Genomic DNA, 53,309 nt, shown 5'->3' on the forward strand with positions numbered 1-53,309 from the left:
TCACCGTGATAGTGCGAGTTAAGGTTTCGCCTTCTTTGAGTGACTGCACGTCGATGTGGCTGTTGTTTAGCGTGTAGCTCCAGTTACCGCTCTCATCAATCGAGAAGGTGCCGTAGTTGCCATCGGCGACATTGGTTTGTACCTGGAACAGGGCTTCGCCAGCATCAGGATCGTTGATCTGTAATGAGCCTGAAACGACTTCAACAGTTGAAGGATCTGTATCCGAAGCGCCGTCTTCTGTCACGATACCCGCATCATTTATTGGAGAGATTGTCGCAGGATCTTGTTCTGGTGTTACTGTGATAGTTAAAGTCGCTGTTGCGCCGGTATTGGTCGTATAAGTGATAACAGGTACTTGACCATTCCAATTTGTATTAGGCGTGAAAGAGTACGTGCCATCTGTACTTAGAAGCAACACACCTTGAGACAGAGTTACACTGGTGCCTGCTTGATAGGTGTTGTTGTCGCCATCAATGACAAAGCTTTGAACGGTTAAAATTGAATCAATATCGGAATCATTTGTTAACACATTGCCCGTAGCAACACTATCTTCTTGGATAGTTATCGTGTCGTTTACCGCAATAGTTGGATCACTTTGGGGTGTCACTGTAATAGTCAGTGTGGCGTTTGCCCCAGTGTTGGTGGTGTAAGTGATCGTAGGAAGTATGCCGTTCCAATCTGGCGCAGGAGTAAAGCTGTAACTACCATCAGTATTTATGACTAAAATGCCATTTTCAACAACTACAGACTCACCAGCACTGTAAACCGTTGCGTCACTGCCAACAGTAAAGCTGACCACACTTAAATCAGAATCTGGATCACTATCGTTTAATAAAACATTACCTGTAGCAACAACATCTTCTTCAACAATATTGGTGTCATCTAAGGTAACTGTCGGATCATCAACCGGCGTGATTTCAATCGTTAACGTTGCTGTAGCACCCGTGTTGGTGGTGTAGGTAATGACGGGTACGCTACCGTTCCAGTTTTCGTTTGGTGTGAAGGTGTAAGAGCCGTCTTCGTTGATGACAAGCACGCCGCCTTCTAGGGTGACTTCAGTGCCCGCATCATGGCTTTGGCCGTCAACTTCAAAGCTGACAACGCTTAAATCAGAATCAGGATCGCTGTCATTATCGAGTACGTTACCTGTCGCTGGCGTATCTTCCGCCACGCTAACAACGTCATTGACTGCGACGGTCGGATCATCAACAGGCGTGATCTCAATCGTTAACGTTGCTGTAGCACCCGTGTTGGTGGTGTAGGTAATGACGGGTACGCTGCCGTTCCAGTTTTCGTTTGGTGTGAAGGTGTAAGAGCCGTCTTCGTTGATGACAAGTACGCCGCCTTCTAGGGTGACTTCAGTGCCCGCAGCGTAGGTTTCACCATTCACTTCAAAGCTGACAACGCTTAAATCAGAATCCACATCGCTGTCATTATCTAATACGTTGCCTGTCGCTGGCGTATCTTCCGCCACGCTAACAACGTCATTGACTGCGACGGTCGGATCATCAACCGGCGTGATCTCAATCGTTAACGTTGCTGTAGCACCCGTGTTAGTGGTGTAGGTGATAACGGGTACGCTGCCGTTCCAGTTTTCGTTTGGTGTGAAGATGTAAGAGCCGTCTTCGTTGATGACAAGCACGCCGCCTTCTAAGGTCACTTCAGTGTCCGCAGCGTAGGTTTCACCGTTCACTTCAAAGCTGACAACGCTTAAATCAGAATCAGGATCGCTGTCATTATCGAGTACGTTACCTGTCGCTGGCGTATCTTCCGCCACGCTAACAACGTCATTGACTGCGACGGTCGGATCATCAACCGGCGTGATCTCAATCGTTAACGTTGCTGTAGCACCCGTGTTAGTGGTGTAGGTTATGACAGGTACGCTGCCGTTCCAGTTTTCGTTTGGTGTGAAGATGTAAGAGCCGTCTTCGTTGATGACAAGCACGCCGCCTTCTAAGGTCACTTCAGTGTCCGCAGCGTAGGTTTCACCGTTCACTTCAAAGCTGACAACGCTTAAATCAGAATCAGGATCGCTGTCATTATCGAGTACGTTACCTGTCGCTGGCGTATCTTCCGCCACGCTAACAACGTCATTGACTGCGACGGTCGGATCATCAACAGGCGTGATCTCAATCGTTAACGTTGCTGTAGCACCCGTGTTAGTGGTGTAGGTTATGACAGGTACGCTGCCGTTCCAGTTTTCGTTTGGTGTGAAGGTGTAAGAGCCGTCTTCATTGATAACAAGTACGCCGCCTTCTAAGGTCACTTCAGTGCCCGCAGCGTAGGTTTCACCGTTCACTTCAAAGCTGACAACGCTTAAATCAGAATCAGGATCGCTGTCATTATCGAGTACGTTACCAGTCGCTGGCGTATCTTCCGCCACGCTAACAACGTCATTGACTGCGACGGTCGGATCATCAACAGGTGTGATCTCAATCGTTAACGTTGCTGTAGCACCCGTGTTGGTGGTGTAGGTAATGACGGGTACGCTGCCGTTCCAGTTTTCGTTTGGTGTGAAGGTGTAAGAGCCGTCTTCGTTGATGACAAGCACGCCGCCTTCTAGGGTGACTTCAGTGCCCGCAGCGTAGGTTTCACCATTCACTTCAAAGCTGACAACGCTTAAATCAGAATCCACATCGCTGTCGTTATCTAATACGTTACCAGTGGCTACGGTATCTTCAGCAACGGTATTGCTGTCGTTAACTAATACTGACGCATCATCAACGGGTGTCACTTCAATGGTTAATGTGGCAGTAACACCTGTGTTAGTGGTGTAGGTAATGACGGGTACGCTGCCGTTCCAGTTTTCATTTGGTGTGAAGGTGTAAGAGCCGTCTTCGTTGATAACAAGCACGCCGCCTTCTAGGGTGACTTCAGTGCCCGCAGCGTAGGTTTCACCATTCACTTCAAAGCTGACAACGCTTAAATCAGAATCCACATCGTTGTCGTTATCTAATACGTTACCAGTGGCTACGGTATCTTCAGCAACGGTATTGCTGTCGTTAACTAATACTGACGCATCATCAACGGGTGTCACTTCAATGGTTAATGTGGCAGTAACACCTGTGTTAGTGGTGTAGGTGATGACAGGTACGCTGCCATTCCAGTTTTCATTTGGTGTGAAGGTATAAGAGCCGTCTTCGTTGATGACAAGTACGCCGCCTTCTAGGGTCACTTCAGTGCCCGCAGCGTAGGTTTCACCGTTAATTTCAAAGCTGACAACGCTTAATGCTGAATCGGCATCCGTATCATTACTTAACACATTACCAGCAGCGATTTGGTCTTCACCGACGATGATTGCATCGTTTATTAGTACTGATGGGGAATCGTTTTCGCTGATACTTTCTTCTTGAGAAACAGCTGTTGGGGTCGCTGCTTCTCCTGTTGTGTCATAGCCATTATCTGCAAGTGTTTCAGAACCATCACGAGAAACTGCCACATAACCAGAATCACCATCATTGGCTGTTGGGGTGCCAGCGGCGGTTTCAGGTAGTTCTTCTGTAGGGTCTTCTCCAGATGCAATTAATTCTTGAAGGGCTTCAATTTCATCTAGGGTAGCCTGATCGGCAACTTGATCAATTGCATCAGCATTATCAAGGGTTTCGTCACTATTAAAAATGGTGCCATCATCAAACGTGATAACGAAACTAACGTCATCATTACTGGTTACTTGCGCTCCAGCGGGCACTTCTTGACCCGGTTGTAGTTGAACCGTTTCATTATTGATGGTTACGGTGATTGTACTTTCTGAGGCAGAAAGTATCCCTTTTTGTGACGTTATGATAGATCCCATTTGAAGCTCCCAACAGCTTTGTTGTATCAAGAAAGTAATACGTTAGTATGTGCGATTTAGGCTAACTAATTATTAATATTTAGATTAAATAAAATTTAACCATAGTATAACAATTATACCATTCGATAGACAAACAGTCAATTTTTTGACGTTGCTATGGTTTTTAATAAGTAACTGAAAATATTTATTAAATGATAATGATGATGTAGTAGGTAGTGATGAAAACAAGTCAGGTTTTATCAACAATTATTAGGTATGTATATCGGCAATAATTTATCATACTGAATAAAAAAACCGCATTAAATGCGGTTTTTTATTAAGGGAAAAGTAAATTTAATACTAACGTATTATATTTTGATTGCAGCATTCCGATAACTTTGTGCGGCTGAAGTATTCTCACCTAATTGATCTTGAACCTGAGCCAAAGCTAACCATGATTGATGTGACGGTGCGATGCGACAAACGTTTTGCCAGTGCTCTTTTGCTTGTTTCGCATTACGTTGCTGCATGGCCAATTTGGCTAAACACGTTTGGTAATTGACATCATTTGCATGCGTGGTTTCCAAACGATCAATTAACTGACGAATGTCAATATCATCAGCGTTGATAAGATCTGGTAACGCGGAAAATAACACAGGTGTAGGAGCTGTTTTTAAGCGCTTGTAGAGTATTTTTAAGGCTTTATCGTGAAGTTTTAATATGTTTAAACCATGAGCATAAGCAATGACAAGTTCATCTTGTTTACGTTCATCCTTGCTTAACCATTGCCAACATTTTTCTAATTCGGCTTCAGATGTCTTAGCAGCGTCCATTAACAAGGTTGTGTTAGTTTTTGTTGATAATGATTCGAGTTCATCCTCTTCTAACACTTTGCGTTTAGCAATAATTGGCAAAATCAATTTCAAAGCTGACCAGTCTTGTTGCTGTTGATAAAGGTCCACAGCAAGCTTTAATACCGGTGTGCTGCTTTTACTTGTAGGGCTAAGCTTGTCAACAATTGCTCTCGCTTTTGCTAATTCACCTTGTTTAATAAAATAACGTGCACGAGATGTATCTACTGCGATTTTAGCAATAGGATTTTTTTCAGCTTGTGTTAAGTAGTGATCGCGTGCGGTGGTTTTACCTTGATAATGTGCCGCGCGAGCAGCGGCAAATAAATTTAACAAAGGAATTTCACCTTGCTTAGCACCCTTGGCCATTGCTATTTCTGCAGCAGGCCAGTCTTCTTCTGCTATAGCCAAGGCGCCAGCAAGTGTGTATTTTTTAGCTGCTTTTTTACGCCATTTTTCAGGTAGATAGCGACTGCTTAAAATGATATTAAGGAGTAACACTAGTAACCACTCAGCAAGTTGCAGCATAAAATAAAAGACAATTAAACCGACAATAGCAGCAACTAAACTTGTTTCAATTTGATACTCACCAATTGCAATATATACATAGCCACTTTGGCCGATAATAAGCGGGCTAATGCATAATCCAATTAAAATGAGCAACACATACACGAGTGTTTTTATCATTGTGTAAGTTCCTCCGCCGGCATTATTTCACCGTAGGTAACCAACTGTTGAAGCAAAGGCGAAACTTGGAACTTGTTAAGCGTTATTTTTTCAACTTTGACTTTTGCAAGCTTGTCTAATGCTTCAATAGTCTCTAGGGTGTTTTTGTCTGTTAAATCAAAATACTGCTGTAACCATTTATCGGCCAGTGCAATTGACTGCTGGTAGTTGGTTTGATCAAACCGGTATAAAGACAGTTGAGCTTGAAGTAGCTTATTACGAATGTTTTCGACTAAATACCATTGTTGCTCAGGCGATAATAGCGGTTCTAAATCTGTGGTACGTTTACGCACAGTGATAAATCCATCGGTTAACTCACGCCAGGTTTGGGCAAGGTTTTGTTGCCAGTCGTCTATTGAGCCTGTTATGGGTTCAGATTTTGACTGACCAGCAAAGTTTTCATTAATATGGTTCAGTGGCAGTGATGTTAAGCCATCAATCACACTATCTAATTCGAAAATGGTGTTGGTGATGTCTGTGGTCTTTAATGATTTTACGCTGTTTATGTCAGCTGCTAATGCTTTACGTACAGGAGTTAATGCAGGATCTTGCATTGCACTGATACGTTCATCTGCCGATTGTAATAGCCCCATGGCAGTTTGAGGATCATTTTCTAGCCACAGTTTTCTGCCCGCCATGCGCACTAGGTATTCTGCTTCTGATGCCATCCAATGATTAGGACTGCGTTGAGCAATAACATTGACACGCTCTTGCAATACTTTATTTGCTTGTTGAAGCTCAGCAAGCTTTGCATAAGCCTTGGTGTCATTAAGCTGTTGCTGCTCTAACGTTGAAATGCGTTTATTACTGGTCAGCGCGACTTGTTGTACTTCATATTTTAACGATTGATTTTGCTTGGTTTGTTCTGTAATGCTTTGCCCAAGTTTAGCTTGGCCACTGTCTTGTTTACCTAATTGTAAGTAAAGCCAATAACAGCCCAATGCAGCAATAATGGCAATGGCTAAACTTAATAGTACCCCAAGCCTAATCCACCAAGAACTGGCTTTTGTTATGTGTTGTTCTTTTTGCGTATTTCTATTTTGAACTGGCTGTTTTTTGTTGTCACTTGACGATGCTTTGTTGGTATTGGCATTTTTTGCCGTTGTAGGCTTCTCAACAGTAGTTTGTGATGGAGAAATGGTTTTCTCCTCCTTGTTTTCTGGCGAGTTTGGATCTTTTTTATTGTTTTCCATGAACAGTCCTTGAAAGCAAAAATACAACCAATAAAAGCAATATTAATCAGTACGTGTCGATACCATATAACATTATCATAACAAATTTATGCCCAAGCTCGTAAGTGTAGCTTGAGTATTTGCTCCATTTGCATTGGTAATATGGCTTAATCCCATTGCTTTGGCTTGTATTTCGACGCGATTACTGGGGACTATGATATGACATGAACGTAGCCATGCAAATGATTCTTTTGAAACAAGGCCGACTAAATTGGATAATATTTCGCCGCTGGTGACAACAATGGTGTCAATACCAAAGGATTGCCATTGCTCGCATATGGTGCTTCTATTAAGCGTGGGAGTAACACGTTGATAAACTTGCCAGTAACTCACTGCAGCGCCGCGGGCGATTAATTGCTCGGCAAGAGTCTCTCTACCGCCAACTCCACGGACAATAATAAAGGTTTGTTTTTGAACATTTTGTAGCTGAGGTAATGATAATAAGCCTTCACTGTCTTGGTTTGTTTCAGGGGCGGTTATGGCGTTGATATTCAGTGCTGCTAGGCTATCGGCTGTGGCTTGTCCAACAGCAAAGTACCGACAATGATGTGGAAATCTGTTTTGGAGTTGCTGGGCTGCAAACTCAACGGCATTTGTGCTAATAAATAATAAATTGTCTGCGTTATTTAGGTGTGATTGATCAAGATATTCATTTGTTGCTACCACCTCCAGCAGCGGGGTAACAAGATAAGCAACACCACTGCGAGTGAGTTGCTCCTCCATTGCTTGATTGCGCCCTTGTGGGCGCGTTAGCAAGACTTTCATTCTCTAATGTCTTATTGATTTGAGTTAGTTGGCATAAACAGCATCTAAAATCGTTTTGGCACCTCGGCTTAATAAGTCATCGGCTAAAGCTTGGCCTAAGCTTACTGCATCTGTTTTAAGGCCTGATACAGTGCCATGAATTATCTGGCTGCCATCAGGGTTGCCCACTAAACCACGTAAAGTTAACGTATCGCCATCTATTTCTGCAAATGCCCCAATAGGAACCTGACAGCCGCCTTCTAATCGGGTGTTCATGGCTCGTTCAGCCAGAACTCTGTAACGTGTTTCTAAGTGTTCAAGTGGTGCTAGTAATGCTTTTACACGCTCATCATCTGTGCGGCATTCAATCCCAACCGCACCTTGCCCATTGGCAGGTAATGACTCTTCGGCAGAAATAAAGCTGGCAATACGCTCATTGAGTTTTAAGCGAATTAGCCCTGCAGCTGCAAGAATAATGGCATCATAGTCTCCACTGTCTAACTTTGCTAACCGAGTGCCAACATTGCCACGCAAGTCTTTAATGATTAAATCTGGGCGGGCAGCGCGTATTTGACATTGACGACGTAAGCTTGAGGTGCCGACCACTGCACCTTTAGGTAATTCGCTGATGTTTTTGTAGTTGTTTGACACAAATGCATCACGAGGATCTTCACGTTCGCAAATAACTTGTAATCCTAAACCTTCAGGAAAATCGACCGGAACATCTTTCATGGAATGTACTGCAATGTCAGCACGATTTTCTAGCATGGCGACTTCAAGTTCTTTTACAAATAAACCTTTACCGCCCACTTTAGCTAATGGCGTATCAAGAATAACATCGCCTTTGGTGCTCATTGGAAGTAGTTCAACCCGTAATCCAGGATGAATACGTTCAAGTTCAGCTTGAACAAATTCTGCTTGCCACATAGCCAGTGGACTTTTACGTGTTGCAATACGAATTACATTTTCAGACATAGTAGTAGATCCAAGTCAGATAGCCTTAGTTAAGCTAATGCTATCATTGCCTAAGCTTTGATGTAACAAATCGATGCTAATTGTTTGAAGTCAGTAGTGCTTATTGTTCTTGTTTATCTATTTTTAGTGTGAGTTAAATGGTCATACAATGTTACGATGATCACACTTTTGATATAATTGTGATGTTCAACCAGACTCTATTGATGATAAATTCAAATGTTGCAAATCAGAGTCGTTACCTCATTTACCTAAGCAAAAAGATATAAGGAAGTAAGCTTTGGCAATCGTCACAGCGTGTAATCAACAGGAATTAGCTCAGCAGCTTAATAGTATTCGAATAGCGCGGGTACTTAGTGTTTTGCCGCCAATGCAACAGCAATTGTTACACCTTATTCCGTTAATGTTGCAAGTTAACCATGCTGACCTACCCGGTGCCCTCAATGAGAAAACGCCCTGTGGTATAGATTTTTTTTCGTTAACCGATGAGGCTATTCAGGCATGCAATGCCATGTCATTGGGAGTTCCTGTTGAGGTTCAAGCATCTTCGACTGCCTTTGAAGGCGTTTACGCCATGGGGAGTTCTGCCAGTTTTGGCCAAAACCCACAAAGTGATATTGATGTGTGGCTTGTATATAAAAATGAGTTAACACGCAAAGATTTAGAGTTAATCAGTTATAAAAACAAATTACTGACAGAATGGTTTGCCGGTTTTGATTTTGAGGTAAATTTTTACCTTGTTCATCCAATGCAGTTTCGTGAGCCAAGTGTTTTGGCGCACATACAATCATTAGGTGTTGAGCACAGTGGCAGTAGTCAGCATTGGCTATTACTCGAAGAGTTTTATCGCTCACATATTCGTTTAGCCGGCAAAACAGTTGCATGGTGGCCAAGTGCTAACCAGGATATCACTAGGCAATACCCGCATCTATTGTATTTAGGTGATGTGACCTCATTACCCGCAGCTGAATACTTTGGTGCATCTTTGTGGCAGTTATACAAAGGGCTCAATAAGCCTCATAAAGCATTATTAAAAGTATTATTGCTTGAGACGTATGCGTTTGAATACCCTGATACCACACTCATTACGCAACAAATTTGGCAGATGTGTGAGCAGCAAAATTTTAGTTGTGATAATGATGCATACTTACTGCTTTATTACAGAATTGAACGTTATTTGTTAGCTCAAAATGATAACAGCCGCTTAGAAATTGTCAGGCGTTGTTTTTATTTAAAGTCTGGAGTGATGCTGTCGCAGTGGTCATTGCAAAATGAGCTTGATTGGCGTGGTAATAAAATGCAGCAGTTAGTCGACCAATGGAATTGGAGCCCAGAGTTAATTGCGACATTAGATAACAGCATTTATTGGCATTCTGGCCAGCTAAAATGGTTTAATCAGCAATTAAGCGAATTACTTCTAACCAGTTATAAAAATCTACTGCAATTTGCCTCTACGCAAGCATTAAGTGACCGTATGCGTGTCGAGGAACTTGGTTTGCTTGCTCGAAAGTTACATACTTATTTTAGTGACGATGACCATATTTTACAGCCGCTTAATCGATTGTGGAGCTTGTCTACTCAAGAAGCTCAATTAACTGTGCGCTATTGTAATGTGGCTAGTCGGTTTTATCTGTACCGCCAGAAACAACCTGAAGGTGCACAGGTTGAAACACAAACGAGTGAGTTAGCTGGCGTTAATACGACTCAGGTGATCCACGAGGCCGATAATGTATGCAGTCTTGTGGCTTGGGCGGTAATGAATGGGCTTGCAACGGCAGATACTAAGTGGTCACAGGTGGGTAGAGGCTCTCGCCGCGCAGATAAACTTGGGTACTTGAGCCGCAAATTAATCCCTGTTCTCCATAATGTGCCAGTGGTGTTAAAGCGGCATTTATCTGAGCCGTGGTTTTATCAAAAAATTGTTTTTGTGGTGAACGTTGATGATGACCCAACGGTAAATTGGCAGGGGCAAGAGTTAATGTTTGATTATATTGACTTAAATGTGCTGTCATTTGGGCGTGATAAAACAAACCTATTATCTTCAATTGCGGTGGTGTGTTTAAACAGTTGGGGAGAGTGGCAAAGCCATCGTTTTAGCGGCGATACCGCATTATTAGAGGCTATTTCGTTTATCATTCTTGGTTTAAAGCGCTCAGACGAAAAACTGGATTTATCAATCATCAGTTGTTCTGCAAAATTAAAGCAGCCGATATTCAACCAGCTTAAAGCTCTTTTATTGCGCTGTTATGGTTTGATGAAAAAAGTGAACCAAACAAATACGTTAATGCATCAAATTACTGTCGGGGAATATCGATATGGAATGTATTTCAATTCTTTAGGGATGATGTACCGTAAAATTGATACCACAGTGAAAAAAGATCTGGTTGAAAACTTGGTTTTGGCAAGACCGGAGCTAATTGATGACCCCTATGCCAGTGTTCCCTCTGTAATTCAGCAGTTTGTTGCAACAGGAGCCAAACAGTATTTTTTACGTGAGCGTAATGACATTCTGGATGTGTTTATCGTTGATGAAAATAATCAGCTAACTCAACAACAATACCAAGATGTCAGCATGAAAGATTTTGTTGGCAAAGAAAGCCATTTATATGTTTTTAACCAGCGACAACAGCGCTTACCTGTATTTAACATGCCACAGTTTTTTCAGCTCTCAAGAATAGAAGGCGAATTACAAGTCATACCGTTTGGGTTATCTGATGATGAGATGGGAACCGCATTTTAGCTAAAATTAATTAGGTGTTGGTAAAAACAAATGGGCTCAGTCATTTTACTGAGCCCATTAGTGATTTTATGGGGTGATGTCTAGCTCTATACCACTTTGCTTTTTGATCGAATCAATAACAAATGGCATAAATTCTAGGCTGTTACGGGTATCTAACCATTTGCCGTCAGTGTAATTAAAGTGAAAACCGCCAAACTTAGTTGCAATCCAAATTTCATGAAGGGGCTCTTGTTTGTTAATCACAATTTGAGAACCGTCTTCAAACGATAATTGCAACACGTTGCCGCTCGCATCAATGTCGACATCAGCATCTTGGTCATCAATTGCTCGTTCAACCGCATTGTCAATCTCGCTAAACATTTCATCTGCTAATTGGTGAAACTCTGTATCTGTCATAGCCATGCATTTCTATCCTTTGCTTTCTGCGTTATGAATGCGATTATAAGACCATTATTCACTAGATGCACAGATGTTGAGAAAAATGAGACTGCTTTTATTTATTATGCTTGTTAGCCTATTCGTAACCGCATGTGGGCAAAAAGGGGTGTTATATAAATCGCCAGAGCCTGTGGGCAATAAAGTTGCCTCTACAAAAGTAAGCAAAAATGCGTCTGATAACGCCGAAGCAACTACACAACAACCCTCAATATCACAACAAAAATAGTATTTATAAGGACCTGTATTTTGGATTACTTTTCTTATCGAGATGATGCATTGTTTGCAGAAGACTGCGATGTCGCGCAACTGGCAAAGAAGCATGGCACCCCATTGTATATATACTCACGTGCAACACTAGAGCGTCATTGGCATGCATTTAATAATGCGGTTGCAGATCATCCACATCTTATTTGTTACGCAGTAAAGGCCAATTCAAATTTGGCTGTACTCAACGTACTTGCTCGATTAGGCAGTGGTTTTGATATTGTTTCAGGTGGTGAGCTTTCTCGTGTGTTACAAGCTGGCGGCGATCCTAAAAAAGTGGTGTTTTCTGGTGTAGGAAAAACGGTTACCGAGATGGAGCAAGCCCTGCTGCTTGGCATTTACTGCTTTAACGTTGAGTCTAGCGCTGAGCTTGAACAGCTCAATACTGTAGCTGGTCGTTTAGGCAAAGTCGCTCCTGTGTCACTGCGGATAAATCCTGATGTTGATGCAGGTACCCACCCTTATATTTCAACAGGCCTAAAAGAAAATAAGTTTGGCATTGCGATGGATGAGGCCGACACCGTTTTTGCGCGTGCAGCAGCACTTCCACATTTGCATGTTAAAGGTGTAGATTGTCATATTGGTTCACAACTAACCGAAATTAAGCCGTTTTTAGATGCCATGGATCGTATGTTGGCGTTAATCGACCGCTTAGCTAATCAGGGCATAGTGATTGAACACTTTGACGTAGGTGGTGGTTTGGGTGTGACTTATAATGGCGAAACGCCTCCGCATCCAGATGCTTATGCTGCAGCCTTACTCGAGCGTTTAGATGGGCGTCCATTGAAACTTATTTTTGAGCCAGGACGTGCTATTGCTGCCAATGCGGGTATTTTTGTTACCCAAGTATTGTATTTAAAAGAAAACAGCGACAAACGTTTTGCGATTGTTGATGGCGCGATGAATGATCTTATTCGCCCATCACTTTATAGTGCCTGGCAAAATATTATTCCGGTACAACAAACAGACGCAGACCAATTTGCTTATGATATTGTAGGACCTGTGTGTGAAACGGGTGACTTTTTAGGTAAAGACAGGCAATTAGCGGTAAACGCGGGTGATTTATTGGCTGTGCGTTCAAGCGGCGCTTATGGATTTGCCATGTCGTCTAATTATAATTCACGCCCACGAGTGGCCGAAATTATGGTTGATGGTAACCAAGATGTGGTTGTACGTCAGCGTGAAACACTAGAGCAACTTTGGCAAGGTGAACACCTGCTGCCGTAAAAATTGTCGTTGGTATAACGTTTAATAAGGAAACTTTCGTGATCCATTTTACCAAAATGCATGGGCTGGGTAATGACTTTATGGTCGTTGATGGCGTAACACAAAATGTGTTTTTTTCGCCTGAACAAATTCGACGTCTTGCCGATCGAAATTTTGGGATTGGGTTTGATCAATTGTTATTGGTTGAACCCCCTTATGATCCGGATCTCGATTTTCATTACCGTATTTTTAATGCCGACGGCAGCGAAGTCGAGCAGTGTGGCAATGGCGCGCGCTGCTTTGCTCGATTTGTAAGAAATAAAGGCTTAACCCAAAAAAACAAAATTCGCGTGAGCACCAGTTCGGGCAAAATTACGTTACGTATTGAACGAGACGGCCATATTACGGTCAATATGGGCGTGCCAGTTACCGAACCCAGCCAGATCCCGTTTAAAGCGAAAAAAAGCGAAAAGACGTATTTATTGCAAACACCAACACAAACTTATTTATGCGGTGCAATTTCGATGGGCAATCCCCATTGTGTAATTGAAGTTGATGACGTTGAGTCGGTGGACGTTGACGACATTGGCAGCAGTTTGACCCGTCATGAGCGTTTTCCTAAAGGGGTTAACGTGGGCTTTATGCAAATTGTGAGTCCTAGCCATATTAAATTGCGTGTTTATGAGCGCGGTGCGGCAGAGACTTTAGCTTGCGGTACTGGTGCATGTGCCGCTGCCGCCGTAGGCCAATTACAAGATAAACTCGATAAGCAGGTTAGGGTTGATTTACCCGGTGGTAGCCTAGTGATTAATTGGGAGGGTGAAGGCAAGCCGCTGTGGATGACGGGCCCTGCTGAACACGTATATGATGGACATATTCAACTATGAGTGAAATTAACTCAGAAGCTGCCGCCGCGAAAGATAACATCAACATGGATGTGAACACGGTGAGCAGTGCCAATGCAAAAGACATTAATGCGATTGGTCATGATTTAGGGGTAGAAATGCGCACAAACATGCAAGAGCTTGGGTTTGACGAACTCCTAATTCGTGAGTATTTATTAGATAATCCTGATTTTTTTAACCGTTACCCTGAGTTATTAGTTGCTATGCGGTTACCGCATGCTGAACGCGGTGCTGTATCGTTAGTTGAACGGCGTCAAGAGTTGCTTCGTCAACGCGTCAGCGAGTTAGAAGAAGAAATCACTTCGTTGATGAAAATAGCGTCGTACAATGAAAGAATATTCAATTTTAACAACGATTTATCATTTAAATTGTTGGCATGTAAAGATTTAGGTGAGCTCAGACAGCTATTGTCTGAAGGGTTAAAAGGTGAATTTGGTTTTAGCCATGTGAGGCTGATTACGGTACACGATATTGACAGCGAATTAGCCAATATTTGGCGTCATCGCTTACAAGGTGGTTACTATTTTGGCCGCTTAACTCAGTCTGAATCATTGCGCTTATTTGGTAGTGAAGTTGGTTCTGTTGCCTTAACTAAGCTATCTGATGAGAATGGCCAAGTGATTTTTGCCATTGCTAGCAAAGAGCCCACTCACTTTCATCCAGACATGGACTCACTGTTATTTAGTCAATTACGTCATTTATTAGATCATATATTGCCGCAATTGTAACCTTGGAGCCGCCAAATGACGCAAGCTGACTGGCAAACCATTTTTAGCCAATATCTGACTTCAGAGCGCCAGTTGTCGGCATACACAGTGCGTAACTATTTGTTTGAATTACGGCGTGTTGAGGGGCTGTTAGGCGACAACATTAATTTAGTCGCTGCAACAAGAGAGCAGTTGCAGTCTGTGATTGCGGGCTTACACCGTAAAGGTTTAAGCCCTCGCTCTTTGTCCTTGTGTTTATCCGCGATTAAGCAGTTTTTTGATTTTTTACTTCACGAAGGTGTGGTTACGATAAATCCTGCTCATACCTTAAGTGCACCTAAGCAAAATAAACCCTTGCCTAAAAATATGGATGTTGACGCGGTGAGCCATTTATTGGCCATTGAGGGAGACGATCCTCTTTGCCTGCGAGATAAAGCCATGATGGAATTATTTTATTCCAGTGGTCTTCGTTTGGCAGAATTAGCCGGTTTAGATTGTGCTGATATCCGCTTTGATCAATCGGAAGTGAAAGTATTAGGTAAAGGCAGCAAGCAGCGTATTGTGCCCGTTGGCAAGCTTGCTTTAATGGCAATTAAAGCCTGGCTTAGGTGCCGCGATCAATTACCCTGCGCAGATGCCGGTGATGCGTTATTTGTGAGTACACAAGGCAAACGTTTGTCACATCGAAGTATTCAAGCGCGCATGGCTAAGTGGGGCCAAGAGCAGGCGATGTCAATAAAAGTTCATCCCCATAAGTTGCGTCATTCGTTTGCAACCCATATGCTTGAATCCAGCCAAGATTTACGTGCAGTGCAAGAGTTGCTGGGGCATGCTAACTTGTCGACCACGCAAATTTATACCAGTTTAGACTTTCAACATCTTGCAAAAGTATACGATGGAGCGCATCCAAGAGCGAAAAAAGATAAGGGAAAATAATGACATATCAAGAATCAGCTTCTATTACCCAATATCAACGCCTACAGCCATTTAAAGCCATTAGTTTCGATTTAGATGACACGCTTTACAATAATCGGCCTTATGTCGTACATGCCAGTGAGCAATTATTTGATTTAATTAATCGTCATTATCCAGCGACCACAGCATGGAGCAATGAGCAGTGGCAACAGCTTAAACGAGCTCTTTTTATTCAAAGGCCAGAGCTTGCCCATGACACGAGTGCAGCGCGTTATGCCATGTTACATCAGGGATTGCTGCACTTTGGTTATTCAGAATTACAAGCAAGCCAAGGTGCACAAATGGGCATGGATTGTTTCCATCATCATCGTAGTGACTTTACCGTTGCATCGGAGGTGATGGCTGTATTGCAACAATTGGGGCAGAAGTATCCGTTAATTGGGATCACCAATGGTAATGTTGATTCTACGCGCATAGGTTTAAGTGAGGTCATGCAATTTGTGCTGCATCCTGGCAATGGCGTTAAAATGAAACCTTATGGTGACATGTTTACTTTGGCCTGCAAACAGCTTGATATTATGCCATCGGAGTTACTGCATATTGGCGATCATCCGTCGTCTGACGTTGCCGGTGCTAAAATGGCGGGGTGTCAAAGTGTGTGGCTTAATCCTTGTATGCAGCAACGATATAAACAAGCACAAACCGTGTTACCGCATGTTGAAATAGGCCAGATAAATTTATTGCTTAGATTGCTTTAATTTTAGGTTGATACCCGCTTTGATACTCATTTGTTCTACTTGTTCTCGGCTAGCATGCATATCGGCATCCCCTACACGAAAATAAGTACCACTATAGGGATCGGTGCCAACGTAGATGGGACGGAGTTTTATATCAACACTTGGCACATGTATGCGGATAAGCTTTTTAGACATGATTTCGATAATTTGCACATCTGTTGGCGCTAATATGTTATGACTGATTTTTTTAGGATCATTTAAAATCGCCCAGATCTCACTTAGCATTGGCATGGGGTTAACAATGCCTTCGATAGTAAACTCTCCTTGCTGTTCTTTTACACCTAATATAATTTCGCCGCCTAAAGTGTTCGCAAAGGCGCTATAGCTTTCCCACATGCCTTCGGGCAGCTTGCCGTTGCCATCACGTCCTCCTGCCAATTTAAATTCGACTTGAGCCGACTCTTGTAAATTAGCGATATCGTCTAATGCAAATGTAGGGTAGTGATGTGGCGACATGAGGATTTCCTGTAGCGATGCATGTAGATAAGATCACTTTAAGAAATTTTACTAAAAAAAGGAAGTAAGCGCCTAGACTTACTTCATCAAATACACCGTGGGGGGATGAGTATAACGTGTACGTTTGAGTGCCTGGTGAGCCTATAATGCTAATGTTTTTGGAAACAGCAGGGTGTTTTCTACTTCAATGTGTTTTTGTAAATCGGCATCGAATTGGGCTAGGGTACGATAGCATGTTAGCCACGTATTACAGACTCCAGCAGGTGGAGTATAGTTATTGGTTAGGCTTCTGATGGTGTGCAACATTTCGTCTGCGTTGTCATGTTCGTGTAGCATCATATTAATGGGATTGCTGATATGACCAAAACAGCCCTGAGTAGGTTCGCCTAGGCTGAGTGATTTAATCGCTGGAAATAGAATGCGTTCTTCTTTCATTAGGTGTGGCATAAGCTCGGCAATGAGCTCGTTAACAGCATGAGCTAATGGTTTTATTTCTGCATGATCTTCACCATGGGCTCTAACCATTTTTTCGGTATATTCTGCCAATAAGGGTGCGGTATCGCGGATATACTGATGATGAGTTGCTTCAATATGGTCAATTAAATCAACTAATGATAACTGGTCTAATGAAGGTGCGGCTTGTTGAGTTAACATGAGTGTCCCAAAGATGCATATAATTTACATGTATTTTATATGCATCTTTTATAGCGCTCAAATTATTCCCTAAAAGATGTTAGCTGGGTCACATATTGATGTGATAAATGGCCTAAAGCGAGCAGGTTTCACCTGGTTTAAGCTTTGCCTCCAATACGAGATTACTCACCTGCTGTTGTTCTAACATGCCACCAATACGCAGTAGTGTATTTTGCCAACACAGTAGCCCACGATGATCCATACTTGGTTTTGCAAGTGTTTGTGGGGTTAGCCATTGCTTACTAACTAGGTCGAAGCGGTATTCATGCTTACTTGGCTGGCTTGGTTGGCCGTTATAGCCAATCCCTGAATAATTATAGGGATTGTCGCTGCCCCCTAAGAAAACAATTTGCCCGCCTGTTGGGGCCATAATTCCTGTTGCGGCCATACGATAATGCGCGGTTGCCGTGTTTGACTGACTTGCAGATTGCTCCTCGGGTAGATTGGCAATTGAATAATGCGGCAATAATTGCCAATCAATGCGTAAGTGATTGCTAGGGTTAATCTCTCCCAATAAACATACTGGTGAGGCTTTATAGCTTCTGCGTGCATTAATGTTTGGCTGCACTTTGACCCCATCACACAGCACTAGCTGATTACCCACTATGCCAACAGCCTGGCCAAAGACTGCGGGTGCAGGGATAGGGCTGGCTTGCGCCCAAGTGTCGGTTTGGGTGTCATACACTTGGACTAAATTAACATTGCCGTCATTATGCCAACCGCCAAATAAATAGATATAACGTTGCTGAAATGTGGCTGCTGTGGTGTCATCTACCGGTACTGGCATGTCGGCAATTCGCTGATAACTGCCGGTGTTAATTGAATATCGGTAATTGTCTATTGTGCTGATCTCATCATGATTTTCGGCTACCGTGTATCCTCCAAAAATGTAAGCGTGTTGTTTTATGCCTACGGCAGTGGACGCTAAACGCCCTGCTAATGGCGCAACATGCGGGACCGAATTGATGGATTGCCATTTGTTGTTTGGCTTGTCGAGCAACAACGCCCAGGCTTGATTGTGCACATCTTGATAGTGTTTGCCTTTTCCTAATCCCATAAAGCTCAGTAGATACGTTTGCTTGTTGGTATGCACCATGGCGACGGCATTGTTACTCAACTCCTGTGGCAGAGGGGCTAATTGAACGGCAAAGGCGGGTAGCGTGACCCCTAGGAAGGCGCCAACAAAGACATTCACCAAGCTGGAGCGCTTAACGATTGATTGAACGCGAGGTGCACTAGGCTTGGTTGAGCACTGCATGGTTAAGTCCTGTATTGATGGTGTTATCAGTGGGTGCTATTTACGGCTTAATGCCTTTACCCATTCGTATTTCGATATGTTGTTTGTAGGGTGGCTTGATATTGTCGGTATTATGTTGCTCGACAATAATATACCAATCAAAACCCTGTTGTTCTGTTAATACTGATGCCTGAGAAAGGGTGTTAGTGTGCAGTGTTGCTTTACTATTACTGATAATTTCCAGCATATAATAATTATCGGTAATTTTTCGCTCAATATACTGATACCCATCCGTTTGGCTGTACCGCGGTAGCTTGGAGGGGGTAGCACACCCATTGAGTAATGTTATGACGATTAACGTTAGGGTTATGGTTATGTTTTTTAACATTATTTTATCGCTTTGTCAGTTGTTTTAGGGCTTGCTGCTCTTGTGCCAGAGTGAGTGGGGCATCAGCGATAAGCTTATCAAGTTCTTGGTCCAGTGCCGAACCTCCACTTGCTGTTTGGTACTGAGCTTGATGATCTGGGCTGGTGTTATATTCTGCACTGGCGACTTGTTGCCATTGTCCCTGTTGTTCGCAGGCGATAATATTTCGCTGTTGAGTTTGGTTTTGCTGGGCGTATTGGCGACATAACTGGCCTTGTTGATTATAAAAGCTCAGCTGAATGCTCATCACGCTATCATCATCAAGCAAGGTGTTAATGCCACTTGGTAGTGTGGATAGTTGCTCACTAATGTCGTTTTGTACTCTTGCAGCGTGTTGAGCGGTATTCACGGTTTGGGTTGGTGAGTCGATGTGATAAACACCATAGCCAGCAATAAGTGCTACCACAGCCACTGCCGCAGCATACTGTTGGATTTGTTGTTGCGCTTTACGCCACCAGGGAAACTCGACTACATTATTTGCTAGGCCTTGGTCTTTAACTTGATTTACTGCACTTGGCTCAGCATCGGCTAATAATGCTTGTGTAGTAGCAGGAATAGGGTGGTGGTCAATAGCTTGATAATGCTCTTGTACCATTGCATCAACCATGGCCAGTTCGGCAAGTCGCTCAGCGATATCTTCGTTATCAACAAGCGCCATTCTAACCTGTTCCATTTCTTGCTCTGATAGTTCGGCATCTAAAAAGGCAGATAAGGTTTCATCGCTAAGGTTCATGCCATGCTCCCGTTGGGTTGTTTAAAAAAGCTCACCATATTGGCTCTTGCCCTAGCCAGGCGGCTCATGATGGTGCCAGTTGGAATAGATAAAACATCTGCGGCTTCTGTGTAACTCATGCCTTGCACTGCAATTAACGACAGTACTTCACGTTGATCATCCGAAAGGCTATTCATTGCTTGGTTTACCTCGCTTAAGGTGATGTCGTTAATCATGTCGGCCTCACCATCGCTGTAGTTTTCTGACTGCAGTTCGGGCTTTGTGGTAGCGAGTGTACGCACTTTTTGTGCTCTGTAATCATCAATCCATTGATTGCGGCATATTTTAAAGGCCCACTTTGCTAGTGGTACTCCCTCTGGTGGCGGCGAGTTTAAGATCCGCAATAGGGTATTTTGCACGAGGTCGTCTGCATCAGGCATTGAACCGGTCAATGAATAGGCAAAGCGTCTTAATGCTGGCAGTAATGTAGTTAATTCTGTCTTCATATTTTAAGTTATACTCTTTTTCGCTTTAAAGTTGGCCTTGTATAGATAACGGGTCAGCAGATGAGTTTATTCCAATAGAGAGGGAATTTTTATTGTTGTCAGACGTTTTTATTTTACACACTATACGCCAAGCAAGGTAAATCGATGAGAACAATGAAAAAATATAAACTGACTATATTGGGCTTGGTCTTTGTGCCTTGGGTGGCTACAGCTCAGCTATTACCTATTACTCAGTTACCTGACACCATTGTGGATCAGCTTGACCGCAGCGTAAATCGTAATGCTGAACGGCTACAAGAATTAAAACAACAGCGCTTGGTTGAGCAGCAATTGCAAAAAACACTCGCAATTAAAGCGCAGCTATTAGATCCATTAGTGCAGTTACCGAGTGTGTTACCGATATTAGATACTCGTAAGCAATTACTGTGGAATGAGGTTGAAATTGAACTTGGGCAGCGAGCAGTTGAGCGCGAGTGGCTGATATTGTTGTCTGCCGAGCAATGGCTGCAAGTGTTAAAGGTTGTACCGACGTTATCTCAATATGTGCACACTCGTAAAAACCTAGACAGTATTGATTTGCAACTGATTAAGCTAAGAGTGTCTGAGTCGTTAGATAATACTCTAAAGCTTCGCCAGCAATTGCCAGAATTATTAGCTCCTTATTTAAGCCGTAATTTTATTTATCAGCCGCAGGCCAACTTATCTGAACGAAGCACTGCTCAGCCGGTGGAACAAGATAAGGCTTCGGCTATGTGTGATGTGCCCATTGCATTGGGTATGGTCGATACCGCAATTACCTCTGATCATTCAGCATGGCCTAGCAAAAGTGCAAAACGTTTTGCCTTAATTCAACAAGATTTTTTACCTGCTGCAATACCGGTTTCATACAGTCATGGTACTGCGGTAGCGGGGGTGTTGGCGGGAGATAATGCATCGCTTAGTCCATTGCTTCCCTTGCTCACTTTATACAGTGCTGGGGCGTTTTATGCGCAAAACGAGTACCAACAAGGCGCAACACTTGACAGCATTCTTCAGGCGCTAAATTGGTTAGTTGCGCAAAATAATCGAGTGGTTAATATGAGTCTTACTGGGCCTGATAATCCGGTGTTGAATGAGGTGGTTTCTCGCTTAGTGGCCAAGGATATTATTCTTGTTGCAGCTGCGGGTAATGGTGGCCCCGCTGCGGCGCCATTGTATCCTGCTGCATATGATGGAGTTATTGCAGTTACCGCAGTCGACGATGCTAAGCGATTATATCGCTGGGCTAATCAAGGCGATTATATTGATTTTGCTGCATCAGGGGTTAAGGTACTCACTACTCGCGCAGATGGCAGTGTTGGGCGCGAGAGTGGTACGTCAATGGCGACACCGGTAGTGAGTGCTAAAGTGGCTTGTTTGCTAGCATCGTCACCAGAGCTAACACTGGCGCAGGTGGTTGAACAATTACAGCAACAAGCGCAAGATTTAGGTGAGCCGGGTAAAGATAATCAATATGGCTATGGCTTATTAACTCGGCCTTTAAAAGCTGGCTTGTAATAATAGTCCTGCGCGCGTTTCAGCATAATCGGCGCTGTCTATTGTTGATTTAAAATCACCATATTCTACCGAGGTTAATACCGCCCAATGTTGGCCTAAACTGATTTCCCATTTAGCATCATACTGTTGATGTACATCATCTCGTCGACTGCCATTTTCTTGAGTGTGGTAATCTCGTTGGCTTAGTTTGGCGCCAAGCTGGATTTTTTGAGCTATTTGCCATAATGAAAATTGATTAGACACACGGGCGTTTAATCCCGTCGAAGTGTACCTAAACTCTGGTGCATTGGTTTTTTCATCTTCATAGGTTACGCCCAGTGACATAAAACGCTGGCCTTGGTTAAAAAACCAAAATGAGTCAAGGGTAGCGCTGTAGCTTTTAGCATCACGTTGCTCAATTTGAGCAAATTGTTTGTCGGCATGCATCACGCTTGGGCGAAGAAACCAGCTGTCTGATAAGTTGTGCATGGTATATAAGCTGACTTGAGTTAACGTTAAAAAATCGTTGTCATCTAAATCGGCTTGAGCATGGTATACATTGGAGCCTATGGTGGTTGCGGTGAATGCATAGCTAACATCGGCAAAGGCTAGCTGTAGGCGAGAATCATAATCGCTGGCCGTTTGATAGCTTTTATCATTGATGCTGTAACCCGTGTCTACACGTAAGTTGTCACTCACTTGCCAGCCCAGATCGAGCTGAGCATCAAGCACCACCGCATTGTCAGACTCACCACTGGCTTGTTCAAGCTCACTAATATTAACGTTAGATTGATACTCCATACCCGCCTTAGCTTTGCCACTAAATGACCAGTCATCTGCAGTGGTATTTGCCCATGAGAGTGGGCTGGTAATGGCCAAGGCTATTGCTGTTGTGCGTGTGGTAAAGCGAGTAAATAAAGCCATGATGTGACATCCTTAGTAAACAGGTTTACGGATAAGCCGGCAGTGATGCCGGCATAAACGAGGTTGGATTAGCTTGAGTGGGTTATAAACCGCTGGTTAATCGAATGGTGTTTTGGATAGTGTTGTTAACCTCTGCATTTACTGTTTGGCTTACTGCCTGGGTCACTTGTTCGCGGGCATTTTGTTGAACAAGTTCACTCGCACTCGCTTGTAACTCTTGTTGCACAGTATTAAGTGCAGTGGCGTTTACCGCCGTTGTAGTTGCTTGCGAAAGCGCTGAATTAGTTGATGCAGATATCGCGTTGCTGGTGGCGCTAAGTGTATTGGCTGTTAAGCTGTTTTGCAGTTGTGAAGCACTGTTAGCTGTGGCTGTTGTTGTTAACTCAGTAGCGCCATTGACTGCGTTATTGAGTGCAATCTCAGTTGAGTTAGCAGCTGTTAGGGCACTATTTACTGAGGTGTTAGCTAATTGGGTAGATGTATCAGCCGAGGTGATAACAGCAATAGACGCTGATGCTAACGTTTGTGACGCTGCCATTTCAGCCGTTGTCGCAGTTTGACCACTAAGCTCAGTTGCAAGAGTTACAGTACCATTGGCAATATCGTTAAGTTGTGCACTGGCCATTTGAGACACAGAATCGACATTGGCGATGGTAGTGTCAACAGATGAATTGACTGATGAGCTAACTGCCGTTAGTGTTTCCGTCGGCATCAATAGTGTTAATTCGCCGTTAGCTGATGTTGATGATTCAGCCGTCATTGATGCCGAGTCATCTGTTTCGCTTGTTTCTGTTGTGTCAGTGTTATTAGCTGCTGTTTGATCTGCGCTGCTTTCGCTATTGTTATCTGACGTTGCAGTATTATTAGATGCTGCAGCCTGGTGACTATTTTGAAGGTTAGCGCTAGCACTTATTTGTGTTGATTGACCTTGACTAAATTGCACATCAGCTTGTGCAGATGTTGAGGTTGAAACAGACATTTCAGCACTCATTGCCATGGTTGAAAAACAGGCTAGTGCGATTAAAGTAGGTTTAAATAATGTGTTCATTGTAGTTCCCTCGTTGTTGTCGTGATTGACATAGTGATAACGAGGCAACGACAGATTCTATTCCAATTATTTTTATAAAAATTGAAAATAAATTAAATCCATAACGAAAATCAATCTTAAGTTGTTGTAAATTAGCTATTTTATATTATTTTATATTAATTTAAATTATGCAGATATTTAAAAACAAAACGGGCTTATCATTGCTGATAAGCCCGTTTTGTTACAATCGCTTAGACGTTAAGTCTTAGTTCATGCCGTATTTTTTTAACTTTTTACGTAAAGTACCACGGTTGATACCTAACATATTAGCAGCGCGCGTTTGGTTGCCACGAGTGTGTTGCATAATGATGTCTAGTAAAGGTGCTTCAACTTCGCACAATACCATTTCATATACTTCAGAAGCTTCCTGACCGTCTAACTGAGAGAAGAAGTTAGTTACGGCACGTTTAACTGCGTCACGTAATAACTGCGGCTTGATAGTGCCGTTTGCTGTTTCGATTTTGCCTACGGTAAGCTGGTGAACTTCTGTGTTAGTTGTCTGATCAAACATTCTATTCTGCTCTTTATTAAATTCTAAACTAATTCATCAAAATAACATTCTACAAGAGAATGTTGCTGGGCAGCGGTTTCAAGCCGATTGAAGTCAGCACGAAATTGGCGCTGTTCCTCATGGTTTAGGTACCACCCGACGTGCTTTCTAGCAAATCGGACACCTTTGTATTCGCCATATAAGTCATACAGTTTGTTAAGGTGTTCAAGCATCACTGTGCGTTGCTCGTCCGCCTTAATTGGCGCTAACTTTTTACCTGTTTCCAGATAATGTAGGATTTCTTTAAAAATCCATGGCCTTCCTTGTGCACCTCTTCCTATCATCAGGGCATCTGCACCAGTGTAGTCAAGCACAAACCTGGCTTTCTCTGGTGTGTCGATGTCCCCGTTGGCGACAACAGGAATCGAGACATTCTGTTTAATTGCTTTAATGGTGTCGTACTCGGCAAAGCCTTTGTACATGCATTGTCTCGTTCGGCCGTGAACGGCAAGCGACACAATGCCACAATCTTCAGCAATTTGGGCTATTTCAACACCATTACGATGCTCAGGTTCCCAACCTGTTCTTATCTTAAGTGTTACTGGCACATCAACTGCAGCAACCACGGCTTGCAAAATCTCTTTTACTAACTCGGGGCTTTGCATTAATGCTGAGCCGGCAAACTTTTTATTCACTTTTTTTGCGGGGCATCCCATATTGATATCAATGATATGCGCGCCTTGTTCAACATTGAACTTTGCGGCATTGGCCATTAATTCTGGATCTGCACCTGCAATTTGTACGGAGCGTATACCTTCCTCACCAGAATGCGTCATGCGCTGGCGGCTTTTGTCGCTATCCCAAACCTCGGGATTCGATGAAAGCATTTCTGATACCGCTAAGGCTGCGCCATAACGTAAACAGAGATTTCGGAAAGCCTGATCAGTGACACCTGCCATTGGTGCCACAATCAGCTGATTAGACAGTTGATACGGGCCAATTTGCATTGCGGACTTCACCTTGCTCTTCAAAGGGGCGCTATAGTAGCCCTTTTTGGCGGCCGTGAAAAGGTCAATAAATGACCTAAATGCAACTTTTTTGCTTGACTTTTATTGGCTGTCACATCTTTGACTAATAATTGGCGTTTTTTGAGGGTATTTGAGTGCTGGTGCGAGTTGCAGCTGAGCTTTTTTATTGACGTTGGGGTTTTTTTAGGCTTGTTAATAGGCTGTAAACAATAAAGTGTGGCAAGTTTTTGTCATTATACTTGCCACACATTAAGCGGTAGTTGGTGCTATTTACGGATGCCGCTTAAGCGACTCCAATCTTCTTTATGGCATGCAGGTTCCATATCGAACCATTGGCTATAAAAGTCTGACACGTCTTGCGCTTGTTCTTGTAATAAACCTGATAAAGCAAGCTTGCCACCTGTTTTGACTTTTTCTGCAATCAGCGGAGCGAGCTCTTTTAATGGCCCCGCTAAAATATTGGCGACTAGCACATCTGCTTGTAAGTTTGCTGGCTGGTTTTCTGGTAGGTATAGCGATAATTGCTCAACGACATTATTGCGCTCTGCGTTTGCTTTAGAGGCATCAATAGCCTGGTAATCGATATCAACGCCGGTGACTTTTTTTGCACCAAGCTTAATGGCTGCAATGGCCAAAATGCCTGAGCCACAACCAAAGTCGATCACTTCTTGGTCGGTTAAATCTAGGCTGTCTAACCACTCTAAACATAAAGCCGTTGTTGGGTGAGTACCAGTGCCAAATGCTAGGCCTGGATCAAGAATAACGTTGACAGCTGCTGGGTCTGGAATTTCACGCCAGCTTGGGCAAATCCATAACCGCTGACCAAATTGAATTGGATGAAAGCTGTCCATCCATTCGCGGACCCAATCTTTGTCTTCAACCTGTTCTATTTTATGAGTAAACCCTTTGCCTAGGAATGGCATGGTTTCTAAAAACTCAATCGTTGGGGCTAAGTCTGTGTCGGCATCAAATAAAGCGATTAAGATGGTGTCTTGCCATAAAGGGGTTTCACCCAGTTTAGGCTCGAAAATGGGCTCGTCCTGGCCGTCTTCATAGGTGATGGAAACTGAACCTTGATCCATTAATAAGTCACCAAGCATATCTGCATGGTCGCGATGGGTGTGAATGCGCAATTGGATCCAAGCCATGAAATGTTCCTAATCAATAAATATTAATACAAGCATTGTTGGCCGCCATTATACCCAAACCGCCTACATTTGTGCGTTTTCATCGACACTTTATTTGGTCTAAGCGATATTTATGCAGGCGTTTAGTTGCAAGCGTTATGTATGTGATCCGCTTCTAACAATACAGTATATGTGGGTGAGCAAGGTCACGGATTGTTTTTTGTCCAGTGCTGTTGTCACTCAACTCTTGCTATTGTCATTCTATCTTATTGTGTCTGCACAGGATGTATTGATTTATGGCTGCAACCCCTTTGCCTGCAAAAGCCGTTTTGTTAACCGATAAACCCAGAGGGTTTTCACACCCTGTATGGGCGGCGAGAGCTGACAGGTTACAAAGTGTTACTGGCGTTATATTAGGGCTGTTTCTCATTGTGCACTTGCATTTTGAGTCGAGTATTTTACTGGGTAAAGATGCGTTTTATCAGGTTGCTCAGTTTCTAGAGGGCGGTATTTTTAGCGAAACTGGCCATGGATTTCCTATTCTTACCCAAATATTCTCTGCATTTATGTTGATCGTTGTGCTTGTTCATGCAGTGTTTGCATTAAGGCGTTTTCCCACTCAAATTGGTCAGTGGCGAGCGCTTCGTCAACAAATGCAATTTTTACCCCATGAAGATACCAAGATTTGGTTTTGGCAAATGATAAGCGGTTTCTTGTTGTTTTTCTTAGTGCCTGTGCATCTTTTTGCCATGATGACCAACCCCGAAATTGGCCCTCATTTATCGGCAGAGCGAGTCGTACATCAAAATGCGTGGATGTTATATGTACTGTTACTACCCGCTGTGACTGTGCATGCCATTTTTGGTTTGTATCGTGTGTCGGTGAAATGGGGGCTGACAACACAACGTTTTGCCATGCTGAAGTTAGCAAAAGTGATTTTGGCGTATTTAATGGTGTTAGGGGTAGCCAGTCTTGTGGCCTACATCATTATTGGTCGTGCACTTAGCTTGCCTGTTGTGCCTTTTGTTCCTGGCTTGTAATAAGGATATGTTGTGAAAATTATTTATACCGATTCCTTAGTTGTTGGCGCTGGTTTAGCGGGTCTTAGAGTGGCTATTGCCTCTAAAGAACGCGGGCTTGATACCATAGTACTGTCACTTATTCCGGCTAAACGCTCTCATTCTGTTGCCGCGCAAGGCGGTATGCAGGCCAGTTTAGCTAATACTGTAAAAGGCATGGGCGACAATGAAGATGTGCATTTTCAAGATACAGTAAAAGGGTCTGACTGGGGTTGCGATCAGCAAGTTGCTCGAATGTTTACCCATTGTGCGCCTAAAGCCGTCCGCGAACTCGCCCATTGGGGCGTGCCGTGGAGCAGAGTGAGCCAAGGTGATCGCGAAGTCATTGTTAATGCACAAAAAGTCACTCTAACCGAGACGAAAGAGGCGCATGGTTTAATTAATGCGCGTGACTTTGGTGGTACTCAAAAGTGGCGCACTTGTTACACCGCCGATGGTACTGGGCATTCATTATTATATGCTGTCGATAACCGAGCCATTTCAATGGGCATTCCTGTCCATGAGCGTATGGAGGCACTAAAAATCATCCATGATGGCAAACGCTGCCATGGCGTGATTGCTCGCTGTTTAATCACTGGCGAGATCCGGGCATATGTTGCTAAGTCGACCACTATTGCCACTGGCGGTTATGGCCGCATTTATGAAGTGTCGACCAATGCGATTATTTGCGAAGGCATTGGCCAGGCTTTGGCGCTAGAAACCGGTGTCGCAACCTTAGGTAATATGGAGGCGGTACAGTTTCACCCAACCGCCATTGTGCCGGTGGGGATTTTAACCACAGAAGGTTGCCGGGGTGATGGCGGTGTATTACGTGACAAAGATGGTCACCGCTTTATGCCTGATTACGAGCCCGATAAAAAAGAGCTTGCCTCGCGTGATGTTGTATCGCGACGAATGACCGAACATATGCGCAAAGGCAAGGGCGCAAATAGTCCATATGGACCACATTTATGGTTAGACATCACTTTGCTGGGCAAGAAGCACATCGATACCAATTTGCGTGAAGTTAAAGAGATTTGTCAGCATTTTTTAGGCATTGATCCCGTGACTGAATGGATCCCCGTGAGGCCAACACAGCATTATTCAATGGGCGGTATTCGCACTAAACCCAATGGAGAAAGCCCACAGTTATCAGGACTCTTTAGTGTAGGCGAGGCCGCGTGTTGGGATATGCATGGTTTTAATCGTTTAGGCGGTAACTCGTTAGCTGAAGCCGTAGTGGGCGGAATGATCATTGGCCAATATGTGGCAGATTTTTGCCAACAAGCAACCTTAACCATTGATACCAAATTAATTGAGGAGTTTGGCCGACAAATAGACTGTGAGATTACAGAGCTTATTGAAGGTAATGGAACTGAAAAAGCGATTGTTATTAAGCAAGCAATGCAAAAAGTTATGATGGATTATGTTGGGATTTTTCGTAATGGCACTCAACTCGAGCAAGCAGTTAATGAGTTAAGTGAACTACTTAAGCGCTCACGTAATATTGGCTTAACGTGTAAAAAACGTCACGCTAACCCTGAGTTAGTTGATGCGTTAAGAGTGAAACGTATGTTAAAGGTTGCGTTAACTGTGGCTAGTGGTGCTCATGCTCGTACAGAAAGTCGTGGTGCGCATTCGCGTGAAGATTACCCTGAGCGAAATGACCGTGATTGGCTTAATCGTACGCTCAGCTCATGGCCAGACGAAAACGCATTAGTGCCAACGTTAAGCTATGAACCCATCGATGTGCTGTCTATGGAGTTACCACCAGGGTATAGAGGTTATGGTACTAACAATGCCGTTGCTCATCCAGATACCGTGATACGCCAGCAGCAAATTGAGCAAATATTGGCAGACTTAGATAATCCAAGCGATCGCGTGGCAAGACAAGCGGCCATTATGCCCTACGAGTTACCCGATGAATTTATGCCAGCCAACCAAAGATTGTTTGATAACGTCGATGTTAAAGGAGTTCCTGCCAAATGAGCCAAGCCCGTCAATTGACGTTTTCAATATTTCGTTACGATCCTCAAGATCCTAACGATAAGCCTAAAATGATGCGTTACCTTATTACTGAAACGCCGGGTATGACGGTGTTTATTGCATTAAACAAATTACGTGAGACGCAAGACCCATCGTTGCAGTTTGATTTTGTTTGTCGTGCGGGTATTTGTGGTAGTTGCGCCATGGTGATTAATGGTAAGCCGACACTCGCTTGCCGTACCTTAACAGCTAATTTTCCAAGCGCTGAAATAAGTTTAATGCCTTTACCAGGGTTTGAGTTGATTGGTGATTTATCAGTCAATACTGGTAAATTCATGCGCGAGCTCGCTGAGCGTTTGCAGTTGTGGTTAAAGCCCAACGACACCGACATGGACATTCATCGAATAGAAGCGCCGATGGCGCCAGAAGAAGCCGCCAAACTTTATGAGCTTGAACGTTGTGTTGAGTGCGGCGTGTGTGTTTCAGCTTGTGCTACTAAGCAAATGCGTGACACCTTTGTTGGTGCGGTTGGGTTAATGAAAATTGCCCGCTTTGAACTCGACAGTCGTGATAGTCGCACCAGTGATGATTTTTATCATGTTATCGGTAATCAAGATGGGGTATTTGGTTGTATGACGTTACTCGGTTGCCAGGACGCATGCCCTAAAGATTTACCGCATATGCAACAAATTGCTTATCTTCGTCGAAAAATGAGTATTAGTGTCTCCAATATATAAATAGGGTTAATGAATATTAATTTAGGCTAATATTCATTTATGCATTATAAAACAGCCGTTTACCAAGTGTTAGAGCTGGGTAGGCAGCTGTTTTGGCTTTAGTTTGTTGTACAGTATTGTAAACTTGTGCATTGCAGATTATCGTGGGTAATGATCCGCGATTACAGCGATTAAAAAGGAGTTCAACAATGCAAGCTCAGTTTACCGTTCAAATAGGTTCATTTCATAAAATCAGCAAAATACCTAACGCTTGGTCAAATGATGACTATTTACACCTTATGGCATTGATGGGGCTTGATGATGGCCTAGAGGGTATGGATTCAGCTGAGTTACGTGAAATGTGTATGATGTCGCTTAATGACCTAGGCGACGTCGAAGCCGCTAAGGTTGTGTTGGGCCACTTGTTTAGTGATGAGGTTACCGAAGGTAAAATTGACCAACTTGCAAATGACATGGCGGGTGACAGAATGTGGGAAGAATATTCTGACTGCTTGTTTCATGAGCGTTTTTTCAGCGCTTATGCCTTACTGCGTGAAGCATTTAATGGTGTGTTTGCCCAGCCGACAGGGGTTGAGTTTAGCATTAACATTACGGCTGAAAACGAAGACGATTTAACCATTTTTGATGATTCGTTACATGCTGCTATGGTGCGATTATTGGCTGGTGGGTTAAGTCCAGATGCATTGATGCACCGTTTGTACGAAGACCAGATTAAAGGCACGCATTTTCCTGAGTCAGAAGGGATTTTATGGAAGCTTGAGCGTGTTGCAAGTGAAGGGTTATCGCGCCAATATAACATGGTCAGTTCAGCATTTTGGTTTGAATCATTTGCCAATATTGAGCAATTTACAGCAAGTAGTCATGCTGATGTAGCAGATGAAGATGAGTAATACTCTTTATCAATGAACCGTGAATTAATGCGGATCCGACAAATAAAAATGCCGCTAAGTTAGCGGCATTTTAGTCTCTAGCAATGAAAGCAGCGCAATTAAGACTTAGCGCGCTTCATTGCAGTAAAGAATTCTTCGTTTGTTTTGGTCATGGCCAATTTATCAATTAAGAATTCCATTGCAGATACTTCATCCATTGGATGCAAGATTTTGCGTAAAATCCACATCTTTTGCAATTCATCTGGCGTGGTCAGTTTTTCTTCACGACGGGTGCCAGAACGGTTGAAGTCAATTGCTGGGAATACACGCTTTTCTGCGGCTTTACGAGAAAGGTGTAACTCTTGGTTACCTGTACCCTTAAACTCTTCGTAAATTACTTCGTCCATTTTAGAGCCGGTATCAACCAACGCAGTTGCGATAATGGTTAAACTGCCACCGTGTTCAATGTTACGCGCAGCGCCAAAGAAACGCTTAGGACGGTGCAGTGCGTTAGCATCAACACCACCGGTTAATACTTTACCTGATGAAGGGATAACGGTGTTGTAAGCACGAGCTAAACGGGTGATAGAGTCTAATAAAATCACAACGTCTTTTTTATGCTCAACCAAACGCTTGGCTTTTTCGATAACCATTTCGGCTACCTGTACGTGACGGCTTGCTGGTTCATCAAAGGTAGATGCAATCACTTCACCTTTAACCATACGCTGCATTTCGGTTACTTCTTCTGGGCGCTCATCGATAAGCAATACCATTAACACCACATCTGGGTTGTTATAGGTAATACTTTGGGCAATATTTTGCAGTAATAGCGTTTTACCGGCTTTAGGCGGCGCAACAATCAAACCACGTTGTCCTTTACCAATAGGCGAACACAAATCAAGAATACGCGAGGTAATGTCTTCGGTTGAGCCGTTACCACGTTCCATACGAAGACGTTCTTCGGCATGTAATGGTGTTAAGTTTTCAAACAAAATTTTGTTACGAGAACTTTCTGGCTTATCAAAGTTAACTTCGTTTACTTTTAACAGTGCAAAATATCTTTCGCCTTCTTTAGGCGGGCGGATTTTACCAAAAATGGTGTCACCGGTACGCATGTTAAAGCGACGAATTTGGCTAGGTGAAACGTAGATATCATCAGGACCCGCAAGGTATGAGCCGTCTGAACTTCTTAAAAACCCGAATCCGTCTTGGAGGATTTCTAATACACCGCCACCGAAGATGTCTTCTCCGCTTTTTGCGTGAGCTTTTAAAATAGAGAAGATGATATCTTGCTTACGAGTACGAGCCATGTTTTCTAATTTCATGCTTTCAGCAAGAGAAACTAGATCCGAAATGGGCGTGTCTTTTAATTCTGTTAAATTCATGTATGGGAGTCTTGTATTACGCGACGAAGCTTACCGCAATCAATCAGTAAGGTTGAAAAGAAATTATATGATTGATAAACGAGAAGAGGTTAATTTGAAAAAATCTGATGAATAAATTAGCACTTTATGTGTTAGCCGTCCAGAAATTTAGGGGCAAATTGACATAAAAACGGCACAAATTGTTTAAAACTTGTGCCGCCTAACACTTTTAGCCTATTTGATGCTTAAATTTTAGCGTCAATAAACTCTTTTAGTTGTGTTTTAGACAATGCGCCAACCTTAGTTGCCACTAACTCGCCGCCTTTGAACATAAGCAATGTAGGAATACCGCGTACGCCATATTTAGCAGGAGACACGTTGTTTTGGTCAACGTTTAATTTAGCAACGACCAACTTGCCAGCATACTCTTCAGCAACGTCGTTTAAGATTGGGGCGATCATTTTACAAGGACCACACCACTCAGCCCAGAAATCTACTAAAATCGGTAATTCAGACTTTAATACGTCGTTTTCAAAGCTGTCATCGCTTAGGTATACTATTTTATCGCTCATGTTGTTCTCCAGATTTGGTTCCATTGCTAGTTTATTAATGGCTTACCATGTATATTGGGTCAGTTAAATAGCTTTTCAAGAGACCGTTTTAATAATGTAGCTATTTCAAACGATCGAATCTTTTTTTGCAACCCCTACAGGTATGCTTGTGCTATGAGTCAAACACATTTATCGACCCAAAAATTCGCCGACTTCCCTTTAAAGCCAGAAGTAATTGCGGCATTAAATGAAAACGGGTTTGAGTTTTGCACGCCAATTCAGGCGTTATCTTTACCTATTTTATTGAAAGCAAAAGACATCGCCGGACAAGCCCAAACCGGTACTGGTAAAACCATGGCTTTTTTAGTGGCCACGTTTAACCACTTGTTAACTGTTGCAGCGCCAGAGGGCCGCAAAGCAACTGAACCACGCGCTATAATTATGGCTCCCACTCGCGAGTTAGCGATACAAATTGCCAAAGATGCCAACTTGTTAACTAAACATACTGGCCTAAAAGTGGGTATTGTTTATGGTGGCGAAAGTTATGAAACTCAGCGTGAGGTGTTAGACAAAGGCGTTGATATTTTAATTGGTACTACCGGACGGATCATTGATTACGTTCGTCAGGGCGTGATTAGTTTAAATCACATTCAAGCGGTAGTACTTGATGAAGCTGACCGTATGTTTGACCTGGGTTTTATTAAAGACATTCGCTTTTTATTTCGCAGAATGCCTGATGCTCAGTCACGATTAAACATGCTTTTTTCTGCCACGCTTTCAATGAAAGTGCAGGAATTAGCCTACGATCACATGAACGATCCTGAAAAAGTTGAAATCGAACCGCTAGAAAAAACCTCTAAAAACATTAAAGAGGAAATATTCTATCCGTCGATGGAAGACAAAATGCGCTTATTGCTCACGCTAATCGAAGAAGATTGGCCAGATAAAGCCATTGTGTTTTCGAACACAAAACACAGTTGTGAAAAACTGTGGTCTTATTTAGAGGGTGATGGTCATCGAGTTGGTTTGTTAACTGGCGATGTGCCGCAAAAGAAACGTATTCGTATTCTTGAGCAATTTACTACCGGTGATTTAGATATTTTAGTTGCAACTGATGTGGCTGCGCGTGGGTTGCATATCTCTGATGTGTCGCACGTATATAACTACGATTTACCCGATGATTGTGAAGACTATGTGCATCGTATTGGCCGTACTGGTCGTGCGGGTAAAACAGGGGTGTCAGTGAGTTTTGCGTGTGAAGAATATGCACTTAATTTGCCCGCAATAGAAACCTATATTACCCATTCTATCCCGGTTTCCAATTATGACCGAGATGCGTTATTAGATGATATTCCGCCTCCAGTGCGCATACATCGTAAGCACCCAACCTCGCGTACCCGTGATGGCGGGGCAAATAAAGGCGCGCATCGTAGTGGTGGCAATAGCCGTCCACCGCGCCACAGGACTCGTAGACCACAGTAAATGCCAGAGTCGAATGTATCTAAACCGTATGCGGCGATTACGTTAGGGTCTAATAGTTTTAATATGTTGGTTGCCCAAACCGTAGGTGGCAAGCCTGCGGTTATCGCCAAATACAAGCGTAAAGTCCGACTTGCTGAAGGCATTGGCGATGATGGTATGTTGTCTGAGGACGTTATTCTGCGTGGTTTAGACTGTTTAGCCATGTTTGCGTCAATGCTTAAGCAACATCATATAGCGGCTGAAAATGTCGCTGTGTTTGCTACTGCCACACTACGTGTGATTACCAATGCGGACGAATTTCATCGTCGTGCTTTGCCTATTTTACATCATGAAATTGAAGTGATTTCAGGCCTGCGTGAAGCCGAACTGATTTATCAAGGTATGGTGGCGACAACGCAAGGTGATGGTCGTCGTTTGGTGATTGATATTGGTGGTGCAAGTACTGAGTTTATTATTGGTGATGGCAGTAAGGTGCTATTTAAAACCAGCGTGCCTATGGGATGCGTGTTGTTTAATCAACGGTTTTTTAACCAATATCCATTGCAAAGTATCGATTTTGAGCAGGCTATAGATTATGTCTATGTGATGCTTGCTGAGCATCGAGATCAACTTTTGTCGCTAGGCTGGCAATCTGTGCTTGGCGCGTCTGGTGCGGTGCAGTCGGTTGTGTCTGTGTTACAGCATCGAGACAGACCTGCAATCATTAGCTTAGACATATTATTGGCTTTTCAAGCTGAAATATTGGCTCAAAGTGACATGGGGTTAAGCGGCATAAATGGTTTAGATGCAGAGCAAGCTCCTACATTTGCGTCAGGCGTAGCGATACTTATAGCTTTGTTTAAATGCTTGAATATTCAAAGTTTACATCTGGCTGGTGGTGCGCTGCGCGAAGGCGTGTTGCAATTATTGGCAGATAGAATAGCCGGTTATTAGCGATTTTTAGTATCGTGTAGTTTTGATAATCTTGGTGTTGATAAAAATAGGTCGCCATGGCGACCTATTTTTTTAGTGCATTAAGCGGAAACGTTATTTTAATATTTCAACTAAGTCTGCTTCTAAGTTGACCTTTGGGCGCTCCACAATACGGCCTAATTCATTGCCTTGCTGCTTAACAATAAAAGTTGGAATACGGCTAAATGCATATTTAGCAGCTAGCCCTTCTGGATCTTGTTTGCTGCGGTCTACCCCAATGTATTCCACTTGAATATTGGGATTGGCTGCCGCTTCGATGATCCGCATAAAATGTGGTGTTTCACGGTGACAATCTGGGCACCAGGTACCAATAATGACCACTATTTGTGTTGGTACATCAATCGCTTTAAGTACGTCAACCGCTTGTGCATCGACCTGGTAACTGGCAAAGCCATCTGCGTAACCTGGTAAAGTGGTCGTGAGCGTTTGTGGTTCTATAACACCGGTTAAAATCACTTCTTGTTTCTCCTCGCTGCATGTTGCAATAAAGCCTTGTTGTTCTTTTTCAAACGCACAACCAGAATTAGCTGACGCTGGCATAGATAATATCTGAGTACCGAAAAAGAGTGCGGTAGTGGCCAATAATGTTTTGATGTTATTGTGCATGATAATGTCTCGCTTAAGAAGAAAATCCTTTGGGGATCGATTGAGTGTATTCAATCATGCTAATGATAATGTGTTAAGGCTAGGGTGTTATTGATGCAAGCAAGATCACTAAAATAGAAAGCCAATCTTTGATGATTGGCTTTTGATTGTGAGCGGTTTAGTGCTTTATTTAGTTTTGCTCTTTAAGCCACTGCGCTGCGCGTTTGGCAAAGTAGGTTAAAATACCGTCTGCTCCAGCGCGTTTAAAGCAAAGTAGTGATTCCATCACAATGGCTTTTTCAGCTAGCCAGCCGTTTTGAATGGCAGCCATGTGCATGGCGTATTCGCCACTGACTTGGTAAGCAAACGTTGGCACAGCCAGCTCTGTTTTTACGCGGTGTACTATGTCTAAATAAGGCATACCGGGTTTTACCATCACCATGTCTGCACCTTCTTGAATATCGAGTGCAACTTCGTGCAAAGCTTCGTCGCTGTTGGCTGGGTCCATTTGGTAACTATGCTTATTGCCCCCTTTTAAATTGCCAGCAGAGCCGACAGCATCACGGAAAGGGCCATAGTAGCTTGATGAGTATTTGGCTGAGTACGCCATTATTTGGGTATTCACAAATCCATTTTCTTCTAATGCTTGGCGTATAGCGCCTATGCGGCCGTCCATCATGTCTGATGGGGCAACGATATCGGCACCTGCCTCAGCATGAGACAGAGCTTGTTTGACTAATATCTCGGTGGTGACGTCATTGAGTATGTAGCCTGTGTCGTCAATAATGCCGTCCTGACCATGGGTGGTAAACGGGTCTAGTGCAACATCTGTCATTACACCTAACTGAGGAAAGGCTTGCTTTAACTCACGTACAGCACGTTGCACTAGGCCATCAGGGTTGTATGACTCTTCTGCTAGTAGGCTTTTTTTATCAATTGGCGTTACAGGGAATAATGCTATTAGTGGGATCCCTAGTTCAACCAACTCTGCGGCTTCTTTTAACAGTAAATCAATAGAGTAACGCTCAATACCCGGCATCGATGCGACTTTTTCAGAGCGTTGAAAGCCTTCTAATACAAACATTGGATAAATTAAATCATTCACCGTTAGGGTGTTTTCTGACATTAAACGACGACTAAAGTCATGTTTACGCATGCGGCGCATTCTGCGCTGAGGGAAGGCACTAGTAATAATATTCAATTTCGACTCCTGGATTAAATCTGGTCTGCTTTGAGTGCGTAATAGCACACTTTATTTCTGCCACTGCGTTTTGCTTGATACAGTGCTTTATCTGCTTGTTCGAGTAACAACATTGGATGCTCATCGCTGTCGATAATATCTGCACTTACGCCAATGCTTACCGTTAATGGAATGTGTTGACCATTATGAGTAATCTCTTGCTCACTGATTGTTTGGCGAATTTGCTCTGCAACCTGTTGAGCGCCTTCGGCATCGGTGCTAGGTAAAATAATAGCAAATTCTTCACCACCAAAACGTGATACGAGATCGGTTGGGCGCTTTAAAATGTCTGATAATACTTGGGCAATGGTTTGGATTGAGTGATCGCCCGCAAGGTGGCCATATTGATCGTTTATACTTTTAAATTTATCAATATCTACCATCAATAATGCCATAGGTGTCTGTTGACGACGGCTGATACGGCCCTCTGCAATGAGACGACGATCAAAGGCGCTTCGATTTTTTACTCCGGTGAGGCTGTCAATGGTATTTTGTTCAGTGAGTTTTTGATTTACTTCGTTCAGTTCACGTAATGTTATCTCGAGTTCTAGGGTGCGTTCTTGCACCATTTGCTCAAGTTTTTCGCTGTTTTCGGCTTCAGCATGCAGGGCTTCTTCACGCACTTCGCGGATCCGTTGTGCTTGCTCTAATGCCTGCTGTTGAATTTTAAACTTAGCTTTTCGTTCATCGTTATAACGCAAAGCGAGTACTGCAGCCATTGTCACTACTTCAAAAGTCAGGCCTATCATGGTTGGTATTTGAGGGGCGACATCTAGGTTGATGATGCCAACATACAATAGCCCTGTGATGATACATCCCAATAATAATGCGATTCGACCAACAGCATATAAAGTGGCATTACGTTGGCCTATAAATGCTTGGATGAGCGAGAAGGCCACTAAAATTGTACTCATGGTAAGAACAACAAAAACCAGGATATAAAGTGCGGAGCTGTAATGTAGAAATGGCATTATTATGGCCAATAAAAATGCGATAACCGCCATGACTCTGCAGATACGTAACATTTTTAGGTTATGGTATTTGAGTTGCAGCGCCTTCTCGGTAAACATTAATGAGAAGCCCAAGGTAAGCGGGATAATAATAGAGAATATGTATTGCTGCATAATGGGCCATTGAGGCCATAAATACCGAAATGACACGCCATGAATACTGGCTGTCAGTATGGTGAGCCCAAGTACATAAGCACTGTAATAGCTATAGCTAAATGAGCGCGAAGCTAATGCAATGAAAAAGCTAAAAAGACTAATCGCTGTTAATAAGCCGATTTGAAGTCCTATATACAAGTTTTTAGTTTCTATAACCTGCGTTAAGTCATTCGATGACCATAACACTAAAGGTAAGTTGATACTGCCGAGGCTGTCTATTTTGATGTAAAACTTATGCGTATCTCCTGGCTGAAATTCAACAGGATATAAAAAAATATTACTCAAAAGTGGCCGCTGTTTAAAGGGTAATGAGTCGCCCATTTGTTGTGCGCTGACGAGCTCCCCATTAATAAAATGATAAATCACTATGCTGTCTAGTAATGGATTATCGATAGCAATAATACGAGATAAGTAATCCTCTGGATTGTAAATGCTAAATGTTACCCAATAGTTTTTTACACCGATATGTTGCGGTTGTGCAGTATCGAACTTTTTCCAGGCGCTGGGGGCTTGCTCTAATACTTTAGTTAATTGGCTGATATTTGGACTGTGATTGATATAAATCCAATCTTGTAAATCAATTTTAGTAATGGAGCTGGAGGTTAACCTCAGTGGAACATTTTGTGTGGTATTTGCCCAGCCAAATTGACAGATAATCAGTAATATAAATCCTAACAACAGCGGTGCGCTGACTCTTAATGTTGATGATAACTGTGCCATGTTAGCCATTTGCATCACTTATCGACCATTACTTGATTAATCGTTAACCCAAAAAAATCACAACTATTTTGAAAGCAATACTGAGCCAGTTCAGTTTCAGATTGCTGACGAAGTTGTGCCATTGTGTTCACTATGTAGGGTAAATACTGAGGTAAATTCTTACTCGATTTAGGTTTAGGCCGCATGCTGCGTGGCAACAAGTAAGGGCTGTCGGTTTCTGCCATGATACGGTTGTTAGGGATTAATGGTACGAGTTGTGCGAGCTCTTGCCCCCTACGTTCATCGCAAATCCAGCCGGTAATTCCAATATATAAATCGGCCGCTAGGCAGGATTCAAGTTCATTTTTAGTGCCAGTAAAGCAATGCAATAATGCTTTAGGTAATTCACTTCGGTATTCATTAACTATGGCGATAAAGTCTTGATGGGCATCGCGACAATGCATTAACACCGGCATATTTAGCTCGCAGGCAAGCTCTAGTTGTGCTGCAAAAGCTTGGCGTTGCGCGGGGCGTGGTGAGAAATCGCGGTTGTAGTCTAGACCACACTCACCAATAGCGACGACATTGTGTTGCGATGCGAGTTGTTTTACCGTATTGCTGCTTTGTTCATTCCAACTAGAGGCCTGATGAGGATGCACTCCAGCAGTACAATAAAGTTGCTGTGGAAATTGCTCACAGAGAAGGCTTGCTTGTTTACTTTCATCAATATCGCTACCGATAACAATTAACGGCGAAACATGGTGTTTCGCCGCATCATTGATAATAGCGTCAATGTCGTGTTTTAACCGCTCACTGAGCAGGTTAACCGCGATGTCGATATATTGAGTCATAAGGGTTTGTGTGGTGACTACTTTAGTCGTTTAACTCTGGTGGTGGCATTACGCTCATCACTGCCCATTAAAAAGGAGTTAAGTGCGCCAGTTTCAATGTAGATTTTTTGACCCTTTTTCACTTTGTAGCGTTCAGCGTTTGTTTGTGTCCACACTTGACCATTTTCAAGAGTCACCACAATAGCTCCACTGGCTGATTTTGTTACTTTTGCTACCGTGAAATAAAGACGATCCACCTCATCCTCGATAACTTTTTTTTGTAACCCAAAATCGTCGATGCTTAGTTCTGGTGAAACGGTTGTGGGAGTCGCTATTTCAGGTGCTACTGATTGAGACGGTGTTCTAGTTACCACAGTTGCGACTGGTGGGGTGGCCAATGTAACCGCTGCAGGGGCTTTGGCTACCTCTTCGATAGGCGTTTGGCTACTTGGTTTTGTATTGGCGGCTAGTTGGTCATAACAATTTAAGCGTTCAGTATCATTGGATTGAGATGCACAAATTGACAATTGATCGATGAGTTGATTATTGGCTTGTGCATTGACTGACATCAATAAAACACCAGCGGCAATTAAACATAAACGCATTTTTCTTCCTTATTATTTGTCTTGGGCGTGTTGATCTTTGCTGGTTGAATTTTGTCCGAGATAGAAACAGATTAAGCGCGGCGAGTGAATTGTCGTAAAGCAATCTAAGTAAAACTCGCTCAATAAAGCAGAATCCGTTTTTAGCTGAACGCTTCGGCAGCGTTTGTTGTTCATTTTTACTAGGTTATCGGCTTTTATGTAGAATAACTACACTCCAAAGCTTCTGTTTTGTCTAAATGAACCACAATTTGCTGCAAAAAACCTTAAATGATCAACACGCCCTAACTAAAAATGACCAACTAATGCCATTTTTAGTTAGCTATCAGCGTGCTCGTTCTCTGGCACGTCATCCTGTTCTTTTTTACTGTAAAAGCGTGCTGCTATCAAGCCACCCTCAAACAATAACAGCATTGGTACTGCTAGCATAGTCTGAGAAATAATATCGGGTGGAGTTAATAGCATCCCGATAACAAAAGCACCGACCACAATATAGGGGCGTTTTTGGCGAAGCTCGTCAGGTGTAGTCACACCAGCCCAGCATAATAAAACCACCGCTACCGGGATTTCGAACGCTAAACCAAAAGCAAAAAATAGCTTCAAAATAAAGCTTAAATAGCTACTGATATCGGTTGCAACTTGCACGCCTTCTGGTGCGACACTTGTGAAAAAACCGAACACTACCGGAAACACAATATAATAAGCAAACGCGATACCTAAATAAAATAACAAGGTGCTGCTGGTGAGTAATGGTACCACTAAGCGTTTTTCATGCTTATATAACCCAGGGGCTACAAATGACCATATTTGATAGAGTACATAAGGAATAGCAATAAAAAAGGCTAATACTAATGTCAGTTTAAAAGGGGCAAAAAACGGCGCAGCTACGTCGGTTGCAATCATGCTGCCGCTTTCAGGCAGTGAGCGCATTAACGGTAGTGCAATATAGTGGTAGATATCATTTGCCCAATACACAATAGCAATGAATACAAATAACACACTGCCAATGGCTTTTAGCAGTTTGGTACGTAATTCAAGCAAATGGCTGATTAGCGGTTGCTGTTGTGACATGAATTATCCGTTAGATTTAGGAGGTGAACTGTTTTCTGATGTAGTGTCGACGGGTTGAGCTTCTTTATTGCTCGACGTCGATGGTGTCTCAGATGTTGACGCAACAGGAGAAACATCTTCCACTTTATAAGGCCTATTAACTGACTCAGCAGCCTGTTTTAGCTGTTCAATCGATTCTTTCAGTTCTGGCGATAAATTGGCTAAGCCTTTGCTCTCTGCTTTTTTTAAATCAGAGTGTAATTGTTCAATTTTCAGTTCTTGTTCAAGTTCATCTTTAACAGAATTAGCCATGCGTTTTATGGCACGGATCCAACCTGTTACCGAACGCACCGCAACCGGTAATCTTTCGGGGCCGAGAACCACAAGCCCCAAAATACCGATCAGCAGCAGCTCCATAAAGCCGATACCGTCAAACATAATAAATTACGCCTGTTTATCTTTAGATTCAGGTTGCTTTTCAGCTGCCTGTTGCGAAGTCGCAGCTGTCTGGTCTTTATCTTTGTCTTCTATTGATTTGTTTTCTTCTTCGGGAGACATGGCGTTTTTAAAGCCTTTTACTGCCCCACCTAAATCACCGCCTAAAGAGCGTAATTTTTTAGTACCAAATAATAAAATGACAATTAGTGCAATGATAAGAAGCTGCCAAATACTGATGCCGCCCATGAAGATTATCCTCTTTAAATAAAAAATGGTTTTTGTAAAACGTTATAGTAACAAGCCACAATACAATCCAATTCTTTAAGTATTATGAACCTCTCATAAATTAGTGCTAGCTAAAATTTACGATTCTTTGGCCTAGATCGCCATCCAATTACCCAAATGACTACACCAGCGCCAATGCAGGTATATGCTGGCCATAGTGTAGCGGTTTGAGAAATTAAAATTGTGCCGCAGATCAATAATACCGCAGAGGTAATCAGTAGATAATTACTTTTGTGTGATTTTTGTTGATAACGCAAATACTTATCTAACATCTGTTGTTGCGTACCGAGCATCTTGCGACCGAGTTTTAGATTGTCGTATATCAGTTCTGGAAACTCAGGTAATTTGTCTGCCCAAAATGGCGCATTAGATTTTACTTTTTGGAACATGGCTTTAGGGCCAACTTGTTCAGACATCCAGTTTTCCAAAAAAGGTTTAGCTGTTTGCCATAAGTCGAGTTGTGGGTATAGCTGTCTGCCTAGCCCTTCAATGTAGAGCAGGGTTTTTTCAAGCAATACCAGTTGCGGTTGAACCACAATGTCAAAATGGCGTGCTGTGCGAAAGAGCTCTAACAAGACATGACCAAATGAAATCTCGTCTAATGGCTTATTAAACATGGGCTCACACACTACTTTTACCGCCTGTTCAAAGGCAATGATGTCTGTGTGCTCTGACACCCAGCCTGACTCAATGTAAAGTTGTGCTATGCGGTGATAGTCGCGATTAAAAAAGGCGAGAAAATTTTCGGCAAGGTAGCGTTTATCGACCTCGGTTAATGTGCCCATAATGCCGCAGTCTAGGCCGATATAAAATGGGTCGTCTGGATGTTCTCGGCTAATAAAAATATTGCCTGGGTGCATGTCTGCATGGAAAAAGTTATCGCGGAAAACCTGGGTGAAAAACAGCTCTACACCACGCTCTGCAAGCAATTTAAAATTGGTGCCTTGGGCACGTAGGGCTTCAGTGTCGGATACCGGAATACCATAAATGCGTTCCATCACCATTAAACGCTTATAGCTGTGCTCTTCATAAACAAAAGGGATATAAAGCGCATTGGAGTCAATAAAATTATTGCGTAATTTTATGGCGTTTAGTGCTTCAAGCTTAAGGTTTAGCTCACCTAAAATGGTGGTTTGGTAATCTTCAATCACTTCTGCTGGGCGAAGGCGATTACCTTCACCGAGAATGGATTCCAGCAAATTGGCCGTTTGTGTCATTAATTGCAGGTCGGCCAGTATTTGTTGTTCAACATTTGGTCTAAGCACTTTAAGAACGACGTCTTTACCGTTAGATTTTAACGTAGCGGTATGAACTTGAGAAATGGATGCAGATGCCAGTGGTGTGTCGTCAAAGTTATCAAAATAAGTGTCGATGGTTGTGCCAAGCTCGGCCTCAATAGCCTCTCGAGCAAGGGCTGAATCAAAAGGCGGTACTCTGTCTTGCAGCATGGCTAGCTGATAGGCCCATTCATCGTCAAGTAAGTCTCGGCGGGTTGACAACATTTGACCGAGTTTAATGTAAACCGGCCCTAGCTCTTGCATGGCTAATTTTAAACGTTCGGCCGGGGACTTAGCTTTATGTTTGTTGCGGATCCAAAATAGGCAGTTACGTAAAATAATAAAATACCAAGGCTTTTTGTGCCCAGGAATAAGGTCATCTAGGCCAAAATGCAAAATGGTTTTAATGACATGGTAACCACGCCTGATACTTGCAAATGTCATTGAATTATTTGCTCACTGAGTTTGGCTATTCTGACTTCGATTCGATCAATTTGGCTAACAAGATCGTCGAGATTATCGCGAAAGTGAAGCACCTCAATTTTATTGGGCGCAAGGCGGTACTCTTCTGTAGTCAATTGGCTGATATGCGAGCGAGTTTTTAACATGACTTGCTTAATGTCTTGGCCTATGGTTTTCATGCCTGTGACTAACTTGTGCGTTGGAGCATCGCCAATATAACGTGATAAAGGCTCTGCAAAATCGAAATGAATATTTTGTAGGTAATGGCTAAACGTTTGCAGCAGCTGGATATCACCGTCGAGACTGAGTTTATCTTGCTTAATTAACTCGGTTAAATTAGCCCCTTCAGTTAGCTGGTAAAGGGTTGAAGCGTCGGCATTAACTGTGACGGTAACGTCCCCTTCATAATAGCTCATCACTTGAACTTGTTTTGAAAAGAGTAAATATATAGGCCAACTTAATTGACTAAGCTGAATGCATATCACTTTGCCATGCAATGATTTTTGACGAGCATAATCGTCTTTAGCTTGCGGCGGTAATCGGTTAAAGCCGGTTTCGATAGCCGCGCAAACCAGCAAGGCAAAATGATTGGGTACCATTAGAACTTATAGCCTTTGTGTAATGCGACTACGCCATCTGTCATGTTGGTATAGTCAACTTGCTCAAATCCAGCATCAACCATCATTTGCTTTAAGGTCTCTTGATCTGGGTGCATGCGAATAGACTCTGCTAGGTACTCATAGCTGTCTGCATCTTTGGTGATTAACTCACCCATTTTAGGCAATACTTTAAAGCTATACATGTCGTACACTTTGCGCATAAGTTCATGTTTAGGTGTTGAAAATTCAAGTACTAATAATTTCCCGCCTGGCTTTAATACCCGTAGCATTGAGCGTAGTGCTGCATCTTTATCGGTGACATTACGTAAGCCAAAAGCAATGGTAATAATGTCAAAATGGTTGTCAGGAAACGGTAGTGCTTCAGCGTTTGCTTGCACATAACTGACGTTATTAACAATGCCTTTATCACGTAGTTTAGTGCGACCTACTTTGAGCATAGAATCATTGATATCAGCAAGAATTACTTGACCTCGGTCACCCACAAGATGTGAAAATTTAGCGGTTAAATCACCCGTACCGCCAGCTAAATCTAACACTTTCATGCCTGGGCGTGCGGCCGCTGTTTCAATGGTATGACGCTTCCAAAAACGGTGAATACCAAAAGACATCACGTCATTCATAATGTCGTATTTAGCAGCGACAGAGTGAAACACATCGGCGACGAGGTCAGCCTTTTTATCCGCTTCGACGGTTTTAAATCCAAAATGCGTGTTCTTTGGTTCGCCCTCAGACATCGGTATATTCCTATAATGTGCGCTTATTCATTGCGATTGTATGTAATGGCGAGTGTAAGCCATTGCGAATGATTGCTGAATCACTGTGGTGCTAGAGTGTGACAACAATCAATGAGTTGCCTTGTCTGCATGCTAAATGGTTCACATCATCTTAAAACGCAGTAATGTGCTTGCGTCGATTGCCCCTGATAAATGTTGATATCAACGGCTAAAAATTTGCTCTGCATTAGAGCATAAAATTAGCTTTTAATGAATAGCTTCAGTTGATTCTAATTCAAGCGCGCTAGTCGTCCTTGAATATAAGCGTAAATTAACTCACTAAGGCCTTGCCCTACATCTCGATATCCGGCGGTTGTGCCTGCGTGATGGCATGCTGGGGCGGCTTCGGCAAAATGCACGTAACTGCAAGGGCAATGTTTAGCAATATAGTGAACATAATGGCACGCATCGAGCAGCGGGATCCCGGCAAAGGTAGCGGCACTGCTTGGCATATTGGCAATGGCATCAACATCGAGCTCTAATGCAACGGGTAATTGAGTTTGATTTAATCCCTTAGCTATTTGCTTTAAAGCATTGTCTAGAGGCAGTTCTCGGCGCACCCAAATTTGTTGAAAGCTATGCCATGTGGCACCAAAAAGACTTAATTGTTCGAGTGTTGCCTCGGAGTTTTTAAGCTCATGCAACCCTAAAATATGGTAATGGTCTAGGGCTCCGCTTGCGGCAGCATAACTAAAGCCGTTACCACTGTGGCGTCCTTCTCGTGGCCTAAAGTCACTGTGGGGATCGAGATTAACGGCAGCGACAGGTAGGCCGCTGTGAGCTTTTGTTGCCATCAATAAGCCATAGGCATTGTTGTGGCCACCGCCAATCACTATGGGCTCTAATCCCGCTTGCAAGATATGGGTTGTCGCGTCGATAACTAGATCATCGAGTTTAGCCGTAGCTTGGCGAAGTTCGTCTATGCTGGCGGTTGGTTCTGCAGTGGAGTCCTGGCAAATTTGTCCAAGAATGACGCATTCATTGCCTTGTAAAAAACGATTTGATTGCAGGTTTAGCAATTGCTTTATGCATGCATTGAACACATCGTCAGCACCGCCTCGGCCTAAGTTAGCACGGGGGCCTGTGTCTTCAGCGATGGCGATGATGGCAAAACGTGCGCCTTTAGCTGCTGCATCTTGCGCGTTTTGCTTAAGCGTTAGTTGTGAATTGGCCAGTAAAACCTGTTGGCCTAGCTTGGTTTCATTGGCTCTAATGGTCAGTAGTTCGTGACAATGCTGCTCAGTAAATGCGATAAACATGATGTGTGCCTCACTGTAAAATAGTCCTAAAATCGACATAAAAAAACCAGCATAGCTGGTTTTTATGTTAATTGTCGGCCAGCGTTAACTGATGTTTAGCCATGGCGCGATATTAGCGAGATATTATTCAATATCTAGCGGCTCTGGAGATAAAATAACACCAGTATTATCAGCGTAAATATGATCGCCAGGTAAGAAGGTGACACCACCAAAGTTAACTGGAATTTCAACTTCACCAACGCCATTGCCTTCAGCGCCAACAGGAATAGATGCAATGGCTTGAATACCAATGTCTAGTTCTTCTAATGCGTCAACATCGCGCACCGAGCCATAAACAATAATACCTTCCCAGTTGTTTGCTACAGCAAGTTCGGCAATACGGGCATCAATAAGTGCACGACGTAATGAACCACCACCATCTACTAATAGTACTTTACCTTCACCATCTTCTTCTAAAGCATCAGCAATCAGGCCGTTATCTTCAAAACACTTAATGGTACTGATTGAGCCACCGAAGGAGCTGCAACCACCGTAGTTACTGAACATTGGTTCTACGACGTCAACTACATCAATATACATGTCGCAGAGTTCTGAGGTGTTGTATTCCATATTTAACTCCTGTTAGGCAGCAAGGGTAATTGCTGGGTAAAGCAAAGATAAATGAATTATATGAGCTTTTTACGAAAATAAAAGCCTTATCAATCACGCAATTGTTGTTAATCAACATAATGTTACTTTTATGCGGTTCACTGATTAGCCTAAATACAGAACAAAGAACATTTTTGGAAGTAATTTTCTTTCAAATTGAGGTAATTAGCCGATATATGTTGATTTAGGTCATCCTAATACGTTTTTTAATTACAATTTTTAGCGGCAGTTTGTTAGCATATTACTGAGTTATTTAATGTTAGTTTACAATTTATGCTAGCTTTAGGGGCACGGATCCCTCGTTACGCTTACGGAAGGCAGAGAGCCTGAAACAGAGGTTCTTATGGAAAATATCGACTTGATTGAAGTCTTAGGTTACGCAGCATCAGTGATGGTTGCTATTTCGCTGATGATGAAAGACATCATTTTATTAAGATGGTTAAACTTTGTAGGTTGTTCTTTTTTTGTTGCCTACGGGTATTCAATCGGGGCATGGCCAGTGGCAGGAATGAATGCCTTCGTTGCCTGTATTAATATTTATCACCTGGTTAAGATTTATCGTAACAAGCAGTTGCAAACTCAAATTGCCTAACAGTTTAGGCGTCACCTATATGACGCTCTAATGATAAAAACCTCTCAAGCTTATGTTTGAGAGGTTTTTTGTTAATTCCCTCTTATTAACCTTGTTTAGACAGTGTCATAAAACTTTAGACTAACTGTCACCTCGCGTTCATTGCACCTCTTTATTATTCGTCTTGATAACAAAAAAATAACTTTTGTTGGGTTAACCAATGTCCAACGTTTGGCATGGAGTCAAGCATGAAGATAAGTATCAGCGAGTTAGATAAATATTGGTTTTATTGGGTCGTGCAATTTAGCCGTGATAATCAACTTAGCCAGGCGGCTAAACGGGTTTCAGTCACGGGGGACGGCCATTATTACGTGTACCTATCTGTTGCACTGCTTTTTTTTCATCCTAATGGTCAGCACTTTTTTAATTTAGTGTTGGGCAGCTTTATTGTCGAATTCCCGTTGTATTTACTATTAAAAAATAGCATTAGGCGTCATCGACCTTGCCACGCACTGGCAGGATTTAACTCAGGTTTTGAGCCGTCTGATAAATTTAGTTTACCTTCTGGCCATACGGCGGGGGCATTTGTGTTTGCCAGTGTGATTAATGTGGTGTTCCCAGTGCTAGCCCCAATCGCATTTGCATGGGCTTGTTTTGTGGGGCTATCACGTATTGCCCTTGGTGTGCATTATCCGTTAGATATTTTTGCTGGAGCAGCGTTGGGTTCTGGCTCAGTAATATTGGTTGTGCAATTAATGCAGTAATTGCGCGTACATTTACTTTTTGTTGCATTGTTAAGTTAAGCCATTGAGGATGTCAGGCAGTATGAAAATTTTGTACGGTGTTCAAGGTACGGGGAATGGCCATATTAGTCGGGCAAGGGTAATGGCTAAAGCGCTTGGTCAGCATCAAATAGATGTCGATTTTTTATTTTCAGGACGTTCCCCCGATCAGTATTTTGATATGCAATGTTTTGCCGATTATCAAACACGAAATGGCATGACATTTATTACAGACAATGGCCGGGTGAATATTGTACAAACCGCGAAAAAAAATTTGATGGCGAATATTTTCTCTGAAATTAAACAACTGGATTTAAGCGGGTACGACCTTGTTTTGAATGATTTTGAACCGGTCACCGCCTGGGCTGCAAAACAACAGCATGTCCCTTCAATTGCTATAAGCCATCAAGCGGCGCTGAAATATCCGGTACCTAAGCAAGGCGCCAGCTGGTTTAATGAACTGTTGTTAAATCGCTTTGCTCCTGTCGATATTTCGCTTGGTTGTCATTGGCATCATTTTGGTTTTCCTATTTTACCGCCATTTGTTGAGGTCTCAACAAGCAGTGGTGATTATAGTCATCAAATTTTGGTGTATTTACCCTTCGAAGATGCCGACCGAATTGCTGAGTTTTTAGCGCCGTTTGATCAATATCAGTTTTTTGTTTATCACGGCCTAAAACCGTTAAAAGGCATGGCGGAACATATACATTGGCATGGTTTTAATCGTGAAGGATTTAAGCAACATATGTCGCAATGCGGTGGCGTGATTGGTAATGCTGGTTTTGAACTTGCCAGCGAAGCAATGACACTAGGGAAAAAGTTACTGGTTAAACCGCTATTAGGTCAATTTGAGCAACTCGCCAACGTGGCTGCGCTGCAATTATTGGCCGCGGCAGACAGTATGAATACATTAGATGTTGCGGTATTAAAGCGTTGGCTCAAATCGCCATCACCTAAACCTATTGCTTATCCTCAGGTGGGTGACGCATTGGTGGATTGGCTTAAAGCGGGTGATTGGCATCAGCCAGAAAGCTTATGCCACAACTTATGGTCGCAAGTTGAGTTACCTGAAAATTGGCATAAACGGCAGTAATGACGGCAGGGCTTGTTGCTGTTTATTTATCTTTTATGTTGAGAGATAACATCGCTTTAGGCAAGGCGGATAATTGCGGGCATAGTTGCCCTTAGTCGAGATGAATCAACACGACATAAAGCCATTTTAGCCACAATATTTATCAATACGCCCGAACGGTATCAATAAAAAAGTGCGTTAATACGCACTTTTTTATTAACGTGTTTGTACTGTGATTACGAATGGCGGTTATGCAGCACTTCTAACAGTTGATCTTCTAACTCAAAGCGCGATTCCATGGCTTGAGCCAATTGAGATAAATCTGAGTCCAATTGGTACAAGATGTTATCGTCAGTGGCTTCAGTGTATTTATCATTAAAATCGAGTGCGATATCGGTGCTTTCACTGATTTTTGGCAATAATTTATTTGCCGTTTCAATACTCGATTCGCCAAATTTTTCGCAAGCCTTTACCACATTATTGTAAACCTCAAAGTGGCCTTCAGAGACATAGTCGACTAATTGGTCACAGAAATCTTTTACTTGCTCAAGGCTGGGTAATGACTTTTCGGCACGCGAATAGGGCGCTAGGCCCGCAACGATAAAATATTGGATCAACAGTTTTCTGCGGTGATTAAGCCATTGATCGATTAATTTGTTAGCGCCGCCCCAGCGTTTTTCTGCTTTTTCTAAATTGGTTAGCATGTGTTTTCTCTAGTCAGCAACTTTTCTATAACATCTAATGTATTGGACAAAGTGTATTATGATCAACTGTTTTATTTATATTTTCAGGACCAACCAGCTAAGAGCGCTGAAAATGAGAATGGCAAACGATAGGCAATAAAAAACCCCGTGAAGGCATGCCATCACGGGGTAACGAAGTTTTCAAAGGCTCGATGTGTCGGGCTTCTTGATTGTTCTTGCTAGCGCACACTTTTTATACCAAACGACTTACATCTACGCAACGTTTAATCTGATTATTTGCGATTTATACGCCAGTATTGTGCATTTTGTGAGCAGTGAAGTGGATGTGTTAAAAAATTAACCATTAGATTTAGGAATAGCTCACATAAATCTCGCTTGAGTGGTTACATTAATCGCGTAAGTGCTAAACTAGCGCCCAGCAGAAATCATAACAGTCTAGGAAGAAAGCCCACATGGCAGAATTAAAGAATGATCGTTATTTACGTGCGTTGTTAAAGCAGCCAGTTGATGTCACTCCAGTATGGATGATGCGTCAAGCAGGTCGTTATTTACCAGAATACAAAGCAACTCGAGCTCAGGCTGGCGACTTTATGTCGTTATGTCGTAATGCTGAGTTGGCTTGCGAAGTGACGTTACAACCATTACGTCGTTATGATTTAGATGCTGCGATTTTATTCTCAGATATTTTGACTGTACCTGATGCGATGGGTCTTGGATTGTACTTTGAGACGGGTGAAGGTCCTCGTTTTGAGCGTCCAACAGATACGATTGATGCTATCAAAAAACTTTGCATCCCAGATCCAGAAGACGAGTTAGGTTACGTTATGCGTGCCGTGAGCACCATTCGTCGTGAACTTAACGGCGCAGTGCCATTAATTGGTTTTTCAGGTTCACCTTGGACGCTAGCCACTTATATGGTTGAAGGTGGCTCAAGCAAAACGTTTGAAAAAATCAAACGTATGGCGTATGCAGAACCTGCAGCATTGCACATGTTATTAGACAAGTTAGCTGACTCAGTAGTGTTATACCTTAACGCTCAGGTGGCTAACGGCGCACAATCGTTAATGATTTTCGACTCTTGGGGCGGTGCATTATCGCACCACGCTTACCGCGAATTCTCATTACGTTATATGCAAAAAATTGTTGATGGCTTAACCCGCTTTGCTGATGGCCGTAAAGTGCCAGTAACCTTATTTACTAAAGGCGGCGGATTATGGTTAGAAGCAATGGCTGAAACCGGTTGTGATGCATTAGGTTTAGACTGGACGGTTGATATTGGTGATGCACGTCGCCGCGTAGGTGATAAAGTGGCACTACAAGGCAACATGGATCCATCAATGTTGTATGCATCTCCTGAGCGTATTCATCAAGAAGTTGACCAAATTCTTGCAAGCTACGGTGAAGGTACCGGCCATGTATTTAACTTAGGTCATGGTATTCATCAGCATGTTGATCCTGAGCATGCGGGTTCATTTATCAACTCTGTACATGAGTTATCTAAGCAATATCACAAGTAATTATTGGTATTGGCTAATAAAAAAGCGAATCTTCGGATTCGCTTTTTTGTTGATAGTTTTTTGTTATTTAGCTTTTGAATGTGAGCAGTTAGTTTTTCTATTTTTCTATTTTACGACTTCTCAGTAATGCTTGTGAGCCGGAATCCAGCTGTTTTTTATGATTTTGATTTAGGTTTTATGGCCTGCGGCCATTAACGTCGTGGCGCTTCGCCCACACCAGACCAAGAGGAAACCAACGGCTGTTTCCTCTTTACTCTTTATAAAAGAATTGGCCCAGCCGCCACATCAAAATTATCATTCTTGTTACCAAACGATAGCTGCGATAATTTCGCGACGTGGTTGAATCCAGCTTTTAACTTCGTCTGAGTGTTCTTTAGCCTTATTCGTAAATGCTAACGCTTCAGATGGGGCGTCCCTTCCCCTCCAAAGCTACCCAGACATCCATGTCTGGACTCACGTCATTTTCTTAACGGCCTCAAGTTCAGAGTTGAATTTTGGCATTTCAAGCTGAGGCATCTAACTCATTTATCTGGATAAAGGCATGTTAGCTACTGTCTCATGGTCCTAACTTTAATATCGTCCTAACTCTAACGTCGTCCCGGCAATGCTTTTGAGCCGGGATCCAAGTGTTTTGCTTTTTATGATTTAGGCCAAACGAGATCAAGAGTGGCCTATGGAAGTAGGCCAACTAGAGCTATTAACTCAAACAAAACTAAGATGTTAGGCAACGATACTCAATGAAATCACTTCTATGACACGCGGTAAACCCATCCTTGGGCGCTCTGCGAAAACATCCATGTTTTCGAAGGTCATAGCCGCGATTACATCCGCCGTATGGGTATCTTCGATTTAACCTTGTTTGTAATTGGAAGAACTAACGCATTTATGGACAGAAACGTGCTAGATTATTTGCACTAATTCGGATGGTTCAGATGAGAAAAATATAGGTCTAACGTCCCCGATGCGAATTAAACAGTCCTTTGTGCAATATCAAAGAATAAAAAATTCTACATGACTAAATTCAACGTCATAAGGGCAGTAGCTACCACATTCGAGACATTAACCATTTATATGAAAGTACATTTGGGGCATTTTAATTCTGCTGCAATAGCTGATATTGCAGCTCCATTTAAAATTCTCGTTATTAAAAAATGACGATCTTCATAAGTTAACTTCATAAATTTAACTCTGAATCTATACTTTTAATTCTTTCAAGGTGTTTTTCAGGAGCCATTTGAT

General features: G+C 42.8%; 51 protein-coding genes. 18 read left to right on the forward strand and 33 right to left on the reverse strand.

Annotated features, from left to right (window positions below; translation table 11 throughout):
- The 5 genes from IEW93_RS17470 to hemC form a co-directional block, all read right to left on the reverse strand.
- Nucleotides 1-3,793 (reverse strand): retention module-containing protein (locus IEW93_RS17470; protein WP_188740539.1); only part of this gene is annotated, 3,793 nt, incomplete at its 3' end.
- 347 nt (nucleotides 3,794-4,140) lie between these two features.
- Nucleotides 4,141-5,310, reverse strand: a complete 1,170-nt coding sequence (locus IEW93_RS17475; protein ID WP_188740540.1) for a heme biosynthesis HemY N-terminal domain-containing protein — start codon at nucleotides 5,308-5,310, stop codon at nucleotides 4,141-4,143.
- Entirely contained in the window at nucleotides 5,307-6,542 is a 1,236-nt protein-coding gene (locus tag IEW93_RS17480) for a uroporphyrinogen-III C-methyltransferase (RefSeq protein ID WP_188740541.1), read from the reverse strand. The genes IEW93_RS17475 and IEW93_RS17480 overlap by 4 nt, the downstream gene beginning before the upstream one ends.
- 75 nt (nucleotides 6,543-6,617) lie before the next feature.
- The gene (locus IEW93_RS17485) at nucleotides 6,618-7,346 is read right to left on the reverse strand and encodes a uroporphyrinogen-III synthase (RefSeq protein WP_188740542.1); all 729 of its coding nucleotides are present in this window, start codon (nucleotides 7,344-7,346) and stop codon (nucleotides 6,618-6,620) included.
- A 24-nt stretch (nucleotides 7,347-7,370) separates the two neighbouring features.
- A complete protein-coding gene (hemC, locus tag IEW93_RS17490) occupies nucleotides 7,371-8,300 on the reverse strand; it encodes a hydroxymethylbilane synthase (RefSeq protein ID WP_188740543.1) in 930 nt (309 codons plus the stop codon).
- A gap of 277 nt (nucleotides 8,301-8,577) precedes the next feature.
- Here hemC and IEW93_RS17495 point away from each other — a divergent pair, with 277 nt between their 5' ends.
- On the forward strand, nucleotides 8,578-11,037 hold the full coding sequence (locus IEW93_RS17495; protein WP_223418801.1) for a class I adenylate cyclase: 2,460 nt from the start codon (nucleotides 8,578-8,580) through the stop codon (nucleotides 11,035-11,037).
- A gap of 66 nt (nucleotides 11,038-11,103) precedes the next feature.
- Here IEW93_RS17495 and cyaY read toward each other — a convergent pair whose 3' ends face one another.
- On the reverse strand, nucleotides 11,104-11,439 hold the full coding sequence (gene cyaY / locus IEW93_RS17500; protein ID WP_188740544.1) for an iron donor protein CyaY: 336 nt from the start codon (nucleotides 11,437-11,439) through the stop codon (nucleotides 11,104-11,106).
- Nucleotides 11,440-11,539: 100 nt separating this feature from the next.
- Here cyaY and IEW93_RS22070 point away from each other — a divergent pair, with 100 nt between their 5' ends.
- The 6 genes from IEW93_RS22070 (at nucleotide 11,540) to IEW93_RS17525 (ending at nucleotide 16,230) form a co-directional block, all read left to right on the forward strand.
- A complete protein-coding gene (locus IEW93_RS22070; RefSeq protein ID WP_229706711.1) occupies nucleotides 11,540-11,701 on the forward strand; it encodes a hypothetical protein in 162 nt (53 codons plus the stop codon).
- A gap of 20 nt (nucleotides 11,702-11,721) precedes the next feature.
- On the forward strand, nucleotides 11,722-12,966 hold the full coding sequence (gene lysA / locus IEW93_RS17505) for a diaminopimelate decarboxylase (RefSeq protein ID WP_188740545.1): 1,245 nt from the start codon (nucleotides 11,722-11,724) through the stop codon (nucleotides 12,964-12,966).
- Nucleotides 12,967-13,004: 38 nt separating this feature from the next.
- Nucleotides 13,005-13,832, forward strand: a complete 828-nt coding sequence (gene dapF, locus IEW93_RS17510) for a diaminopimelate epimerase (protein WP_188740546.1) — start codon at nucleotides 13,005-13,007, stop codon at nucleotides 13,830-13,832.
- Nucleotides 13,833-13,948: 116 nt separating this feature from the next.
- Complete coding sequence (locus IEW93_RS17515) at nucleotides 13,949-14,578, forward strand: DUF484 family protein (protein ID WP_223420131.1); 630 nt, start codon at nucleotides 13,949-13,951, stop codon at nucleotides 14,576-14,578.
- A gap of 15 nt (nucleotides 14,579-14,593) precedes the next feature.
- Nucleotides 14,594-15,493, forward strand: coding sequence for a tyrosine recombinase XerC (gene xerC, locus IEW93_RS17520; RefSeq protein ID WP_188740548.1), 900 nt, complete (start codon nucleotides 14,594-14,596; stop codon nucleotides 15,491-15,493).
- Nucleotides 15,493-16,230, forward strand: coding sequence for an HAD-IA family hydrolase (locus IEW93_RS17525; RefSeq protein WP_188740549.1), 738 nt, complete (start codon nucleotides 15,493-15,495; stop codon nucleotides 16,228-16,230). Before xerC ends, IEW93_RS17525 begins: the two co-directional genes overlap by 1 nt.
- On the opposite strand, the gene IEW93_RS17530 is transcribed toward IEW93_RS17525, so the two are convergent.
- The 6 genes from IEW93_RS17530 to IEW93_RS17555 form a co-directional block, all read right to left on the reverse strand.
- On the reverse strand, nucleotides 16,210-16,725 hold the full coding sequence (locus IEW93_RS17530) for an AlbA family DNA-binding domain-containing protein (protein WP_188740550.1): 516 nt from the start codon (nucleotides 16,723-16,725) through the stop codon (nucleotides 16,210-16,212). The two genes, IEW93_RS17525 and IEW93_RS17530, sit on opposite strands and share 21 nt — an antisense overlap.
- Before the next feature lie 141 nt (nucleotides 16,726-16,866).
- Nucleotides 16,867-17,379, reverse strand: a complete 513-nt coding sequence (locus IEW93_RS17535; RefSeq protein ID WP_188740551.1) for a hemerythrin domain-containing protein — start codon at nucleotides 17,377-17,379, stop codon at nucleotides 16,867-16,869.
- A gap of 112 nt (nucleotides 17,380-17,491) precedes the next feature.
- Nucleotides 17,492-18,676 (reverse strand): Kelch repeat-containing protein, encoded by a 1,185-nt coding sequence (locus tag IEW93_RS17540; protein WP_188740552.1) that lies wholly within the window; start codon nucleotides 18,674-18,676, stop codon nucleotides 17,492-17,494.
- A 40-nt stretch (nucleotides 18,677-18,716) separates the two neighbouring features.
- Nucleotides 18,717-19,043, reverse strand: coding sequence for a hypothetical protein (locus IEW93_RS17545; RefSeq protein WP_188740553.1), 327 nt, complete (start codon nucleotides 19,041-19,043; stop codon nucleotides 18,717-18,719).
- A 4-nt stretch (nucleotides 19,044-19,047) separates the two neighbouring features.
- Nucleotides 19,048-19,815: an anti-sigma factor family protein gene (locus IEW93_RS17550; RefSeq protein ID WP_188740554.1), complete on the reverse strand. Its 768-nt coding sequence runs from the start codon at nucleotides 19,813-19,815 to the stop codon at nucleotides 19,048-19,050.
- Nucleotides 19,812-20,300 carry an RNA polymerase sigma factor gene (locus IEW93_RS17555; protein ID WP_188740555.1) on the reverse strand — a complete coding sequence of 163 codons (489 nt, stop codon included), beginning with the start codon at nucleotides 20,298-20,300 and terminating at the stop codon, nucleotides 19,812-19,814. The genes IEW93_RS17550 and IEW93_RS17555 overlap by 4 nt, the downstream gene beginning before the upstream one ends.
- Nucleotides 20,301-20,444: 144 nt before the next feature.
- Between IEW93_RS17555 and IEW93_RS17560 the strand changes: the two genes are divergently transcribed.
- On the forward strand, nucleotides 20,445-21,836 hold the full coding sequence (locus IEW93_RS17560) for a S8 family serine peptidase (RefSeq protein ID WP_229706710.1): 1,392 nt from the start codon (nucleotides 20,445-20,447) through the stop codon (nucleotides 21,834-21,836).
- Here IEW93_RS17560 and IEW93_RS17565 read toward each other — a convergent pair.
- The 5 genes from IEW93_RS17565 to prmA form a co-directional block, all read right to left on the reverse strand.
- Nucleotides 21,819-22,739: a surface lipoprotein assembly modifier gene (locus tag IEW93_RS17565; protein WP_188740556.1), complete on the reverse strand. Its 921-nt coding sequence runs from the start codon at nucleotides 22,737-22,739 to the stop codon at nucleotides 21,819-21,821. The genes IEW93_RS17560 and IEW93_RS17565 overlap by 18 nt on opposite strands.
- Nucleotides 22,740-22,821: 82 nt before the next feature.
- A complete protein-coding gene (locus IEW93_RS17570; protein ID WP_188740557.1) occupies nucleotides 22,822-23,787 on the reverse strand; it encodes a hypothetical protein in 966 nt (321 codons plus the stop codon).
- Nucleotides 23,788-24,031: 244 nt separating this feature from the next.
- Nucleotides 24,032-24,337: a DNA-binding transcriptional regulator Fis gene (fis, locus tag IEW93_RS17575; RefSeq protein WP_011635942.1), complete on the reverse strand. Its 306-nt coding sequence runs from the start codon at nucleotides 24,335-24,337 to the stop codon at nucleotides 24,032-24,034.
- 23 nt (nucleotides 24,338-24,360) lie between these two features.
- A complete protein-coding gene (dusB, locus tag IEW93_RS17580; RefSeq protein ID WP_188740558.1) occupies nucleotides 24,361-25,323 on the reverse strand; it encodes a tRNA dihydrouridine synthase DusB in 963 nt (320 codons plus the stop codon).
- 287 nt (nucleotides 25,324-25,610) lie between these two features.
- Nucleotides 25,611-26,492 carry a 50S ribosomal protein L11 methyltransferase gene (prmA, locus tag IEW93_RS17585; RefSeq protein WP_188740559.1) on the reverse strand — a complete coding sequence of 294 codons (882 nt, stop codon included), beginning with the start codon at nucleotides 26,490-26,492 and terminating at the stop codon, nucleotides 25,611-25,613.
- A gap of 275 nt (nucleotides 26,493-26,767) precedes the next feature.
- Here prmA and IEW93_RS17590 point away from each other — a divergent pair, with 275 nt between their 5' ends.
- From IEW93_RS17590 to IEW93_RS17605, 4 genes are all read left to right on the forward strand, one after another.
- Entirely contained in the window at nucleotides 26,768-27,511 is a 744-nt protein-coding gene (locus IEW93_RS17590) for a fumarate reductase cytochrome b subunit (protein WP_188740560.1), read from the forward strand.
- 12 nt (nucleotides 27,512-27,523) lie between these two features.
- Nucleotides 27,524-29,518, forward strand: coding sequence for a fumarate reductase flavoprotein subunit (locus IEW93_RS17595; RefSeq protein ID WP_188740561.1), 1,995 nt, complete (start codon nucleotides 27,524-27,526; stop codon nucleotides 29,516-29,518).
- Nucleotides 29,515-30,252, forward strand: coding sequence for a fumarate reductase iron-sulfur subunit (locus IEW93_RS17600; RefSeq protein WP_188740562.1), 738 nt, complete (start codon nucleotides 29,515-29,517; stop codon nucleotides 30,250-30,252). Before IEW93_RS17595 ends, IEW93_RS17600 begins: the two co-directional genes overlap by 4 nt.
- A gap of 188 nt (nucleotides 30,253-30,440) precedes the next feature.
- Complete coding sequence (locus IEW93_RS17605; RefSeq protein WP_188740563.1) at nucleotides 30,441-31,142, forward strand: hypothetical protein; 702 nt, start codon at nucleotides 30,441-30,443, stop codon at nucleotides 31,140-31,142.
- 98 nt (nucleotides 31,143-31,240) lie between these two features.
- Here IEW93_RS17605 and rho read toward each other — a convergent pair whose 3' ends face one another.
- Both rho and trxA read right to left on the reverse strand, forming a co-directional pair.
- The gene (rho, locus tag IEW93_RS17610) at nucleotides 31,241-32,506 is read right to left on the reverse strand and encodes a transcription termination factor Rho (protein WP_188740564.1); all 1,266 of its coding nucleotides are present in this window, start codon (nucleotides 32,504-32,506) and stop codon (nucleotides 31,241-31,243) included.
- A gap of 224 nt (nucleotides 32,507-32,730) precedes the next feature.
- Complete coding sequence (gene trxA / locus IEW93_RS17615) at nucleotides 32,731-33,057, reverse strand: thioredoxin TrxA (protein ID WP_188740565.1); 327 nt, start codon at nucleotides 33,055-33,057, stop codon at nucleotides 32,731-32,733.
- A 153-nt stretch (nucleotides 33,058-33,210) separates the two neighbouring features.
- Here trxA and rhlB point away from each other — a divergent pair, with 153 nt between their 5' ends.
- Both rhlB and IEW93_RS17625 read left to right on the forward strand, forming a co-directional pair.
- A complete protein-coding gene (gene rhlB / locus IEW93_RS17620) occupies nucleotides 33,211-34,518 on the forward strand; it encodes an ATP-dependent RNA helicase RhlB (protein WP_188740566.1) in 1,308 nt (435 codons plus the stop codon).
- Nucleotides 34,519-35,451, forward strand: a complete 933-nt coding sequence (locus IEW93_RS17625; protein WP_188740567.1) for a Ppx/GppA phosphatase family protein — start codon at nucleotides 34,519-34,521, stop codon at nucleotides 35,449-35,451.
- A gap of 93 nt (nucleotides 35,452-35,544) precedes the next feature.
- On the opposite strand, the gene IEW93_RS17630 is transcribed toward IEW93_RS17625, so the two are convergent.
- The 13 genes from IEW93_RS17630 to rraA form a co-directional block, all read right to left on the reverse strand.
- Nucleotides 35,545-36,096: a thioredoxin family protein gene (locus IEW93_RS17630; protein WP_188740568.1), complete on the reverse strand. Its 552-nt coding sequence runs from the start codon at nucleotides 36,094-36,096 to the stop codon at nucleotides 35,545-35,547.
- Nucleotides 36,097-36,265: 169 nt separating this feature from the next.
- The gene (gene hemB, locus IEW93_RS17635; RefSeq protein WP_188740569.1) at nucleotides 36,266-37,276 is read right to left on the reverse strand and encodes a porphobilinogen synthase; all 1,011 of its coding nucleotides are present in this window, start codon (nucleotides 37,274-37,276) and stop codon (nucleotides 36,266-36,268) included.
- Between the two features lie 14 nt (nucleotides 37,277-37,290).
- A complete protein-coding gene (locus IEW93_RS17640) occupies nucleotides 37,291-39,201 on the reverse strand; it encodes a sensor domain-containing diguanylate cyclase (protein WP_188740586.1) in 1,911 nt (636 codons plus the stop codon).
- Between the two features lie 14 nt (nucleotides 39,202-39,215).
- On the reverse strand, nucleotides 39,216-40,031 hold the full coding sequence (locus tag IEW93_RS17645; protein ID WP_188740570.1) for a TatD family hydrolase: 816 nt from the start codon (nucleotides 40,029-40,031) through the stop codon (nucleotides 39,216-39,218).
- Between the two features lie 17 nt (nucleotides 40,032-40,048).
- On the reverse strand, nucleotides 40,049-40,615 hold the full coding sequence (locus tag IEW93_RS17650) for a hypothetical protein (protein WP_188740571.1): 567 nt from the start codon (nucleotides 40,613-40,615) through the stop codon (nucleotides 40,049-40,051).
- Between the two features lie 315 nt (nucleotides 40,616-40,930).
- Nucleotides 40,931-41,683 carry a twin-arginine translocase subunit TatC gene (gene tatC / locus IEW93_RS17655; protein WP_188740572.1) on the reverse strand — a complete coding sequence of 251 codons (753 nt, stop codon included), beginning with the start codon at nucleotides 41,681-41,683 and terminating at the stop codon, nucleotides 40,931-40,933.
- Between the two features lie 3 nt (nucleotides 41,684-41,686).
- On the reverse strand, nucleotides 41,687-42,100 hold the full coding sequence (tatB, locus tag IEW93_RS17660; protein WP_188740573.1) for a Sec-independent protein translocase protein TatB: 414 nt from the start codon (nucleotides 42,098-42,100) through the stop codon (nucleotides 41,687-41,689).
- A gap of 6 nt (nucleotides 42,101-42,106) precedes the next feature.
- Nucleotides 42,107-42,346: a Sec-independent protein translocase subunit TatA gene (tatA, locus tag IEW93_RS17665; protein ID WP_188740574.1), complete on the reverse strand. Its 240-nt coding sequence runs from the start codon at nucleotides 42,344-42,346 to the stop codon at nucleotides 42,107-42,109.
- A gap of 110 nt (nucleotides 42,347-42,456) precedes the next feature.
- On the reverse strand, nucleotides 42,457-44,106 hold the full coding sequence (gene ubiB / locus IEW93_RS17670) for a ubiquinone biosynthesis regulatory protein kinase UbiB (RefSeq protein ID WP_188740575.1): 1,650 nt from the start codon (nucleotides 44,104-44,106) through the stop codon (nucleotides 42,457-42,459).
- Nucleotides 44,103-44,723, reverse strand: a complete 621-nt coding sequence (locus IEW93_RS17675) for a ubiquinone biosynthesis accessory factor UbiJ (RefSeq protein WP_188740576.1) — start codon at nucleotides 44,721-44,723, stop codon at nucleotides 44,103-44,105. Before IEW93_RS17675 ends, ubiB begins: the two co-directional genes overlap by 4 nt.
- A complete protein-coding gene (gene ubiE, locus IEW93_RS17680) occupies nucleotides 44,723-45,478 on the reverse strand; it encodes a bifunctional demethylmenaquinone methyltransferase/2-methoxy-6-polyprenyl-1,4-benzoquinol methylase UbiE (RefSeq protein WP_188740577.1) in 756 nt (251 codons plus the stop codon). The genes IEW93_RS17675 and ubiE overlap by 1 nt, the downstream gene beginning before the upstream one ends.
- Before the next feature lie 269 nt (nucleotides 45,479-45,747).
- Nucleotides 45,748-46,776: a formimidoylglutamase gene (locus tag IEW93_RS17685; RefSeq protein WP_188740587.1), complete on the reverse strand. Its 1,029-nt coding sequence runs from the start codon at nucleotides 46,774-46,776 to the stop codon at nucleotides 45,748-45,750.
- A 123-nt stretch (nucleotides 46,777-46,899) separates the two neighbouring features.
- A complete protein-coding gene (gene rraA / locus IEW93_RS17690) occupies nucleotides 46,900-47,385 on the reverse strand; it encodes a ribonuclease E activity regulator RraA (protein WP_188740578.1) in 486 nt (161 codons plus the stop codon).
- A gap of 382 nt (nucleotides 47,386-47,767) precedes the next feature.
- On the opposite strand from rraA, the gene IEW93_RS17695 reads away from it, so the two are divergent.
- The 3 genes from IEW93_RS17695 (at nucleotide 47,768) to IEW93_RS17705 (ending at nucleotide 49,870) form a co-directional block, all read left to right on the forward strand.
- Nucleotides 47,768-48,016 carry a YgjV family protein gene (locus IEW93_RS17695; RefSeq protein ID WP_188740579.1) on the forward strand — a complete coding sequence of 83 codons (249 nt, stop codon included), beginning with the start codon at nucleotides 47,768-47,770 and terminating at the stop codon, nucleotides 48,014-48,016.
- A gap of 227 nt (nucleotides 48,017-48,243) precedes the next feature.
- A complete protein-coding gene (locus tag IEW93_RS17700; protein ID WP_188740580.1) occupies nucleotides 48,244-48,759 on the forward strand; it encodes a phosphatase PAP2 family protein in 516 nt (171 codons plus the stop codon).
- 61 nt (nucleotides 48,760-48,820) lie between these two features.
- The gene (locus IEW93_RS17705) at nucleotides 48,821-49,870 is read left to right on the forward strand and encodes an MJ1255/VC2487 family glycosyltransferase (RefSeq protein WP_188740581.1); all 1,050 of its coding nucleotides are present in this window, start codon (nucleotides 48,821-48,823) and stop codon (nucleotides 49,868-49,870) included.
- 215 nt (nucleotides 49,871-50,085) lie between these two features.
- Here the strand turns inward: IEW93_RS17705 and rsd are convergent, their stop codons facing one another.
- Nucleotides 50,086-50,553: a sigma D regulator gene (gene rsd / locus IEW93_RS17710; RefSeq protein ID WP_188740582.1), complete on the reverse strand. Its 468-nt coding sequence runs from the start codon at nucleotides 50,551-50,553 to the stop codon at nucleotides 50,086-50,088.
- 452 nt (nucleotides 50,554-51,005) lie between these two features.
- On the opposite strand from rsd, the gene hemE reads away from it, so the two are divergent.
- Nucleotides 51,006-52,070, forward strand: a complete 1,065-nt coding sequence (gene hemE, locus IEW93_RS17715) for a uroporphyrinogen decarboxylase (protein WP_188740583.1) — start codon at nucleotides 51,006-51,008, stop codon at nucleotides 52,068-52,070.
- Nucleotides 52,071-53,309: the final 1,239 nt, after the last annotated feature.

It is taken from the genome of Shewanella inventionis, from assembly GCF_014641855.1.
GTDB classification, from domain to species: domain Bacteria; phylum Pseudomonadota; class Gammaproteobacteria; order Enterobacterales; family Shewanellaceae; genus Shewanella; species Shewanella inventionis.

Bases quoted from the DNA above. Each gene is read 5' to 3' on its own strand.
- IEW93_RS17555 (WP_188740555.1), bottom strand. From the start codon at position 20,300: ATGAAGACAGAATTAACTACATTACTGCCAGCATTAAGACGCTTTGCC.
- IEW93_RS17625 (WP_188740567.1), top strand. From the start codon at position 34,519: ATGCCAGAGTCGAATGTATCTAAACCGTATGCGGCGATTACGTTAGGG.
- IEW93_RS17640 (WP_188740586.1), bottom strand. From the start codon at position 39,201: ATGGCACAGTTATCATCAACATTAAGAGTCAGCGCACCGCTGTTGTTA.
- rsd (WP_188740582.1), bottom strand. From the start codon at position 50,553: ATGCTAACCAATTTAGAAAAAGCAGAAAAACGCTGGGGCGGCGCTAAC.
- IEW93_RS17675 (WP_188740576.1), bottom strand. From the start codon at position 44,723: ATGGTACCCAATCATTTTGCCTTGCTGGTTTGCGCGGCTATCGAAACC.
- hemC (WP_188740543.1), bottom strand. From the start codon at position 8,300: ATGTCTGAAAATGTAATTCGTATTGCAACACGTAAAAGTCCACTGGCT.
- IEW93_RS17475 (WP_188740540.1), bottom strand. From the start codon at position 5,310: ATGATAAAAACACTCGTGTATGTGTTGCTCATTTTAATTGGATTATGC.
- ubiE (WP_188740577.1), bottom strand. From the start codon at position 45,478: ATGTCTGAGGGCGAACCAAAGAACACGCATTTTGGATTTAAAACCGTC.
- IEW93_RS17535 (WP_188740551.1), bottom strand. From the start codon at position 17,379: ATGTTAACTCAACAAGCCGCACCTTCATTAGACCAGTTATCATTAGTT.
- rhlB (WP_188740566.1), top strand. From the start codon at position 33,211: ATGAGTCAAACACATTTATCGACCCAAAAATTCGCCGACTTCCCTTTA.
- IEW93_RS17545 (WP_188740553.1), bottom strand. From the start codon at position 19,043: ATGTTAAAAAACATAACCATAACCCTAACGTTAATCGTCATAACATTA.
- prmA (WP_188740559.1), bottom strand. From the start codon at position 26,492: ATGGCTTGGATCCAATTGCGCATTCACACCCATCGCGACCATGCAGAT.
- IEW93_RS17630 (WP_188740568.1), bottom strand. From the start codon at position 36,096: ATGCACAATAACATCAAAACATTATTGGCCACTACCGCACTCTTTTTC.
- IEW93_RS17650 (WP_188740571.1), bottom strand. From the start codon at position 40,615: ATGCGTTTATGTTTAATTGCCGCTGGTGTTTTATTGATGTCAGTCAAT.
- tatC (WP_188740572.1), bottom strand. From the start codon at position 41,683: ATGTCACAACAGCAACCGCTAATCAGCCATTTGCTTGAATTACGTACC.
- IEW93_RS17695 (WP_188740579.1), top strand. From the start codon at position 47,768: ATGGAAAATATCGACTTGATTGAAGTCTTAGGTTACGCAGCATCAGTG.
- IEW93_RS17645 (WP_188740570.1), bottom strand. From the start codon at position 40,031: ATGACTCAATATATCGACATCGCGGTTAACCTGCTCAGTGAGCGGTTA.
- tatB (WP_188740573.1), bottom strand. From the start codon at position 42,100: ATGTTTGACGGTATCGGCTTTATGGAGCTGCTGCTGATCGGTATTTTG.
- IEW93_RS17485 (WP_188740542.1), bottom strand. From the start codon at position 7,346: ATGAAAGTCTTGCTAACGCGCCCACAAGGGCGCAATCAAGCAATGGAG.
- IEW93_RS17525 (WP_188740549.1), top strand. From the start codon at position 15,493: ATGACATATCAAGAATCAGCTTCTATTACCCAATATCAACGCCTACAG.
- hemE (WP_188740583.1), top strand. From the start codon at position 51,006: ATGGCAGAATTAAAGAATGATCGTTATTTACGTGCGTTGTTAAAGCAG.
- rho (WP_188740564.1), bottom strand. From the start codon at position 32,506: ATGAATTTAACAGAATTAAAAGACACGCCCATTTCGGATCTAGTTTCT.
- xerC (WP_188740548.1), top strand. From the start codon at position 14,594: ATGACGCAAGCTGACTGGCAAACCATTTTTAGCCAATATCTGACTTCA.
- dusB (WP_188740558.1), bottom strand. From the start codon at position 25,323: ATGCAAATTGGCCCGTATCAACTGTCTAATCAGCTGATTGTGGCACCA.
- IEW93_RS17590 (WP_188740560.1), top strand. From the start codon at position 26,768: ATGGCTGCAACCCCTTTGCCTGCAAAAGCCGTTTTGTTAACCGATAAA.
- IEW93_RS17560 (WP_229706710.1), top strand. From the start codon at position 20,445: ATGAGAACAATGAAAAAATATAAACTGACTATATTGGGCTTGGTCTTT.
- IEW93_RS17550 (WP_188740554.1), bottom strand. From the start codon at position 19,815: ATGAACCTTAGCGATGAAACCTTATCTGCCTTTTTAGATGCCGAACTA.
- IEW93_RS17570 (WP_188740557.1), bottom strand. From the start codon at position 23,787: ATGAACACATTATTTAAACCTACTTTAATCGCACTAGCCTGTTTTTCA.
- IEW93_RS17540 (WP_188740552.1), bottom strand. From the start codon at position 18,676: ATGCAGTGCTCAACCAAGCCTAGTGCACCTCGCGTTCAATCAATCGTT.
- IEW93_RS17700 (WP_188740580.1), top strand. From the start codon at position 48,244: ATGAAGATAAGTATCAGCGAGTTAGATAAATATTGGTTTTATTGGGTC.
- tatA (WP_188740574.1), bottom strand. From the start codon at position 42,346: ATGGGCGGCATCAGTATTTGGCAGCTTCTTATCATTGCACTAATTGTC.
- IEW93_RS22070 (WP_229706711.1), top strand. From the start codon at position 11,540: ATGCTTGTTAGCCTATTCGTAACCGCATGTGGGCAAAAAGGGGTGTTA.
- IEW93_RS17705 (WP_188740581.1), top strand. From the start codon at position 48,821: ATGAAAATTTTGTACGGTGTTCAAGGTACGGGGAATGGCCATATTAGT.
- trxA (WP_188740565.1), bottom strand. From the start codon at position 33,057: ATGAGCGATAAAATAGTATACCTAAGCGATGACAGCTTTGAAAACGAC.
- ubiB (WP_188740575.1), bottom strand. From the start codon at position 44,106: ATGACATTTGCAAGTATCAGGCGTGGTTACCATGTCATTAAAACCATT.
- rraA (WP_188740578.1), bottom strand. From the start codon at position 47,385: ATGGAATACAACACCTCAGAACTCTGCGACATGTATATTGATGTAGTT.
- cyaY (WP_188740544.1), bottom strand. From the start codon at position 11,439: ATGGCTATGACAGATACAGAGTTTCACCAATTAGCAGATGAAATGTTT.
- IEW93_RS17565 (WP_188740556.1), bottom strand. From the start codon at position 22,739: ATGGCTTTATTTACTCGCTTTACCACACGCACAACAGCAATAGCCTTG.
- IEW93_RS17685 (WP_188740587.1), bottom strand. From the start codon at position 46,776: ATGTTTATCGCATTTACTGAGCAGCATTGTCACGAACTACTGACCATT.
- IEW93_RS17480 (WP_188740541.1), bottom strand. From the start codon at position 6,542: ATGGAAAACAATAAAAAAGATCCAAACTCGCCAGAAAACAAGGAGGAG.
- IEW93_RS17530 (WP_188740550.1), bottom strand. From the start codon at position 16,725: ATGTCGCCACATCACTACCCTACATTTGCATTAGACGATATCGCTAAT.
- fis (WP_011635942.1), bottom strand. From the start codon at position 24,337: ATGTTTGATCAGACAACTAACACAGAAGTTCACCAGCTTACCGTAGGC.
- IEW93_RS17515 (WP_223420131.1), top strand. From the start codon at position 13,949: ATGCGCACAAACATGCAAGAGCTTGGGTTTGACGAACTCCTAATTCGT.
- IEW93_RS17600 (WP_188740562.1), top strand. From the start codon at position 29,515: ATGAGCCAAGCCCGTCAATTGACGTTTTCAATATTTCGTTACGATCCT.
- IEW93_RS17605 (WP_188740563.1), top strand. From the start codon at position 30,441: ATGCAAGCTCAGTTTACCGTTCAAATAGGTTCATTTCATAAAATCAGC.